The following is a 57,671-nucleotide window of genomic DNA, read 5'->3' on the forward strand; positions in this document are numbered from 1 at the left end:
AGATGACAAATCAATAAAATCTATTTTTCTTTTCTGCAAATACCTTTTAAAAGAAGCAATTAATAATGCATGTTGCATTTTTATGATAGGTCTTAAAGTTTGATTCTGAAAAGTTTCTACATCTGTAGTCCCTTCTTTTATCAAACCTTTTAAAATAGGTCTTTCTTTATTCATTTTCTAGTAATTCATCAATTTGTAGTTGAAAATCGTATTGCAAATCTTCGTGCAGTTTATCAATGGCTTTTTTTGCCATTCTTAACTGTGTTTCAAATATATTTTGCAAACGTGTGCTTCGCTTAATAGAAGGTTTAAATTCTTTTAATTTTTTACAAAAATACAATAGCAACTCTGCTTCTGTTTCTTTCTTTTTAGAATATCGAATGTGTTTTTTTATAGAAGTTAATATTTTTCTGGTACTTTTTCTTATGTAAAAAAAGCTCTTAGTATTAATTTCTTCAAACTGTAAATCTACCTCTTCTTTAATTGTTTGAATATACATTTCTTCATCATGAGATTCAAACAACAAATAAGTTAATAATTCTTTATTTTCTTTTTTAAACCTTGCCAGATGTAAACACAGCTCTTTAAGTTCATTCGCAGATTTATGCGAGAGTTCGTCTTTTAGTTGTTTTATACTTACTGCTTTCATTAAAAAAGAAACCTCAAATAATTTATACAATTATTTGAGGTTATGTGTTTGTTTATATCTTATTTTTCACTTGGTATGGTAACCATTTCATTTACATCTGCATCGTAATCTACACCTGTAACTTTAAAACCAAAAAGGTTATAAAAATCATTACTATAACCTTCTAAATCTCCAATTTCCGAGAGATTTTCTGTTGTTGCAGATTCCCAAAGCGACACTACTTCTTTTTGAACATCATCATACATTTCCCAATCATCAATCCTAATTCGTCCTTTTTCATCTAAAGGAACTTCTCCATCTGAAAATAATCTTTGGCTGTACAAACGTTGAATTTGCTCTATACAACCTTCGTGAATTCCTTTTTCTTTCATCACTTTATACAACAAAGAAATATACAATGGAATTACCGGAATTGCAGAACTAGCCTGGGTTACCAAGGCTTTATTTACTGAAACATAGGCCTTACCTCCTACAGATTTTAAAGCATCTGTAATTTCGAAAGCGGTTGCTTCTAAGTGATCTTTTGCTGCACCTATAGTTCCGTTTCTGTAAACAGGTTTTGTAACTTCGGGCCCAATGTAAGAGTAAGCAACTGTGGTTGCGCCTTCAGAAAGTAAGTTTTCTGCATTTAATGCATCCATCCACATTTTCCAATCTTCACCACCCATTACTGTTATGGTGTTTTCTACGTCTTCTCCTTCTGCCGGATTTATAGAAATTTCTGATACTTTACCTGTATGAAAATCAACCGTTTTATTAGTAAAAACTTCTCCTATTGGTTTTAAAACCGATTTGTATCTTTTACCAGTTTCTGGATGCGTTCTAACAGGTGATGCTAGACTGTAAATTACCAAATCTACTTGCCCTAAATCTTCTTTAATTAGATCTACAACTTGTTGTTTTATTTCGTTTGAAAATGCATCTCCGTTAATGCTTTTTGCATACAAACCTGCCTTGTGCGCTTCTTTTTCAAAAGCGGCAGTATTATAATAACCTGGTGAAGCTGGTCTGCCCTCTGAAGCTGGTTTATCAAAAAACACCCCAATTGTTGCTGCATCTGAACCAAATGCACTTGTTATTCTAGACGCCAAACCAAAACCTGTAGAAGCACCAATGACTAATACTTTTTTGGGTCCTTCAATTTCTTCTTTCGATTTTATGTATTCTATTTGATTTTTTACGTTTTGCTCACAACCTATAGGATGTGATGTTAAACAAATAAAGCCTCTTGTTCTTGGTTCAATTTTCATTTTTGTTTGTTTTAATTGCTATTTTTAAATTGACCTATCATTTCGACGATAGGAGAAATCTAAAATTAACGGATGAGATTTCTCCTATCGTCGAAATGACAAATTTATTATTTATTAGAATTCAAAAAGGAATTTACATTCTCTTCAATTCTTTGTAAAACACGATCTGTAGCTGCTTTTACAAATTTTTCTCCTGTAATTTGTTCGTACAATTCTATATATCTGTTTGAAATTTCTAAAATTTTATCATCAGACATTGCTGGTATTTGTTGATTTTCTTTTCCTTGAAACCCATTTTCTATCAACCATTGTCTAACAAATTCTTTAGACAATTGTTTTTGTGCTTCCCCCCTATCTTGTCTTTCTTGATAACCATCAGCATAAAAATAACGCGAAGAATCTGGTGTGTGTATTTCATCTATCAACACAATTTTACCTTCTTTGGTTTTACCAAATTCGTATTTCGTATCTACTAAAATAAGACCTCTTTTTGCCGCAATTTCTGTACCTCTTTTAAATAATTTACGGGTATAATCTTCTAAAATTAGATAATCGTTTTCAGAAACAATTCCTTTTGCTAAAATTTCTTCTCTAGATATATCTTCATCATGTTCGCCATTATCAGCTTTGGTAGACGGTGTAATTATTGGTGTTGGAAATTGATCATTTTCTTGTAAACCTTCTGCCATTGTTACACCACACAAAACTCTTTTACCTGATTTGTATTCTCTTGCTGCATGACCCGATAAATAGCCTCGAATAACCATTTCTACCTTAAAAGGTTCACATAAATGCCCAACAGCTACGTTTTCGTCTGGATTTGCAATTAACCAATTAGGAACAATATCTGCTGTATCATTCATCATTTTGGTAGCAATTTGATTTAATATTTGACCTTTAAATGGTATTTGACGTGGTAAAATTACATCGAAAGCAGAAAGTCTATCTGTTGCAATCATTACTAGAAGTTCATCATTAATATTATAAACTTCTCTAACTTTACCTTTATAAACAGATTTTAAATTCTGGAATTTAAAATTCGTTTCATTAATTGTATTCATTTTAATTTTGTGTTGTTTGTGCAAAAGTAAGGTATAATTCTAAGTTATTTTCTCAATAAAGAAAAATTACCAAACAAAGTTTCTCCATTTTGTCTCACTAATTTAAACCAATAGTTATTAGACGACAAAAGTCTACCAGACTCAGTACCATCCCAAAATTCGTTTTTATTTTTTAAATACTTTATTTGCTTTCCAAATCTGTTATAAATGTAAATTTGATAATCTTCGTTTGGAAAATTATCAACTTGCCATGTATCATTTACACCATCTGAATTGGGTGAAAAAAATACTGGATATGTTTTAACAAAAATGGTTTCTTCATAAAACTCACAACCATCTACACCTTTTAAATAAACAGTATTTAAACCACCTTTTAAATTGTTGAATTTGTTATTGCTTTGATAATTTATACCATCTATAGAATATTCGTAATCTCTAGAGGAATTTGTATTTATTATAATATTATTATTAGTTGCTGAAAAATCGTTTACAGTTATGCTAACATTATTTAAAGCTTCATTTTTTATAACTTCTATCTCTATATCTGTAGAAGAAATTCCACAATCACCATTATCTATGGTATATTTATAAATACCTGATTCGTTTGTGGAGGGGTCAAAAAAAGCACTAACAGGATTATTGTTTAATGTCCATATTCCACCTGGATTAGGGCTTCCTTCTAAAACATCAAATAGAATAAATGGATTAGCAAATTCGCATAAAACAAGTTTTTTATTTTTTCCTGTATTGGGTTTTTCTGAAACTGAAACCGTAATATTTGCTTGTACATCTCCACAAAAAGTATCATTTACAACATAACTATATACTCCTGGTGGGTCAATATTTGGATTAAAAATACTGGTTTCGCTTGACAATTGTGGTACCCAAACTCCTCCTGGAGTTGGATTTCCTTCTAAAAGGCTAAAAAGGTTTATGTTTCCTCCCTCTAAACAAGTAAATACTTCTCTATTTTTTCCTGCTCTTAACTTAGAAGGAAAAGTTACCTGTACTTTTGCACTTCTTTCTCCACATAATGGATCATTATGTATGTAGGTATAAATGCCTTCTGTATCATTTTGTGGATCAAACTCTCCTGTTCCACTTGATAAAGCAGGAGACCAATAACCTCCTCTATCTGGTCTACCTAATAGCTGATTAAAGAGATCTATTTTAGGGGAATTGAAACAAATTTCTACGATATTATTTTTTCCTGGATTTGGAAGTGTATCTTCTTGAAAATCGAAAATAGTGTTTGAATTTGTATCTAATGGGTTTGTATAACCAGTAGTTTCTCCAATAATTAAACCTCTTATATCTACTGTATCTGGTATATTACCTAATGTTCCGTTATTATCCCCATCTAAAAAACCAGCCTCAACTACATCAAAACAACCGTCATTATCACTATCTAAATCCTTAGAATCTGGGAAACCATCACTATCACTATCTATATTTCCAGAACCTTCTAAAGTGTCTAAAACACCATCATTATCATCATCATCATCTATTACATTTGCAACTCCGTCATCATCAAAATCTGGATCACAAATTTCTATAATTGCAGATATATCAGAACAATCTCCACCGTTATTTGCTACATTGGTTATTTCTGTTATTGTTCCATTATTTAATAGGTTGCACATCCAGGAACAATCTAACATTTTAGGATTGTTTATGACTGTAAAACTTCCTTCTACCAAAGCTAAACTTAAAAAACCTTTGGTTTCTTGTAATTCTAAATTATTACTAAGTTGAAACCTATCGTCTAAAAGATAGAGGTCTCCAACCTTTTCTAATAAATCGAAACCAACGATGCTTGTTACACTTGTATTGTTTATTGTAAAACTTGCACCTATATTTTTTAAATTATTAAAGCTTGGTATCTCTTTAACTTCTATACCAATTATGTTAAAAAATCTATTGATATTTTTTAAATTATCAAAACCTCTAATAGTTTCAATTTTTTCTAAATTTAAATCATTACCAATGATTTCTAATTTTTTCAAACCATCAAAAAGTTTCAATTTTGGATTTGAGGTAAAGTTTAAATCGTCGTTAATTTGTACAACATTATTTAATGGAGTTAACTGTTCTAAATTATCATTTAAACTAATATTGAGTTCTCCTGAAATAGTCTTTAAATTATCAAAACCTTTAATCTCTTTTAAATTTTCTAATCGACCAATTTCTATATTTCCATTTACAGATTCTAAGTTTGTAAAACCATCTATTTTTAACAAGTTGGAATTTAAAGCAATTAACACAGAACTTGAAGTTTCTAAGTTTTGAAAACTATTAATTTCTACTAAACTTTTACAAGCAGTTATTTCTAATTTACCTGCTACACTTTTTAATTTTTGAAAATTATCTAATACATCTTCTTCAACAGAAATTATTAAATCTCCTTTTACTTCTTCTAAAAAGTTTAAATTAGATAAGTTGGTAATTGGTGTTAAAATTTCGCCATCATCTGTTGAATTTATTAATGATGATATAATTATTAAATTACCTTCTATAACTTTACAGTCGCTAAAATTAGTTGTAAAAGCATCTACATCTTCTTGTGATCTTAAAAAAATTTCACCAGGGTTTGGGCACTGTGAAAATGCCACGGTTAATTTTAAAAATAAGAATACATAGAGTAATTTTCTCATACACACAAAAATAGTGAATGTTTTAATACAAAACATTTATTTAACTATTTTGAGTATGGTTAAACATACTAAAAAAAAGAGCTTACTTCTCCTTTCTTAAACGTTTTATTTGCTTTATGTTATCTGATATAGGTGTTGCCGTAATTTCTTTTTCACCAGGAATAAAATAGAAAAAATAAGCAGAGTTTTGTCCTATTTTTCTAACGTCTAATTTGGTATTATCTTTAAAAACCAGCGTATAATTAGGTACAGCATCTTGCTTGCTAAATTTTTGTTTCATACCAATACCCATACCAGTTCTCATAGATACAAATAGTAAGAAAAAAATAAACATTAAACCCGGTAATTGGTTTTTTCTTTGTTTTAGTTTTTCGTATTTTTTATCCCACTTTTCTATATTATATATTTTTTGATACCATTTTTTTTCTCTAAAATAAGCATACATTTTAAACATCCATCTAGAAAAATACAAATGCATAATCCAAAACATGAAAATAAGAATTAAAGTAATTCTCCAGTTATTTGTTAATAAACTAATGGGAGAAATTAAAGCGTCTAAAATAGTTGTATAATTTAAGTAAGAAACCCCAAAAATGCCATAAAATATAGCATCACTTACAATACCTAGAATAATTAAATATAAATAACCTATGTAAAAATAATCTTGTAGAGATAATTTGTCTTCTTCAATTTTTATCATTCTGTTTCTATGCCTTTATATGCTGTAATAATTTTTTTAACTAATCTATGTCTTACCACATCTTTATCATCTAAATATACTTGTGCAATACCTTCTATATCTTTTAACGCGAGTAAAGATTCTTTTAAACCAGAAACTTGTTTTCTTGGTAAATCTATTTGACCTGGATCTCCGGTAATTATAAACTTGGCGTTTTTACCCATTCTTGTTAAAAACATTTTCATTTGATTATGGGTGGTGTTTTGTGCTTCATCTAAAATTACGAATGCATTGTCTAAAGTTCTACCACGCATAAAAGCTAAAGGCGCTATTTGTATGACTCCTTTTTCTAAGTGAGATTCTAACCTTTCATGTGGAATCATATCTCTTAAACCGTCATATAAAGGTTGCATGTAAGGATCTAATTTCTCTTTTAAATCTCCTGGTAAAAAACCTAAGTTTTCTCCAGATTCTACAGCTGGTCTTGTTAAAATTATACGTCTTACTTCTTTTTCTTTTAAGGCTTTTACAGCCAAAGCAACTGCTGTATATGTTTTACCTGTACCCGCTGGCCCTACTGCAAAAAGCATATCATTTTTTTGCATTAAAGTCACCATTTTACGTTGATTTTCGGTTTGTGCTTTAATTAACTTACCACTTACACCGTGTACTAAAACATCTTTTGTGTTTTTAGAACCAGATGTTTTTTCTTCGTAACCTGTAGATGTTAAAATGCGCTCTACACTATTTTCATCTAACTTATTGTATCTATTAAAATACTTAATTAAACGCTCTAAACGTATTTCAAATTCGTCTAACAAGTTAGATTCTCCATACACTTTTACTTTAGAGCCACGTGCTACAATTTTAATTTTTGGAAAATACCTTTTTAACTGTTCAATGGTGCTGTTATGTGCCCCAAAAAAGTCTTTTGGGTTTATTTCTTCTAACTCTATTATGCGTTCGTTCAAATGTTTATTTTTTGATGTTTAATATCTGTTTTATTTCAACTAAAAATAGCGAATAAAAATTCTAAATTGATTAGATTTGCGTAAAATAGTTAACAACTTTTGCACATTTAATTAACAGCAATTTTTTATGCCTTTTATAACTCTTACTACAGATTTCGGAACAAAAGACCATTTTGTGGGCGCTGTAAAAGGAGCTATTTTTTCTGAATTACCAGAAGTAAATATTGTGGATATAACTCATGAAGTTTCTCCCTTTAACATTACAGAAACTGCTTATATTTTAAAAAATTCTTACAAAAGCTTCCCTAAAGGCACTGTGCATATTGTAGGAGTAGATTCTGAATTAAGTGTAGAAAACAAACACATTGCTCTAGAACTAGATAATCATTTTTTTGTGTGCCCAGACAATGGTTTAATTTCTATGATTGCTTCTGAGGTAAAACCCACAAAAATTGTAGAAATTAACATACATGATCGAATAGAAAGTAGTTTTCCTGTGTTAGATGTATTTGTACAAGTGGCTTGTTTTATTGTTAGAGGTGGTAATTTAACAGTAATTGGCAAAGAGGTTCAAGATTTTAAAAAGATTATAGAGATACAGCCAAAAACCAATCAGCAACAAGACCAAATTATTGGAGGCGTTTTATACATCGACAATTACGGAAATGTAATTACCAATATTAGTAAAAAAATGTTTCAGGATATTGGTAAGGGCAGAAACTTTACGATCAGCGCCAAAAAACACACCTTTACCAAGGTTTTTTCTAAATATAATGAAGTGACAAGCAACAGTGCTTATAGCAATCAACAATATGAGGGCCATAAATTAGCGCTTTTTAACTCTGCAGAATATTTAGAATTAGCTATTTATAGAAGTAATTTAGATACAGTTGGTGGCGCAAGTTCCCTATTAGGTTTAGCTTATAGAGATGTTGTAACTATTACTTTTGTAAACACACCAAATCAAGAATTTACCATATTAAACTAAGCATGTTTGTAAGAATTGTAAAGATGAGTTTTCATCAAGAAAATATTGAAACTTTTAGAGCTATTTTTGAAGATAAAAAGGAATTTATTAGAAATTCTGAAGGTTGTAAACTTTTAGAATTATATCAGGATAAAAATAATAAAGAACTATTTTTTACGTATTCTTATTGGGAAACTGAGCAGGATTTAGAAAATTATAGGAATTCTGAACTATTTAAAAGTGTTTGGAAAAAAACCAAAGCATTGTTTAATAAAAAACCAGAAGCTTGGAGTGTAGATAAGAAAGTGAGTTTGGTGTAAGTTAGAAGTTGGGAGTTAGAAGTTAGAAGTTAGAAGTTAGAAGTTAGAAGTTAGAAGTTAGAAGTTAGAAGTTAGAAGAAAAATAAAATATGTTAGCCATACTAAAAAAAGAATTCAACTCATTTTTCTCATCTACAATTGCTTATTTGGTAATTGGGGTATTTTTACTTATCAATGGTTTGTTCTTGTTTATTTTTAAAGACGATTTTAATATTCTAAATGCTGGTTTTGCAGATATCAATTCGTTCTTTTATCTAACTCCTTGGATTTTTATTTTCTTAATACCTGCCATTACCATGAAAAGTTTTGCAGACGAATTTAACAATGGAACCATCGAAATTTTAAAAACCAAACCCATATCTAATTGGCAAATTGTTTTGGGTAAATTTTGGGCCTCTTTATTGTTAGTAATTATCGCAATAATACCCACTTTCACTTATGTTTATACTGTATATTATTTAGGAAATCCTGTTGGAAACTTAGATTTTGCCTCCATAATTGGCTCTTATATTGGTCTGCTTTTTTTAGCTGCTACTTATACAGCTATTGGTCTATTTACCTCAACCCTTTCTAAAAATCAGATAGTAGCCTTTATTTTAGGTGTTTTAATTACTTTTTTATTATTCTATGGTTTTGATGCACTTTCTGCCACAATCAATAATAATTTAGTTATAAAAAAATTGGGTATTAACGAGCATTTTAAAAGCATTTCTAGAGGAATTATAGACACAAGAGATATTATCTATTTTCTAAGTGTTACTTTTTTCTTTTTATTCATCACTAAAACCAAATTAGAAAATGAATAAAAACATAAAAAATATAGTCTTTTTAGTGATAGCTATCATAGCCATTAATTATGCTAGTACATCTTTTTATAAAAGATTCGATTTAACGTCTGACAAACGTTATACACTCTCTGAAACAACTATAAATATTATTTCTAAAATCGATAAAACCTTATTTATAAACGTTTATTTAGAAGGTGATTTTCCATCGGAATTCAAAAGACTACAAATAGAAACCAAACAATATTTAGAAGAATTAGCAGCAGAAAATAGCAATATTGTTATCAATTTTGAAAATCCAGACAATCAACGTGAAGCGCTCATAAAAAAAGGGATGATGCCCAGCCAATTGACTGTTGAGGAAGAAGGCAAAATGTCTGAAGCCATTATTTTTCCTTGGGCAGCAATAAATTATGGGAAAAAAACAAGTGTCGTTTCTCTTTTACCAAACTCAATTGTAGCCTCTCAAGAAGAGCAGTTACAAAAAGCGATAGAAAATTTAGAATATAGTTTTTCTAATTCTATCAATGCTGTAAATACTGACACAAGAAAAAAAGTTGCTATACTTACAGGAAACGGAGAATTGCAAGACATGTATCAATACAGTTACTTGAGTGAAGTTGCTAAAAAATACAGATTGGCAAAATTTACGCTAGATTCTGTGGCTAAAAATCCGCAACAAACATTAAACGATTTGCTAAATTTAGATTTAGCGATTATTGCAAAACCTACAGAAAAATTTAGCGAAAAAGAAAAATTAGTTTTAGACCAATTTATAATAAATGGTGGTAAAACACTTTGGATGTTAGACATGGTAAATGCTGACCAAGATAGTTTGGCTACCAGCAATAAAATGCTTGCTTATCCAAGAGATTTAAACCTTACAGATTTGCTATTTTCTTACGGAATACGTATAAACACAAGTCTAATTAAAGATTTATATGCTGCACAAATACCTGTTGCAACAGGGCAAGTAGGAAATCAAACGCAGTTTAAAAATTTAGATTGGTTTTATCACCCTTTAGCTGGTGCAAATCCTAATAATGTAATTACAAAAAATGTAACACCTGTTAGATTACAGTTTGCAAATCAAATAGATACACTTAAAAACAACATTAAAAAAACACCTTTATTGGTAAGTTCTGTGTTAACCCAAAAAGTAGGTACACCCGTTTTTATAGAATTACAATCTATTGCAGAAGAAGTTTTAGAAAAAAATTACAATGATGGAAACCAGTTATTTGCGGTTTTATTAGAAGGACAATTTAAATCCGCCTACAAAAACAGAGTAAAACCTTTTGCAAGTAAATATAACAAAGAACAATCTACACCTAATAAAATGGTGGTCATTGCAGATGGTGATGTTGGTAAAAATCAACTTTTAAAAGGAAAACCTTTTGATTTAGCTAGAGATAAATGGACCAATCAGCAATTTGGAAACAAAGATTTTTTACTAAATACTATCGATTATTTACTAGATGATACTGGCTTAATGCAGCTTAGAAACAAAACCTTAAAGATTAGAATGTTAGATAAGCAAAAGGCATTTAAAGAACGTACTTATTGGCAATTTTTAAATGTGATTTTACCTCTACTTTTGTTATTTGGTTTTGGATTTGTTTTTAATTTTTTAAGACGAAGAAAATATTCTTAAATATAAAATAGCCTAATTAAATCTTCAACAAATTATCATGAATAAATTCATATTCTAAAACACGTTGTAGTTTTTCTGAGTTGATAATTTTCCATTGATAATTTTCATTTTCTTCAAAAACAGGCATTTCTAAACCTTTACTCATTCTAGCATTTACATAAAATACTTCTCTTGTAGGATGATGATTAGAACAGGCATTAAAAGTAATATCCCAACAATTCTGAGCAATAATTGTATGTATAATTTCAATACAATCTTCTCTATGAATCATATTTACAAAACCTTTGGGCTGTGGTATTTTTTTACCGCTTGTAAACCAATTTGCTGGATGTCTTTCGCCACCAAACAAACCTGCAAAACGTAAAATGGTTGTTTCAAAAAAAGTGTTTTCTCTAAATAGATTTTCAATAATTACTAAAGGATGATTTTTTACAACAGCATCACCTTCTGTCATTACTTTATTAATTCTTGGGTACACAGAGGTAGAACTTATAAAAATAACTTTTTGTACTGGTGAGTTTTGAATTTGAGAAATTAAGTTTTCGAATCCATCTATATCTTTAGCGGTAATGGCAATGATTAAAATATCTGTATTTAAAAAATCGTCATATTCCTCAAAATCAGAAATATTTACGATATAAGATTCTATACCTAAAGATTCTAATTCTTCAACTTTATCTTCAGAAGTTGTAGAACCTTTTACAAAAAAACCTTCTTCCAATAAAGAAACTGCTAAAGGTTTCCCTAACCATCCACAACCTAAAATACTTACATTTTTCATTTTTAAAATTTTAATATTTAACGAACAGGTAGATGGCGAAAAATATCATTATTTATCAATTTAAAAAAATAATATATTATCCATAAATTCGAACTTAATTTATAAAAATTAAACAAAGATACATCTCCTTTTTTTAAGTTTTTGTTAACGTTTACTGTTTTTTGAAATTGTAATTTTGATTGACTAATAATCTTAAAATTTTAACAATGAAAAAAATAATACTATCCTTATTTGTTGCTGCCATTGCTTTTTCTGCAAATGCACAAATTAAAACTCCAGCTCCTAGCCCATTTCAGAAAATTGAGCAAAAAGTTGGTTTAACAGATGTTACTTTAGAGTACTCAAGACCTAGTATGAAAGGAAGGAAAATATTTGGTGGCTTAGAAGATTATGGAAAAGTTTGGAGAACAGGAGCTAACGAAAACACTAAAGTAACCTTTTCTACAGATTTTATGGTTGATGGAAAAAACCTAAAAAAAGGTACTTATGCATTATATACAATTCCAGGAGAAAAAACTTGGGATGTAATTTTATATACGGACGCTACAAATTGGGGGAATCCTAGAAAATGGGACGAATCTAAAGTTGCTGCAAAAATAACAGTTACTCCATATAAAATGCCAATGCCAATTGAAACGTTTACCATTACTTTTGATGATTTAACAAATAGTTCTGCTGTTATAGGTATTATGTGGGAAAACGTTTATGTACCATTTAAGTTTGAAACACCAACTGACAAAATGGTTTCTTCTAGTATAAACAAAATAATGAACGGACCAACTGCAGACGACATGTATGGAGCTGCGGTTTATTATTTACAAGCTGATAAAGACATTACAAAAGCACAAGAATGGATTGATAAAGCAGTAGAAATGACTTCTGATAGTCCTCGTTTTTGGTTTTTACGCCAACAATCTTTAATCCATGCGAAAGCAGGAAATAAAAAAGGAGCAATTAAAGCTGCAAAAGAATCTTTAAAATATGCTACTAAAGCAGGAAATGCTGGGTATATTAAAATGAACAAAGCCTCTTTAAAAGAGTGGGGAGCTATGTAATTTTTAATAACTTATAAAACATAAAAAATCTGAAGTGTTTACTTCAGATTTTTTTTAGCTTACTTTTAAATAAGTATCCTTATCAATAAAATAATTGGCTATTTTTTTGGGCGGTTCTACAGCAGACCATGAGGTATAGTCGAACCAAAAAAGTGCTCTTTTTAAAGTAACACAAAGTTCGTTTTTAGCATTATAGAAATTTATTTCTACAAACATCTTACCAGAAACATCTATCTGTTTAAATTCTAATGAGGTTGAAAATTTTTGTGTAAACATTAAATTTTTAAAATGTACTTGTTGGTCATTTACCTTTTGTAAACCTAGCTTTAAAGCATTCATCTTTATTTTTGCAAATCCATTTGTATATAAAAAAGTATCGAATATTGTAGAGGCATAGTTTAAAAATGCTGCATTTTGCATCACCATAAAATCGTTAACATCTTCTCCTTTTACTTTATAATTTCGTTGAAACATACGTGTAGAATTTTAAACTCTCTAGAATAAGATAGAAAGCATATTAAAACAACTTGTTACAAAATCCTTTGATAATGAAACGAAATATAACAAGCTGTTTCTGTTAATTTATTTTTTAATTTACTTACTTAAAAAGTTCTAGAAAGATTAAAACCTAAGTGAATATCTCCCCCAAAAAAGTTGCCAGTAGTTTCTGTTATAAAAGCCTTTTCTACCATGCGTCTAGAATTTGCTAAAATAATTTGAAAAACATGACCTCCAGTTTCTATATCTATGCCAAAAGCAAGCGAGTTTCTGGTATCTAAAGATTGTAATTTATTAAACTGAGGAAAATATTCTGCATTTAAAGAAACTCTTTTATTTAACTTTACTCTTGTACCGATACCTAATGCAAAAATATCATGAGGGTCTGCTAAGGTTGCAGTTAAATTTCTATGAACATAGGTAGGTGTTAATTGAAATGAAATAGAAGCATTAACTTTTCTTGCAATTAAAACCTGTGCCGTGTAAAATAAACTTTCCGCTACAGATCTAGGTCTTTCTACTCCGGGAATGGTTTTTTGGGTTTTAGCAGCAATACTACCAAACAAAGAAACTGCAAACGGAAAAGAATTGATACCATTTTTTTGTTTTAAAAGACTATATTTTAAGAAACCTTCGTACGTTTTCTCTACACTTGCCCTACTTAAACCTGCTGTTAAATTATCAGTTAAACCATACTCGAAAGAAAAGCGAATGTTAGAGAGATCTAAACCAAATAAATCTTCTATTCCTGTATTTATTGCGCCAAATCTATGTGCAATAATAAACTCTAATTCTTTCTTTTTTCTATTTTCTATTGAATGGCCGTTTACTATTCTTGTTCCTTTAAACGTAGCTGTTACAACATTATCTGTTTTAGGTGTTTCTTCGTCTAAAATATCTAACAAATCTTGTGCAGAAATTTGTATGCCACAAAATATAATAAGTAGCGTTAAAAATATATTTTTCATGTTTTACTTTTTGTAGGGTTGATGATTAAAGTTAAAACTCACTTTTATTTTTTCTGCAATGTTCTTTTTTACTGCTGATGGTATAGCAACATCAAAATCGGATAATTTGATATAAAAATCACCTGACATTACGATAGCATCTTCAGTTTTTATAGTGTTTGCTTCTATTGTAATGCCTTGTGTTTTACCATGTATGGTTAGTTTTCCTTTTATTTTTACTTTACTTTCTTTCTCAGAAACAGCATCAAAATTTAAAATTTCTCCTCTAAATATTGCCTTTGGATATTTGTCTGATTCTACATAATTTTCGTTAAAATGTTCTTGCATTAGCGCTTTTTCGAACATAAAAGATTTCATTAATATAGAAATTGCCATTTGTTTTTTGGTTGCATCTACAATGCTTAAAACTTGATTATTTTCTGCTTCTATATCCTCTAAAGGCGAAGATGAAAAAAATGAAACAGTGCCATTTTTTGTTAAAAATTTATCTTGTGCATTTATTACTGATATTAAAAACAGACAAATACAAAATGTATATAAGGTTTTCATGATATTTTATGATTTGGTTATTACAGATTTTACAAGAATTACATCCATTAGAAACCCTGTACAGATTCCTTTAATAGTAATTTCTTGCGCTTCTTTTACTGTGTTTAATTTTTTAGTTTCATCTGCTGTTAAATGGCAAATAATACTTCCAAAATCGTCATTGGTTTCTAAAGTAATTATCCCTTTTGACTTTACTGTTTTAATAGAAGAAACAGTGCCTGTTACTGCAATTATTTTTTCTAAATAGTTTTTGTTGGCTGTGATTTCATCAATAGAAAAATCGGCAATAATTTTATTAGCAGTTAATGTAATATCTGCTTGTTCATTTGCAACATTTAAATGAGGTTTGTTGTACATTTTATATCCTACAAATGCACCAATACTTGCCAGTACTAAAAAGGCTATTATTATTTTTTTAAATTTCATGACAGCTATTTTAATTATCTAAAGCACCTTCATCTACCCAATTTACAATACTAGCTATCTGTGCTGCCGATAGAGTACCTCCTTGTGGCATTCTTTGACTTGCAACTGCATTTTTTACAATAGTAGCGTTTGCACTAATTTTTGTGTGACTTGTAAGTTCAGGAAAATTACCTCCTGCAGAATGGCAACTGATACATCTAGCATCAATTATAGGTTCTACGTCGCTCTTAAAAGATACTTTTGTATCAACATTTGGATTTTCGCCAGAACTGTCCTCTAATTCTTCTACGTTAGAAATACACGAAGTAAAAAAAACACCTAAAGCAATAATTGCAAGTAAACTTTTGATTTTTGGTTTGTGATTCATTTTAGTTGGTTTTAAAATTTAACAACGTAAAGAAACTATATGAACTACATTTGAACACTAACAACCTTGGTTAGAAGGAAAAAAAATCTTTGAAAAGGAAAAAAGGACGTTGAACAATTTGTTGTTTTTACTCAATCTTTATAAAAACTCTACATGTTTAACCATTGTTTAAACTCTGCCGCTTTATTTTTACTGATGATAATATCTTCTGAAGTTTTAGACTGCAAAACAATTTTTAACTGACTATTACCATACTTAATAATTTTATCTATAGCTGTAATACTAATAATAAATTGCCTATTTGCTCTAAAAAAAATGCTTGCATCTAATTGGGTGTACATATCATCTAAACTTGCATTGGTAGTAGATCGTTTTCCATTAAAACAAACCACATAAGTTATCGTGTTTTCTGTATAAATAAAAGCTATTTCCTTAATAGGTATAGGTACTAGCTCGTTTCTAACATAGGTTAAAATTCTTTGTCTGCCTTTTTCTAAACCATCTTCTAAACCATCGTCTTCAGTAACTTCTACTACTTTTTCTCTATAAGAAACTAAGTCTGTATTTAATTTAGATAAGTTTACAACTTCAGAGGTTAGTGTAGAGTTTTTGAGCTCTAATTGTTTCTCGTAAGCACTACCAATAAAACGAACTGCTAAAAATGATAACACAATAATTAATATCCCCATAATTAAAAAAATGAGGTAAAAATTGGTTTTTAAGGTATTCATCTGTAGAGAAATACGACTCATATTAACATGTGCAGCTACAATTAAATCGGCATTTTTTAGAGGTGATATATGAATAATTTCTGTTAAATCTGGATTTTTTGAATCAGAATTTACTAAAACATCATATAAATCTTCAGAATTATTTTTACCTTCTAAGGACGCTAAAAGTGTTTGATTAGAATTTACCTCCTGCCCTACTTTTGTTATATCTGGATGACAAACCTCTTTACCGCTCCAATTAAAAACACTAATAAACCAACTATCTTTTTGAGAACTCTGTATGATTTGTTGTGTGCTTAATACTATACTGTCTTTAGAAATCCCTTTAGAAAGCTGAAAATCTAATAATTTAGCAATCTCATTAGCCTCTCTTTTACTGGACTCTACTTGTACTTCTATTAATTGGTTTGCGCTAGCTTTTATAAAATATTGAACAGCAAAAGAAGCAATTAATAAAAAAATAGCTGCAATTGATAAAAACGTTAAAAAATAAAGCCGGTCTTTTTTCATACTTATTTAAAAGTCGAAATATACTACTTATTCTAAACTAACCATAAATTGCTTTTCCCCTTTAAGGCTCCTTTTTCCTTTTCGGAGATATTTTTTCATTTTTAATGGATATTTTCTTTTTCTTTACGTCAGTTTATGAAGTCTATAAAAAATCTTTTTTATACAATTATTGTTATTTTACTATTCGTAAATATTTATGTTTACGTACTACCTTTTTTTAAATCTTCTGAAAGAAATTTAGAAAAAGTACCCTCTGAAATAGCATTAAATTCGAACCAATTGGTAAATTATTACCTCGAAAATGAAAAAAACGCCAACTATTTATATACAGGAAAAATCATAGAAGTAATAGGTTTTGTAGAGGATGTTTCTTTTTTAAATGATAGAAATACAGTATTATTGTATACTGATCATAAAAAATATGGTATTCTTTGCGATGTAAATAATGCTCAAATAGAGAAAGTGAAAAGCCTAAAAAAACATCAAAAAATAAAAGTAAAAGGAATCTGTAAAGGTTTTTTAAAAGATGTTGTTTTGTTGAATTGTTACATAGACTTAAAGCCAAATGAATAAAATATTACCACTACTACTCCTTTTTACCTTTTTTATAAAAGTACCTAAAAAAAATTCCCAATTTATTGCACGCCAAGGACAAGTTACTTTTTTCTCTTACACTTCTGTAGAAAATATAGAAGCTAAAAACAACCAAGTTTTAAGTATTATAGATATAGATAAAAAAGAAATAGCCATTAGTATGTTAATGCGTGCTTTTGTGTTTAAAAAAGATTTAATGTACGAGCATTTTAACGAGAGCTACATAGAGTCTGATATGTATCCAAAAGCAAATTTTGAAGGTGAAATTTTAGATTTTGATAAATCTATCACAGGAGAACAAACCAGAATTATAAGAGGAACACTAACCATACATGGTATTTCTAAAGAAATTGACATAAAAACTAAAATAGAAAACAGCAATGGCAGTTATCTTTTAACAGGCGATTTTATTACACAGGTAAAAGATTTTGACATAAAAATACCTCAAATTTTAGCCAGTAATATTGCTAAAAATATTTCTATAAAATTTAGATTTCAATACAAACCTTATGAAAAATAATAGAACTATAAAAATATTTTTGCTTTTGTTTATTGGGTTTTGTACCACAAATGCACAAGATTTATTAGATAAATTAAATAAAGAATTTCCCAAAAAACCAGTATATAAAATTGCTGCTTTTAAAACTACTAGAATTGGTTTAGGTCACTCCATAGAAACCAGAAAAAAAGGAGCTTTAGAAATCTCTCTTTACAATAGATATTGGAATATTCCTAATTTTGATGGCCAACGCTTTTTAGCAGATAAAGTAAGTACAAGGTATGGTTTAGACTATTCTTTTACAGATAACTTTACCTTTGGTTTAGGCTACACCAATTATGATAAAATTTTTGATGGTTTTGTAAAGTATAAGTTTTTAAAACAACGAAATGAAAGCAGTAAAATGCCAGTTTCATTTACATTTGTACAAACTTTTTCACATAGAAAAACTACAAGTTCTACACCCTATAGCGGTACTACAACAGCTGATAGTTTTGCCTATACAACACAGTTTTTAGTGGCTAGAAAATTTAATTCTGAACTTTCTTTACAAATTGCACCCACTGTTATTTTTAAGAATCAAAATAACAGTAATAATCCAAACAGTCAATTCGCTGTGGCTTTTGGCGGTAGACATAAAATAGGTAGACATGCATCTATTGTTTCTGAATATTATTACATAACGAACCCTTTAAAAACAATACAAACGTATCCACCCTTTATGGTGGGTGTTAATTGGGAATTGAGCCATTTGCTATTACAATTTCAAGTAACAAATGCACGTAGTTTTGTAGAGGACACTTACATAACTCAAACAACAAATAACTTTAATGCAGAAGATGGCAACTTCCATTTTGGCTTTAATGCTACATTTGTATTGCATACCAAAAAGAAAAAAATTGAGTAAAATTACTCTAAAAAAAAAGCTTTCAATTTCTTGAAAGCTTTTTTCTATTAATTACAATCTGTAAAAATTATTATGGCATTACTACAGTTTCTATCGCATGTATTACTCCATTTGAAGCAGCAACATCAGCAATAACAACTTTAGACATGTTTCCTTTTTCGTCTTTTAACATAACACTATCTCCATCTAAAGAAGCTACTAATTTACCTCCTTGTACGGTGGTTACTTCAAATGCACCATTGTTTGCTTTTATAGCATCAATTACAGCAGCTGCTTCAAATTTACCTGAAACAACATGATATGTTAAAATACCCGTCAACATTTCTTTATTTTCTGGCTTCAACAACGTTGCAATTGTACCCTCTGGCAATTTTGCAAAAGCATCATTTGTAGGTGCAAAAACTGTAAATGGTCCTTCTCCACTTAATGTTGCTACTAAATCTGCTGCTTTTACTGCTGTAACTAAAGTTGAAAAATTTTCATTTCCAACTGCTACTTCAACAATGTTTGGCTTTTTTTCTTCTTTTACAACTTCTTTAGCTATTTCTTTTTTAACTTCTTCTTTTTTTGTGTTTTTACAAGATGTAAATACAAATAGTATCATTACTGCAAAAGACATTAATACGTTTCTAGTTTTCATAATTTGTTTTTATTATTTGATTCGAATCAAAGATAAATACACATTCTCTTAAATTGTCTTAATTTTTGTTTAAACTTTAGTTAAATTTATTAAACAATTTTATTTTAAATAACAAAAAAAACATCCAACTCTAAAAAAGTTGGATGCCTTAATTATTATAAAAAAAGTAATTTATTTATTTAAATACATTTTACGTCTAGAGTATAAATCATAAAAATCATCATCTTTTAAACTATCTATAAATAAGATGCTTTCTCCTGTAGATTTCATTTCTGGTCCTAGTTTTTTATTCACATTCGGAAACTTGTTAAAAGAAAAAACCGGTTGCTTAATTGCATAACCATCTAATTGAGGGTTAAAGTTGAAGTCTGTTACTTTCTTTTCGCCCAACATTACTTTTGTTGCGTAATTTACATAAGGTTCTTTGTATGCTTTTGCAATAAATGGCACAGTTCTAGAAGCTCTTGGGTTGGCTTCTATAATATAAACTGTATCGTGTTTTATAGCAAACTGAATATTTATTAAACCTACTGTTTTTAATTCTCTTGCAATCGTGTGTGTATGATCTATAATTTGTTGCATTACTAAATCTCCTAAATTAAAGGCAGGTAAAGTTGCGTTAGAATCTCCTGAATGTATTCCACAAGGTTCTATATGTTCCATAATTCCTATGATATAGACATTTCCATCCGCATCACAAATTGCATCTGCTTCTGCTTCTATGGCACCATCTAAATAATGATCTAACAACAATTTATTATTTGGTATTTTATGTAATAAATCTACCACGTGTTGAACCAATTCTTCTTTGTTGATTACAATTTTCATTCCTTGACCACCTAACACATAAGAAGGTCTTACCAAAATAGGGAAATCTAATTGATCTGATAACTGTAGAGCTTCATCTGCTGTTTCTGCAACACCAAACTCTGGATAAGGAATGTTATTTTCTTTTAACAAAGTAGAAAAACGACCTCTATCTTCTGCAATATCTAAAGCTTCAAAAGAAGTACCAATAATTTTGATACCATATTTTGTAAGTTTTTCTGCTAATTTTAAAGCGGTTTGACCACCTAACTGTACAATTACACCTTCTGGTTTTTCATGGCGAATAATGTCGTAAATATGCTCCCAAAAAACAGGCTCAAAATATAATTTATCTGCAGTATCAAAATCTGTGGATACTGTTTCTGGGTTACAGTTAATCATAATGGTTTCATAACCACATTCTGCAGCTGCTAAAACACCATGAACACAACAATAATCAAACTCTATCCCTTGCCCAATTCTGTTAGGTCCAGAGCCTAAAACTACAATCTTTTTCTTGTCTGTAACTACACTTTCGTTTGCAATGGTAATTTCTCCATTTGCTGTTTCTATTTCGTTCTCGAAAGTAGAATAATAGTAAGGTGTTTTTGCTGTAAATTCAGCTGCACAAGTATCTACTAATTTGTAAACACGTTGTACTTTTAATTCTTCTCTTTTTGTATAAACTTCACTTTCTAAACAATCTAGCATGTGTGCTATTTGTCTATCACCATACCCTTTTTGTTTCGCTTCTAGCAATAAATCTCTCTCTATAGTATCTATATTGTACGTAGAAATTTCTTTTTCTAATTGAAATAATTCTTCATATTGCTTTAAATACCACATGTCTATTTTAGTGATGTCGTAAATTTTGCTTAATGGAATTCCCATTGCAATCGCATCATAAATCGCAAAAACACGATCCCAACTTGCGTTGGTTAATTTTTCTATAATTTGATTGTAATCTGTATATCCTTTACCATCTGCACCTAGACCATTTCTTTTAATTTCTAAAGATTGTGTAGCTTTGTGCAATGCCTCTTGGAAACAACGTCCAATGCCCATTACCTCTCCAACTGCCTTCATTTGTAAACCTAAAGTTCTGTCTGAACCTTCAAACTTATCAAAATTCCAACGTGGTATTTTTACAATTACATAATCTAATGTTGGCTCAAATAAAGCCGATGTCGATTTTGTAATTCCGTTTTCTAACTCATCTAAACTGTAACCAATGGCTAATTTTGTAGCTACTTTTGCAATAGGATATCCTGTTGCTTTAGATGCTAACGCAGACGAACGAGAAACACGTGGATTGATTTCAATAGCAATAATATCCTCTTTTTCATCTGGAGAAACTGCAAATTGCACATTACAACCACCTTCAAAATCGCCAATAGAACGCATCATATGTATAGCCATATCACGCATTTTTTGATATGTTTTATCAGATAAGGTCATTGCCGGTGCAACTGTAATAGAATCTCCTGTATGAATACCCATTGGATCCATATTTTCGATAGAACAAATAATAACTACATTATCATTTTTATCACGTAATAATTCTAACTCGTACTCTTTCCACCCCATCATAGCCTTATCAATCATCACTTCGTGGATGGGTGATGCTTCTAAACCTCTACTTAACAATTCATCAAAATCTTCTGCTTTGTAAACGATAGATGCTCCTGCACCACCCAAAGTATAAGAAGACCTAATTACTAACGGAAAACCAAACTCTTGTGCAATTTCTTTTCCTTTTAAGAAAGAAGTTGCTGTAGCTTGCGGTGCCATTTCTACACCAATTTTACCCATTAATTCTCTAAACTGCTCTCTATCTTCTGTAACATTTATTGCATCTATATCTACACCAATTAATTTTACATCAAAATCTTTCCAAATACCTTTATCATCTGCTTCTATACAAAGGTTTAATGCGGTTTGCCCACCCATGGTTGGTAATACTGCATCTATTTGTGGATGTTCTTTTAATATTTTTATGATAGACTTTGTGGTTAATGGCAGCAAATACACATGATCTGCCATAGAAGGATCTGTCATGATTGTTGCTGGATTAGAGTTGATAAGTATCGTTTCTATTCCATCTTCTCTTAAAGAACGTAAAGATTGCGAACCAGAATAATCGAATTCACAAGCTTGCCCAATAACAATAGGTCCAGATCCAATAATTAAAATTGATTTTAAGTCTTCTCTTTTTGGCATGGTAAATAGTTGTGTTTTATGAGTTTGTAAAAATAATTAGTGTTTGGATATAAAAAAAGGTGTTACTAAAAATAGTAACACCTTAATTATTAACAATTGTTAATCATTATATTATTTTTTATGTCTAGTTTCTGAAGACACAGATATTTTCTTTCTTCCTTTAGCTCTTCTTCTAGCTAAAACTTTTCTTCCGTTTGCAGAAGCCATTCTTTCTCTGAAACCGTGTTTGTTTCTTCTCTTTCTCTTTGATGGCTGGTAAGTTCTTTTCGGCATTATATGTATTTTTAAATGACTTCTTTATTTATTTTTAATGTTTTCACATTATGCTCTCTAAAAGCGTGTGCAAATATACAACTGTTTTTATTTTAGACAAACACTATTTTAAAAAAAATTAAAATATTTTTTATAGGTGCAAATTTACAAATTTTAGAAATGTTTTTCCCTTTTTTATTTCACAGAATTTTTAGAGTTAGTACTTTTGCGCAAACCTAAGAATACCATGAGTAACACTAAATACGTTTTTGTAACAGGGGGCGTAACATCTTCACTTGGAAAAGGAATTATTGCAGCATCTTTAGCAAAACTATTGCAAGAAAGAGGCTTTTCTGTAACCATACAAAAATTAGATCCGTACATTAATATAGACCCAGGAACTCTAAACCCTTATGAACATGGCGAATGCTATGTTACAGATGATGGTGCAGAAACCGATTTAGATTTAGGGCACTATGAGCGTTATCTAAACATACCAACATCGCAAGCAAATAATGTAACAACAGGTAGAATTTATCAATCTGTAATAAACAAAGAGCGTAAAGGTGAGTTTTTAGGTAAAACAGTACAAGTTATCCCTCATATTACCGATGAAATTAAACGTAGAATTCAGCTTTTAGGAGAAACTGGTGAATATGATATTGTTATTACAGAAATTGGTGGTACAGTTGGTGATATTGAATCTTTACCTTATGTTGAGTCTGTTAGGCAAATGCTTTGGGAAAAAGGCGAAGATAATGCAATTGTGATTCATTTAACTTTAATTCCTTTTTTAGCGGCTGCTGGCGAGTTAAAAACAAAACCTACACAGCACTCTGTAAAAATGTTAATGCAAAGTGGTGTAAGTCCAGATATTTTGGTTTGTAGAACAGAACACGAAATTTCTGATGAAATTAAAAGAAAGCTAGCTTTATTCTGCAACGTTAAAAAAGAAGACGTTATACAATCTATAGATGCAGAAACCATTTACGATGTACCTAATTTAATGCTAGCCCAAAATTTAGATACTGTAGTTCTTAATAAATTAAAACTATCTTCTAAAGGAGAACCTGAATTAAAAGTTTGGAATGAGTTTTTAAGAAAACATAAAAACCCAACTTCTGAAGTAGAAATTGCATTAATTGGTAAATACATAGAATTACAAGACTCATACAAATCTATTACAGAAGCATTTATTCATGCCGGATCTTCTAATGAAACCAAAGTAAATGTAAGATGGGTACATTCTGAAAGCTTAACCCCAAAGAATTTTGAGAAAAAATTAAAAGGTGTACATGGTATTTTAGTGGCTCCTGGTTTTGGTGATCGAGGTATTGACGGAAAAATAAATGCTGTAAAATATGCAAGAGAAAACAACATTCCGTTCTTCGGAATTTGTTTGGGAATGCAAATGGCAGTTATTGAATATGCTAAAAACGTACTTGGTTTGGTAGATGCTTTTTCTACAGAAATGAAACAAGATTGTAGAAACCCTGTTATCAACCTTATGGAAAGTCAAGAAGATGTAACAGAAAAAGGGGGGACTATGCGTTTAGGTGCTTGGGATTGTAACTTAGTTAAGGACTCTAAGGCTTATAAAGCTTACAATACAGCTAGTATTAGCGAAAGACATAGACATAGATATGAGTTTAATAACGATTACCTAGATCAAATAGAGCTAAAAGGCATGAAAGCAACAGGTACAAACCCAGCAACTGGTTTGGTAGAAGTAGTAGAAATACCAACTCACCCTTGGTTTGTGGGGGTTCAATATCACCCAGAATATAAAAGTACGGTGTTAAAACCTCATCCTTTATTTGTAGATTTTATAAAAGCTGCGCTTAAGTATTCTAAAATTTAAAGTTCAAAGTTTAAAAAGGGAACACAATTTGAACAATTAATATCATCAACAAAAATCACAGCAAAATCAACTAAAAACAATACAGTTTTGCTACATTTGTCGGTTTTTACTTCTAATTAGAAGTTAATAATGACAGATTGACATTTAAATAAACACATGGAACAAAAAAAATTCGACTTCAATTCTTTTATTGGAATGATTTTATTGGGAGGTATCATTCTTTGGTGGATGAATACCAATCAACCAGAAACAGAAACTACTACAGATACAAATACAACACAAATTGTAGATTCTACCAAAACTCAAACAAATACCGTTAATAACACTGTTGTTAATGAAGCTACTTACCAAAACGATTCTATAAAAAAATTAGCCCTTACAAATAAATTGGGTGCTTTTGCACAAAGTGCAATTACAGGTTCAGAAGGTGTTACTGTTTTAGAAAATGACGTTATAAAACTTACTATTAACAATAAAGGTGGGCAAATAAAAGAAGCTTTAATTAAGAATTATAAAACTTATGATTCTTTACCTTTATATATGATAAAAGATAACAATGCTTCTTTTAACATCAATTTTGGTACTACAGACAATAGAATTTTAAATACCAAAGATTTATTTTTTGAGCCATCTTTATCTAAAAATGGAGAAAACCAGATACTCTCTATGAGATTAAAGGTATCTGATTCTCAATATTTAGAATACAGATATGAAATGAAACCAGCAGATAATTATATGGTAGATTTTGCTGTTAGATCTCAAGGTTTAAGTACGGTTATCAATTCGTCTAATCCTATTAATTTAGATTGGACTTTAAATGGTTACAGACACGAAAAAAGTTTGCGTACAGAAAACACCATGTACACTTACTATTATTATAAAGCAGAAGAAGAAGTAGACTATATAAACGCAGGTAAATCTGAGGTTTTAAATGATGTAGATTGGGTTGCTTACAAACAACACTTTTTTACTTCTAATTTATTAACAGAAAAGCCTTTTAATAATGCAACCATTACTTCTACAGACTTAGTTCTAAATGAAGAAATTGATACGGTTTACACAAAAAAATTCGAATTAAAAACACCTTTGGCATTGTCTAATGGCGAGTTAAATTATAATATGAAATGGTTTTATGGCCCCAATGATTATAATTTATTAAAAACCTATGAAGGTACAGATTTAGCAGAGTCTGCAGATTTAGGTTGGGGAATTTTTGGTTTCTTAAACAGAACTATTTTTTATCCTGTATTTAACTTCTTAAAAGGTTTTTTATCAAACTATGGTTTAATCATCATTTTAATGACGATTGTTGTTAGAATCATTATGTCTCCACTAGTATACAAATCGTATTTATCTAGTGCGAAAATGAAGGTAATTCGCCCTGAATTGACTGCCTTAAATGAAAAATATCCGGGTAAAGAAAACGCAATGAAGCGTCAGCAAGAAACCATGGCAATTCAACGAAAAGCAGGTGTAAGCATGATGTCTGGTTGTATACCAGCACTATTACAAATGCCAGTGTTCTTTGCTTTGTTTAAGTTTTTTCCAACAAATATTTCTTTAAGACAAGAAAGCTTTTTATGGGCAAACGATTTATCATCTTACGATACTATTTTTAAATTGCCTTTTTCAATTCCATTTTATGGAGATCACGTGAGTTTGTTTCCTATTTTGGCATCTGTAGCTATTTTCTTTTACATGAAGATGAACCAGAGTCAACAAGCCAATATGCAAGCACCAACTCAAGAAGGTATGCCAGATATGAGCAAGATGATGAAGTATATGATTTACTTTTCTCCTATTATGATGTTGTTCTTCTTTAACAACTATGCAAGTTCTTTAAGTTTGTATTATTTTATCTCTAACTTATTAACCATTGCAATTATGTTAGTGATTAAAAACTTTGTTATCGACGAAGAAAAAATACACGCTCAAATAGAAGAAAATAAAAAGCGTCCTGAAAAGAAAAAATCTAAGTTTAGACAACGTATAGATGACGCTATGAAACAAGCACAGGAGCAACAAGCTAAACAACAGAAAAGAAAATAAATAAAGAAACCGAAATTTAAAAATTTCGGTTTTTTTTTGTTTAAAAAATTTAATTAATGAAAAAATTAATATATTAGCTAAATATTATAGAGTTTAAAAACTCTTTTATTGACCCCTAAATAATTACTTTATGACCCCTAAATCTAAAAGTAAATGGTACTTAGTACTATTTATATTTGTGTCTTTTTACACAAATAACTACGCACAAACATTTATTTGTAAAGATTATAGCAATAATCCCAATGTTACTATTGCAGCAAATCCTGGAGGAGCAGTTACCTATACAACTACACTAAATGTTGTAGATAATTTCTTTATTTCAGAATTAACAACTAGCGTAAATATTACACATACTTGGAATGAGGATTTAGATATTTTTTTAATATCACCAAATGGTACAAGAGTAAACCTCTCTTCTGATAGAGGCGGAAATGGTGATAATTATAACGCCACTTTTGACGATAATTCTTCTAATGTTTTACCTAGTGGAAATTCTACAGTAAGTGGTACTTTTAATCCTATTGGAAATTTAAGTGATTTTTCTGGAGAAAATGCATTTGGTACTTGGACTTTAGAAGTAACCGACGATACAAATCAAGATGGAGGTACAATAAATTCTTTTGCTTTAAACATTTGCGAACAAAACCAATTAGGGTATAGTTTCGAAAATTCGCTAGATGGATGGACAAACTCAACAAATGATAATTTTGATTGGACAAACGCAACAAGTACTCCTTCTGGTGGAACTGGTCCACAAAGTGGAGCTGCAGAAGGATCGTATTTTATGTATACAGAAACTTCTGGTTCTGTAGCAAATGGTGCAAGAGCACACTTAGAAAAAGAATTCGATTTTACATCTCAAATAGATTCTAAAATATCTTTTAATTATCACATGTATTCTGCAAATAGTGCTGCAAATATGGGTACTTTTAATGTTTTAGTAAGTTCTAATGGAGGTGCTAATTACAATAATGTTTTTAGTAGAACTGGTAATCAAGGAAACCTTTGGAATACTGCTGAAATAGACTTAAGTGCCTACGACTCAAACACGGTTATTATTAGATTTGAAGGTATAAGAGCCGCAAGTTGGCAATCTGACATATCTATAGATAATGTAAAAGTAACTGGAAAAAAAATTGCTTCGGGCATACCTATTACTGTTACTGCAAACTCGGGGCAAACCAAACAAATTGGAGATGCTGACCCAACATTTACCTACACAATCACTGCTGGTAGCTTAGAATCTGGAGACGTTTTAACAGGAAGCTTATCTAGAGTTCCTGGCGAGACTGTAGGTACTTATGCAATCACAATAGGATCTTTAAGTAATATTAAATATACGATAAACTTTGTATCTGCCAACTTTACAATTACAGACAAAGATACTGATGGAGATTCATACCCAGATAATGTAGATGTAGATGATGACAATGATGGTATTTTAGATACAGATGAAAACTGTGTAATCCCTGGAGCTGCAACACCACAAATAGACCAAATTGCTTACAATACTGATGGTTTTAGTATTTATGCTATAGGAGATAATACCAACAGTGGTTTAGGTTTTCAAGAATCTGGTTTTGAAAGTGCGGCTTTTTCTAGAGGACTAACACTAAATAGACTAAACGGTAGTAGCGATTTTAGTTCTTTACCAGGCTCACCAGGAACAGATGGTTCAGCTGCAACCACAACAGGAACTTGGACAAATGGTACTTTGTCATATAGTACAACAGCTGCAAACCCAACCACTCGAAGAAATCAATTTAGAAGGACAACAGGTACAGAATTTAGGTCTGGCACCTCAGGCGATGCTATATATATAAAGCCTTCTGTTAACTTAGTACAAGGAGAAGAATATACAGTAAATATAGGTTTTACAATACCTGTATTTGCTTTTAATTTTGATTTATTAGATATTTTAGACACTTATATTGATAGTGCAGATTTAATAATTAGATACGAAATTTATGCAGACACAGAGTTAGTGGCTTATTTTGAAAGTAATTTTATAGGAAATGATGCAACAGTAGTTGTAGACATTTTTGATGGAAATGGTGTTTCGCAAGGCACCATGCTTATTGGTAATAATGTAGAAACCTCTATTGGTTTCATATCTCAAAATAGTTTATCTAATGTTTCTATTGTTCATAAAGTTATTAACGGAACTATAGTTAGCAATAGAGCAGACTTGCATGGTTTAGATAATTTTGTATGGAGTACACAATCACAATCTTGTTTTGCAGACGATTTAGATTTTGATGGAGACGGTATACAAAATGATAAAGATTTAGATTCTGATAACGATGGTATACCAGACAATGTAGAGGCACAAACAACTATAGATTATATTGCCCCAAACTACATCTACACAATAAATGGTTTAGACACTGCATATGCTACTGGTTTAGTAGCGGTAAATACAGACGAAAATGGAAATGCAGATTATGTAGATTTGGATTCTGATGACGATACAATTTTTGATGCTTTAGAAGCTGGCTATTCTATAGACACAGATAATGATGGTAAGTCAGATGGAAATGTTGGGTCAAATGGTTTGGATAATAGCTTGTATAACGCAGACGACTTTAATGATGTTAATGCAGGTATTAACAATCCAACAAATTTACCAGATTCAGATGGAGATGTTTTAACCATTGGAGATGTAGATTACAGAGACAATCAGGTTTCTGGTATTCCAATGATTACACAAATCTATTTAGAAGGTACTAACAGAGTCATAGAAATAACAAACATAGATGATACAAATAGTATTCCAGCAAATTCTATAAAATTAGGTTTGTATCAAAATAAATCAGGTAATCAAACAGGTATTGTACCAGATTTTTCATATACAATACCAACAACAATTGCGGCAGGTAGTTCTTTATTAATTACCAATTCTGGTTCTTCTTATTCAGGAATTGTTAATAACAATATAACCAATTTGATTGGTGCAGATGACATATTAGTATTATCGCATCCAAAAAGTAATGTAAGTGGTGTTGATGATTGGAAACATCGATACGAAACAACATATAATTTACCAACTGATAAAATTTATGTAAGAAGTGATGCTGTTTTAGAAACAAATAAAGATTTTTCTGGAGCAGAGTGGGTTGCTTTTGTAAATCAAGATTTAGACCCTTACAGAGATGTAGATCTAGGAGGTCCAGAAAGACATCCTCATGCTCCATTAATTGAAGAAATATTAAGCGCTGATACAAATTCTAATTTAAGATTAGGTGTACACAATGTAAACCCAACAATTAGAGTTGGTAACACTTGGTCTAATGGAGCACCAGACAGAACTAGAAGAGTAATAATAGACCAAGATTTTACAACATCTTCTATTTTAAAAGCAAGGGAATTAACTATAAATGCTAATAGAAAACTAACTGTAAATAATAATTTGTTGGTCGTTTCTGAAGGCATTAATTTTGGTAATACGAGTAGCGAAATTAGACTTGCAAATGGTTCTCATTTAATACAAACACATACAGGAGGTTCAAGAATAAATGGCTCTGGTAAATTGTATATAGATCAAAACTCAGAAACACCAAGCAAATTTAGGTATAACTATATGAGTTCTCCTGTGGGTGGCACATCATTTACACTACAAGATGTTTTAAAAGATGGTACAACACCTACATCTGCAAGCTCAAATCCTTTAGATATTGATTTTGTTAGCGGTTATGATGGTGATATTACAAATCCAATAAAAATATCAGATTATTGGATTTACACCTATGCAAGTGCCAATGGTAAACGCTCTAATTGGAATCAGAAAAAAAGTACAGGTAGTATTCCTGTAACTGATGGTTTTACCATGAAAGGGCCTGGTAAAGCACAAAATTATACTTTTGTAGGTACACCAAATGATGGTAATTTAAATACTGCAGTTGGCGGTAATCAATCTTATTTATTAGGAAATCCTTTTCCTTCTGCAATTAGCACAAAAAAGTTTATAGAAGACAATAAAGATGCTATTGATGGCACCTTATATTTCTGGCAACATGCAGGAGAACAAGATGCAACCTCAACACAACAAGGACATTCTTACAGTGGTTATATTGGTGGTTATGCAACGAGAAATATTTCAATGGGTATTGCAGCTAACTCAGCATCATTATCTGGAGGTTTTAATATAATTTTAGAATCTGAAGCTGCAAATGTAATTGGTACTTTGGTCACAGACCTTTTAACAGATGTTGTATTATTAGATAATAATGCAGAATCTATTACATATAATAACATTCCAAGAGGTGTAGATGTTTTAAAAATAAACTACAGAGCTTTAATAGATAAAACAATAAAATTAAAAATAAATGGAAATGAAGTTGGTACATACGAATTGCCAAGGTCTTTAACATATGCCACTTTTGAAATTCCAAAATGCATACACAGTAATAGTGATGTTACTATAGAATCTATAGATGATAATGTACTTTATTTAAACAATTTAATTTTACAAGACGACGATGGCAAAACATCATGTGAACCAAATGCAAATGGTGCAACTGGTTTTACATATACATCACCATTAGAATATATAGCTGTTGGGCAAGGTTTCTTTGTAAGTGGAGACGCAGATGGTGGTGCAATTACATTTAATAATAGCCAAAGAGAGAATGTTACAGAAGGCACCTACTCTACCTTTTTTAAATCAAATAAAAAACATAAATTAGAAGAAAAAGCCAGAAAAAAATTACCAATTATTAAACTTGGTATGAATTATTTGGGTGATAATAGCAAAGAGTTACACAGACAAATTGGTATTTCTTTTAAACCCAATAATTCCTTTGATTATGACACTGGCTATGATAGTTACTTATTTGATTTATCAGCTACAGACTTTTACTGGAAATTTCCAAATATAAATCAGAAATTTGCCATTGCAGGAATACAAGATTTATCAGAGGATTTAGAAGTGCCTTTAGAAATAATTGTAGATAAAGATGGCGAAATAAATATAGAAATAGACGAAATTAGTTTTACTAAAGAAAACGTATACATTTTTGATAAACTAGAAAACAAGTACTATAGTTTAATAAATAATTCAGCCACAATTAATCTTTTAAAAGGGAAACACTCAAATAGATTTTTCATCACTTTTAAAGAGGCTAAATCTTTAAGTGTAGATGATATTATTTTTAAAGACTTAACTATTTTTTATGCTAAAGAAAGTAAAGAAATCAATATTAAATTAGAAAATAATTTAGAAATCAATAACACTAAATTATACACTATTATGGGGCAAGAAGTACAGAAATGGGAATTCAATAAAAACACTTCTAACTCAGAAAAACTAAAAGTAAACAACCTTTCTACAGGGGTTTACGTTGTAAAAATTAAAACCAATAGAGGTGATGTTTCCAGAAAAATACTAATCAATTAGTATTTTACTAGCCTTGGGGTTAAGAGAGTCTTTTTTAAGGCTCTCTTTTTTTTTACCTTTTTTTAAAACCAAACCCTTTTTTTTTACGTAAGCATTATTGGTAACCAACTAATAATATTATGCAAAATAAAAATACTTTAAAAAAACTGAGCTTTATATGCAGTTTCTTTTTCTTTTTAGCAACAATTCAAAATGGAATTGGCCAACAATTACACCAAGACTGCTCCCCTACTTCTTCTAAATTTAGCTGGTCTACAAACCCAAGTGGAAACAATCAATTTAATTGGCCTTCTGGTAATTTAACAAACACATTAAATAATGTAGACAATAGCAATGTAAATGTTTCTTTTACCTTTAGCGGAGATACAGCTAGTTTAAACAGATGGCAAAACTCTAGCTCTACAACAGATTCTCCTGCAATAGGTACAGATGCAAGTTTTCAAGAAAATTTACAATTTTACACAAGTGGTTTTAACAATCCACAAGGTGTAACAATAACCATTAACTTTAGTGAACCTGTAAACGCAGTTGGTTTCGATTTATTACACATCAACCTTGGTGGTGCAAGTGGAGATAAATTTACAGTGTCTGCAACAAACACATTAAATAACACCATTTTACCAACATTTACAAATTCTAACTCTCCATCTTACAATTCTAATGAAACAACGGGTGTGGTAAATGCAATTGCTGGTTCTACAAATAGTAATTCTTGGGTAGGTGTAAATTTTTCTGATACTAACAGAGTTTCATCAATAACTATACAATGGCAAGACTGTAATTCTTGTACCACAGGTTTTTTACATGGTGCAGGTATAAGTGGTTTATCTTTTTGTGCTACAAATACTAATAGTTTAGATACAGATTTAGACACCGTCATAGATGTAATAGATATAGACGATGATAATGATGGTATTTTAGATATAGAAGAACAAAATTGCGAAAACTCAAATGCAGGAACAGTAACAAATAACAACTCTTTTCCTGTTGATAATGGTGTACGAAATGAAAACGATATTGCAGACGGTATTAATGGTCGAGGTGCCGAGTTTAATAATACCAACGACCTTTTAGTGGTTAATTTCGGAAAAGAAATACCTGCAAATACCATTTTAAAAATTCAAACTTTTGCAACAAATAATGCTAACAAAACAGTTGTTATAGAACAGTCTAATGCCAATGGAAATACAACTTCTAACCCAGTTTCTATCTCCCATAATAATGGTAACAACAATTCTAAAAACACAGATTATGTGTTAACAGAAAGTACACAATATATTAAAATATCTATGTCTGTACGAAATGGTGGTAGAATTGAGGTAGATTTTATAGAATATCAGGCATACAATATTTGTAATGATTTAGATACAGACAATGATGGCACTCCTAATCGTTTAGATTTAGATTCTGATAATGATGGCTGTCCAGACACAAAAGAATCTAGTGTACCGGCTAATCTAATAGATTTTAATGGAATTTTAAAGTCTATTGTTGATGGTAATTTTGGTAACAATGGATATTTAGATATTTTAGAAAATAACGATACAGTAAACGCAACACCAAACTTTACAAACTCGTACAATTTATATGCAATAAATAATAATGTAAATGCTTGTGGAGAGGTAATTATTACGCAAGTTTATCAATCTGATACTGACAGGTGGATAGAAATAAAAAACATACACCCAACTGCCATCGTTCCAACAAGTACAGTTAGTATAAGTATCTTTTTAAATAAATCATCTAGCAACCTAACTAATGTAACGCCTGATGCTAGATTAACTTATACAGGTGTAATAAATCCTGGAGAAGCTTTTTTATTTAAAAATTCGAATTCAACTATTACAAATGTAAAAAATGGTATTGGTTTAGTTAACAATGCAACTCTAAGTAATTTTAATGGTGGTAACGACTTTATTGTGCTTTCTAAAAATGGTTCAAACTTAAATTGGGATTTAAGAACCGATGTAGTAACAAATATCCCAAACAATTCTAGTCTTGTAAGATCAGATTTAATTACCCAAGGCAATAGAAACTTTACAGATTCTGAATGGATAGTTTTTGTAGATGACAATTTAGATCCTTACAGAGATTTGGCAAATGGTGGTCCAGAAAGACACCCACACTCACCACTGTTATCAGAAATTAATACTGCAAACACAAATAAAAACACTTTATTAGGAGAGCATATTGTACAACCAACTTATAGAATAGATAATAATTGGTCTAATGGCTTGCCAGATAGGTCTAGAACTGTCATTTTATCAGAAAATTTTATTACTTCAGAAACTTTAAAAGCAAATACATTAACATTAGAAAATACAGGTAAAATAACGATTAATGATGCTCTTTTAGTAGTAAATAAAAACATAAATTTAATAAATTCTGATAATGAAATAAGATTAGCTGGCACTTCTCAACTAATACAAACACATACAGAAAACAGTAAAATTACGGGTAATGGAAAATTATTAATAGATAGACAAACCAATGTGGCAAGTATTTATAGATATACCTACATGAGCAGTCCTGTAAATACAATTGGTACAAATAATTTTAAAGTAAAAGACATACTTAAAGATGGAACATCCCCCATTTCAAATACATCTCCTATTGTAGATATTAACTTTGTTGATGGTTTTAATGGTAGTGCAACATCTCCCATAAGTATAGCAGATTATTGGATTTATACCTACGGAAGTGGAGATGGAACAAGATCTAATTACGTGCAACAAAAAAGTACTGGTACAATTGCAGAAACGGATGGTTTCTTAATGAAAGGTACAGGTGTTAATCAAAATTATACTTTTGTAGGCACACCAAAAGACGGAAATTTAATTACAGCGATTGGTGCTAATGAATCTTACTTGGTAGGAAATCCATTTGCATCTGCAATAAACTCTAAAAAGTTTATAGAAGATAATTTAAGTTCAATCTCTGGAACCTTGTATTTTTGGGAACATGCAGGAGAACAAGATATTGAATCTTCTAACAATTCTGGCCATAATTTTGGAGGTTATATTGGTGGATATGCAACAAGAAATATTTCTATGGGGTTAGCTGCAAACCAAGTGTCTACTAACAATAAACCAAACTCGCCAACAATAGGCGAAGGTAGTTATAAAGCACCAAAGCAGTATATTGCTGTAGGACAAGGTTTTTTTGTGGGTGGCAGTAATACTGGTGGAAACATTACTTTTAATAATAGCCAAAGAGAATATATATTAGAAGGCGATGAATCTGTGTTTTTTAAATCAAAAACAAAAAAACTAACCAGTGCAAAAAGTAACACCTTACCAATTATAAAATTAGGTATGGATTATTTAGATGATAATCAGAAAACTTTACACAGGCAAATTGGTATTTCATTTAATAGTAATAATACTTTTAAAAAAGATATTGGTTATGATAGCGAACTTTTTGATTTAAACGATACAGATATGTATTGGCAATTTCCAGAAGATGAGGCAAAATATGCAATTGCAGGTGTGCAACAGATTACACCTGAGCTTAAAATACCATTAACTATAGAAATTAATTACGATGGTAATATTACCCTTTTAATTGATGAAACTAATATTGACAACGATAACATTTATTTATATGACAGTTTAAAAGAGGAATATTATCAACTTTTAGGTAATAAAATTGAATTAAACTTAATAAAAGGAAGTTATAAAGAAAGGTTTTTCATGACATTTTCAGAAGAAAAATCACTAAGTATTACTGATAATATCATAAATGATGCTACTATTTATTACGATACAAATAATGAAGAAGTAACTATCCGTTTAAAAAATAACGCAATATTTAAAACTGTAAACATATATACTTTATTGGGGCAAGAAATAAAAAACTGGAGTGCTAACAAAAAGGACATCTACAAAACAAACATCTCTTTAGGAACAAGGTCTAAAGGAGTTTATATTGTAAAAGTTGCAACAAACAAAGGTACTATTTCTAAAAAAATATTAATTAATTAGTATTTTACAAAGCTTTGGAGTCAAGAGAGTCTATTTTTAAGACTCTCTTTTGCTTGTTTTTAAAGTAAAAAATAAAAAACATATTATGCTAAATAACGTAAGAATAAGTAAATTAAAGTAATAATAGTTTATAAATTTGAATAAAAGAGCTTAATTTAAACCAAGAGAGTAGCTCTTTAAAGCGATATAAAAACAAAATAATTTTAACCTAATTTTAAATTAAATTATTCAAAAAACAATCTAAAAATCAGTAAATTAGCATAAAAAACAAATTGATTTGAAAAGTATAGTATTTTTTCTAAAGCTCTTTATTTGCTTAAATTTTAATAACTTAAAAGCACAGTCTTATTGTACCCCAATAAATATCAATAATAATAATAATTTTAATATTTCTAATATAAAATTCGCTGATATTAATAACGACAGTGATAATTCTGCAAATAAATATACCTACTACAATAATGTAACTACAGATGTTATAAAAGGAAACTCTTACTCCAGCTCTATTACTTTTGAAATGAGTAATTACAATGAAGCAACTGTAAAAGTTTGGATAGACTTTAATAACGATGGTACATTTACAACGAGTGAACAAGTACATACATATACAGGTTCTGATGCTTCAAGTCGAAATGGTATAACAGAAAATTTTCAAATAACAATACCAAACGATGTAAACGTTATAGCAACCAGTACTAGAATGAGAGTTGCTATTAGAAGAGGTGCTACTATAAATCCATGTGATTTAGAATTTCAAGTTGGTGAAGTAGAAGATTATAACATTAACATAAAACCATCTCCGCAACCACCAACAGCAAATTGTATTGGTAGCTTAGATGTAACGTTAGATTCAGGAGGTAATGCTTATATAACTGTAAATGATATTAATAATAATTCTACAGATGATTATGATGATCCAGCAGATTTAGTTTTATCATTAGACAAATATGCTTTTGATTGTAATGATATTAGCTCACCACAAACTGTAACCCTAACTGTAACAGATTCTGATGGCTTAACAAACTCTTGTACTACAACAGTAAATGTTTCTGCTTATAATGGCGCTTTTACTGCACCAACATTACCAACTATTACAGAATTTTGTTCTTATGATGTTGAAACGCCTATTATGAACTATCAATGTGGTTTACAAATAGTTGGCACAACAACAGATAATACAACATTAACAACAGCAGGTACTTATCAAATTACTTGGACATTTGACAATGGTTCAACAACAGAGAGTAGTGTTCAAACAATTAATATTTTAGCCCCAAGTGTTCTAACAAATGTCACAGTTTCTAATATTGATGAAACTTCTGCAAAAATTTCTTGGAACTCTTCAGGTACTGGGCCTTATATAATTAGATATCGTTTAAACAACACTTCAGATGCATGGACAGAAACAACCTCAACTATAGAAAATAAAACTATAAATGGTTTAGATGATGGATTGGAGTATGAAGTACAAATAAAAACAAATGCAGACTGTGCATCTTACACAACCTCAACAGTTTTTACAACCACAAATGTGCAGTATTGTGAAACAAACGTAAATATAAATAAAAGTAATAATTATTATATATCTAATGTAGATATCGGTAACATTAACAATTCTACTCCTGCAAATGATAATGTTTATAGATATTTTTCATCACTTTCTACCAATGTAGTTGCAGGAGAAACATTTTCTGGAACAATAACATATTCTAGGCAAAGAAATAATACAACTGCTTTAGTAGTTTGGATAGATTTTAATAATGATGGAGATTTTGAAGATGCTGGCGAAGAAATTTTGAATATTTTAAATGCTGGAAATAACAATACAGTATTTAATATTCCTCTTACAAATATTTTAGTTCCTGAAACAGCTACTTTAGGAAAAACAAGATTAAGAGTTGGTCTAAAACAAAATGCTTCACCAACTTCTTCTTGTAATTTCGATTTTCAAAATGGAGAAATTGAAGATTACACAATATTTATAAGAGAACCAGATAATACTGTTTTTGAATCTGCATTAATAACACAACTATATCATTATAATTTGGCTGACAGATGGATTGAGATTACCAATGTCAACGAAACTGAAACAATACCAGCCAATACTGTAGCTTTAGCTTTATATAAGGATTCGTCTGGGGATCAAACAAATGTGGTGCCAACAGCTTCATTTTTAATTGAATCTGAAGTTTTGCCAGGTGAATCTATTCTTATAAAAAAACCAACTTCTACCCTTGCAAGTGTTTTTGGAACAGTTATCGAAAATACTGCTATTACAGATTTTGATGGAGGGGATGATATTTTAATTGTAACCAAAAAAACAGATTTTAATGCTTGGAAAAACAGATTTGATGTTGTAAAAAACATTAGTAATAATACTTCTTTAGTGAGAAATGATTTAATTACATCATTTAACTCAACTTACGATAGTACTGAATGGATTTCATTTATTGATGATAATTTATCTACACAAACAAACCCACCTCAAAGACACCCTCATGCCCCATTAATTTCTGAAGTTATAGATGGCAATAATAACTCTAATATCAGATTAGGCTTACATAATTTTGGTAATACAACTTGGGAAAGCAATGCTTGGTCTAATGGATACCCAGACAGGTCTAGAACTGTTAATATAAATCAAGACTTAAGTCAATTTAGTATTTTTAATGCAAATAATTTAGAAATAAATAATTCATCTAAATTATTAATAACTAATAATTTATTAGTTATAACAAATAATATACTTATAAATTCTAGTGCTCAAATAAGGCTTGCAGGTACTTCACAACTTATTCAAACACATACAGAAGCAAAAAAAATTTCGGGCTCAGGTAAACTTTTTGTAGACCAAAACTCAACTGTGAATAGTAAGTATAGATATAATTATTTTTCTTCACCAGTTTCTAATACAGGTTTAAACTATTATTCTTTAGAAAATGTTTTAAAAGACGGCACAACACCAACATCTTTAACATCAACTCCAAAAAATATTGATTTTATTAGTGGTTTTGATGGCAATTTTAATAACTCTCCTGCTGGACCAATTCAAATTGCTGAATATTGGATTTATACATACGATTTTAATGGATCTAACTATGGTTACATTCAAAAATTCAAATCTGGTTCTATACAACCTGGTAAAGGCTTTTTAATGAAAGGCCCAGGAAGACCACAAAATTATACTTTTATAGGTACACCAAATGATGGCGAATATAGTTATAATTTATCTAAAGGTAATATATCTGTTTTAGTAGGTAACCCTTATCCTTCTGCCATAAATTCAAAGAAATTTATTGAAGATAATTTAGATGCAATAACTGGAACCTTATACTTTTGGGAACATAGTGGCGAAAAAAATTCTGAAGGTACACAAGGTCATAATACATCTAGTTATATAGGTGGTTATGCAACTAGAAATATTTCTATGGGTACTTCTGCAAGTGCTGTTAGCAGTAACAATTCTGCTCAAACTATTTACCAATATACATTAGAAGCAGAAAGTGGATTTCTTGGTGGAAATGCAACTAAAATAAAAGCAACAAACAGTGTTTTACTTTCTAGTACCATTGATACCTTAACATTTAAAAATGTTAATTTAAATAAAAGTGTAGATAGTTTAAAATTAGTTTACAAAGCTCAAAACGCATCAAGTATAGATTTAATTATTAACCAACAAATTATAAAAACTGCTCAACTAGATGCTTCAGAAGAATTTATAAGCTTAAATATACCAATAGTAGTAAACACAAATGATACTTTAAGTATTAAATTAAAAGAAAATTCACCAATTTATATAGATAAAATTGAGTTTAATTATACATTTTCATATACAGAACCAAAACAATACATCCCAATTGGGCAAGGTTTTTTTATATCTACAGATAGCGATGGTGGTACTGTTTCTTTTAATAATTCTCAAAGAGAATATGTTGTTGAAGGTGACAATTCTGTATTATTAAAAAGTGATAAAAGAAATAAAAGGAAAACATCTAAAAATTTAGAAATTGAAATTTTAAAACTAGGGTTCAATTATATAAATGAAAATAGTTTAGGAATGCATAGGCAAATTGGAGCTTCCTTTAGCGCTAATAATTCTTTTGATTTTGATAAAGGTTATGATAGTGAAATGTTTGATATTGGAAAAACAGATATTTACTGGAAATTTGACAATGATGATCGTAAATATGTAATTTGTGGAGTTCAAGAAATTACTGATGAGCTTCAAGTACCTTTAGAATTACTTATAGCTAAAGCAGGTGAAGTTTCAATAGAAATTGATGAATGGAAAACAGAGAACAAAAATGTCTATTTATTTGATAAAGTTGAAGATGTTTTTTACCTATTAAATTCTGAAAAAGCTAATTTAGATTTAGAAAAAGGATTGTATGAAAATCGTTTTTACATAACTTTTAATAACAGTAAAATATTAAATACAAAAGATATTGTCTCTGAAGATATACATATTTTTTTAAATAGGAATCAAAAAATAATAAATATAAATTCTGATAATAATATTTTAATTAAAGAAGCCAATTTATATAATATTTTAGGTCAAAAGATAAATTCATGGGATTTTGCAAAAAAGACTTACAAAACTATTTTAGATGTAAAAAATATAAAACCTTCTATATACATATTACAATTAAAAACAAACAAGGGTACTATTTCTAAAAAAATATTAATTAATTAATTATTTTTTTTTAAAACCGTAAAACAAAAAACTACGTAAGTATTTATGAACTAAAGGAAGATTAGTTTGTGATTTGAAATAAGTTGGTTGATTGAAAAAGAGTTGCTTTCTACGAGAGCAGCTCTTTTAACTTTAAAATAGTATAATCTAAATCTTCTTTAGTGGTAAACTTAGAAAACGAAAAACGGATAGACGTTTTATCTTCCTCTCCATCAAATAATATTTCAGATAAAACATGAGAGCCTTTATTGCTTCCACTTTGACAGGCACTACCACCAGAAACAGCAATACCAGCCATATCTAAACTAAAAAGTAACATTTGATTTTTTATTGGAAAACGAATGTTTAAAATAGTACAGCTACTTCTGTCTAAATTAGAAGACAAACCATTAAACTGTAATTTATTAGATATTTTTTTTAGTTCAGCAATAAAATATTTTTTTAGATTTTCTATATAGTTTTTATCAGTTTGCAAATTGATTGTTGCAATTTCTAGAGCTTTTTCCATACCTAAAATGGCATGTACATTTTCCGTGCTAGATCTTGCTCCTCTTTCTTGATCTCCACCATGTAGCATGGGTAAAATACCAAAACCTTTTCTAAAAAAAGCAAAACCTACACCTTTTGGCCCATGAAATTTATGTGCGCTAGCCACCATAAAATCTAATGCAATATCTTGTAAATTTATGTTGTAATGTCCAATAGCTTGTACAGTATCAGAATGAAACAAAGCAGTATGTTGTTTACATAATTTGCTTACTTTTTCTAAAGATAACAAGTTTCCAATTTCATTGTTAATCATCATTAAACTAACCAACGTTTTTTGTTCGGAGTTTTTTAAAAGATTTTCTAAATGATTTAAAGCTATGGCTCCTGACTCATCAACCTCTACAAAATCTAATCCAATATTGTAAGTTTCTTGCAAATAATTACATGTGTGTAATACTGCATGATGTTCTATTTTAGAAGTAATAATTCTTTGAACTCCTAAATTTAAAACAGCATTATTTAAAATTAAATTATCGGCTTCTGTACCACTAGAAGTAAAAATAATTTCTTGGGCAGTTACATTAAAAAAGTTGGCAATATTTTTTCTAGCAGTTTCTACAGCAGATTTTGCTTTTCTACCAAATTGATGTGTAGATGATGGATTGCCATAATTTTCCGCCATAGATTTTTGCATAGTTGCAATAACCTCTGCATCTATTTGTGTGGTTGCAGCATTGTCTAAATACACAGTTTTCATAGTGCAAAAATACGTTTTCTATTTTACTCTTTTATATTTTGATATACATAAACCTCAGTAGCACCCAAACCATATTTTTTATAGGAAGCATCATAATATTTAACGGGATATTTATGTAACAAATTTTGGAGTTCTGTTTTTAAAACTCCCTCTCCTACTCCATGTATAAATACAATTTTAGAAATTCTTTTTTGAATGGCATATTCTACTTTTCTTTTTGCTGTATCTAATTGTAGGTTTAACATATCGTAATTATCTAAACCTTTTACAGATTTTACTAATTGATTGATATGCAAATCTACCTCTAAAATAATTTCGTGTTTTTGTTTTTTAAAGAAACTCTCTTTGGGTTTATTCGCACTAATTTTTTCTTTTAAAAGCGCATTATTTATGTCAGAATATTTAGATAATTCGTGCTGTTCTTTATCTATTTTAACCAACTCTTTTTCATCAAAATTAAAAACCATACCATCTGTAGTTTCTACAGAAATAACATTTTTATTTATGTTGATGATTTTACCTTTTAAAACATCATCTAAAACAGCTACTTTGTTACCAATTTCTAAACGCATTCTTAACCTTATTTTAATTTAAAACACTAAATAACAGCTTAATTTTGCTACAAAAATACACAGTATGATAAACACTTCTTCTATTTCTACAGAAAATTTCTTTAAACAATCTTCTAAAAAAGTAAGTTTGAGTAATGAACGTAAAGATTTATTGCTTAAAATTTCTGAAAGTATTGCAAAAGAATACACAAAGAACGAGGTTGTAAATGTAAATTTTATTTGTACACACAACTCTAGAAGAAGTCAACTTGGGCAAGTTTGGGCATTTTTTGCGGCACAATTTTTCAATTTAAATATAAATGCGTTTTCTGGTGGTACAGAGGTTACTGCATTTTTTAGAAATACTGTAAAAACCTTGCAAAAAGTAGGTTTCGATTTTAAAATAGAAGATTTTTCACATCAAAACCCAAAATATATCATTTCTTTTAATGGCAGTAAAAAAAGTATTTTAGGCTTTTCTAAAAGGTTTGACAATCCTATAAACAAAGATCCTTATATTGCAATTACAACTTGTAACAATGCAGATGCAAATTGCCCTTTTATAGCCACTGCGATAGAAAGGTTTCATTTGCCTTTTGTAGACCCAAAGGCTTCAGACGGTACAGATGCACAAGAGGAAACTTATTTAAAAACGAACCAGCAAATTGCAGCAGAAGTATATTTTATTTTCGAGAGTGTTCAGAAATTAGTGCATTAAACTTCTATACTTTTATCGTAAGGTATTCTTTCTAAAACGTGATTGATTACGTTAACTCTAGCTTCTGTTTTTCTATTCGCTCTAATTATTTTCCAAGGAGAAATTTCTGTATTGGTTTTTTTAAACATGGCATCTTTATACTCTGTATATTGATCCCAAAGAATTTGTGCTTTTTCGTCTAATTTGGTCATTTTCCATTGCTTTAGAGGATTACTCTTAATGTCTGCAAAACGTTTGGCTTGTTCTTTTTTAGAAATAGACATGTAAATTTTCACCAAATGTATTCCAGATTCTAAAATCATCTTTTCAAATTCATTTACCTGATTCATAAAAATCTCGTATTCTTTTTCTGTACAAAAACCATTTACAGGCTCTACTACTGCTCTATTGTACCAACTTCTATCAAAAAACACCATTTCTCCTGCTTTAGGAAACTGCTCTACATAACGTTGAAAATACCATTGAGATTGTTCGTCTTTTGTAGGTTTTGGCAATGCAACAATACGCATATGTCTTGGGTTTATACGCTCTGTTAATCTTCTAATAGCACCACCTTTACCGGCAGCATCTCTACCCTGAAAAACAATAATAATTCTTTCATCATTATTTATTGCCCAAGTTTGTAAACGTATTAACTCTACTTGTAATTTTTTTAATTTTTTTTGATAGTCTACATAACGTAAACCTCTTTCAACATTAAAAGGTTCTTTAGACAATAATGCCAACAGTCCTTTTTTTGTATTTAATTTATTTACTTGTTTTTTAGTTAATTTATCGCCCATAAAATTTAGTCTATATTTTTACTATTAGACCTATAGTAACGCATTACAACGTTTGGGTCTGGAGTTAAAGTTATTTTTGCACCTTTTTTATCCTCATAATCAAACTGAGATATTACATGTCTCATAGCTTCTAATCTTGCTACTTTTTTATCGTTTGTTTTAATCATCATCCAAGGGCTGTATGAAGTGTGTGTTTTAGAAAACATTTCTGCTTTGTAATGTGTGTACTTATCCCAAAGTAATTGACCTTGTTTATCTACAGGACTAAACTTCCATCTTTTTAAAGGATTTTCTTTTCGGTCTTCAAATCGTCTTAATTGCTCATCTTTTGTAATAGAAAGCCAAAATTTTATAATAATTACCCCATCTTCGTACATCATGTGTTCAAACTCTGGTACTTGTACTAAAAATTCTTTGTATTGTTGTTCTGTACAAAAACCCATAACAGGCTCAACTACTGCTCTATTATACCAGCTTCTATCAAAAAAAACAATTTCACCTGGGTTGGGTAACTCTTTTATATAACGTTGAAAATACCATTGTCCTTTTTCTATTTCTGTAGGTTTATTTAAGGCTACCAATCTTGTAGAACGCGGATTTAAATGCTCCATAAAACGTCTAATATTCCCTCCTTTACCTGCTGCATCTCTTCCTTCAAAAATAATGGCTACCCGTTTTTTTTCTTTAGAAATCCAACGCTGTAGTTTTACCAATTCTATTTGCAATAATTTAAGTTCTTCTGTATAATAAAGTGTCTTTTTTACTTTATTAAATAGTGGGCTTTTTTCTTCAATTAAATCGAGTAAATCTGAATTATTTTCAATATTCTGAAAATCTTCTGCAGTAATTTTATTTTTTATACTCATGTGTATTTTTTCGAACCTTAAAAATATTAATTTTTTTTGTTAATTCAGTTAAAAAAAGGTCAATTTAGCTAAGAAATTTTATATTTGTTTTCTATGAAAAAGAACTTTACGGTTTTATTTTTTTTGATAAGCGCTATTGTTTTTTCGCAAAAAAAATACGCAAAAGAAATTAGTTTTATCACAGAAAATGATTTGTACACCTCTACGTATTACGATCGATATTATACAAATGGGATGTTTTTATCCTACAGATACTTAGCAAAAGAAAACAATAAAAATTTAGAGAAAAAAATATTTGAGTTTACCCTTGGCCACAAAATGTACACGCCTTTTAAAGCCATATTAGTAAACCCAGACAATCATGATAGGCCTTTTGCTGCTTATCTTTATGGTAGTTTCGGTATCCATAAAATATATAAAAAAAATGCTGCTTTAAAAACATCTTTTCAATTAGGTGTATTAGGTCCAAATGCTTTTGGCAAAAACTTACAAGATTTTATACACGATATTTATGGTTTTAAAGAAGCTGTTGGTTGGAAATATCAAATTAAAAATGCCATTGGTTTAAATTTTAATGTTGCTTTTGATCAAAAAATGTTAAATAAAACAGGGGAATATTTTGATGTTTTTTGGACAAACAAAGCAAAAGTTGGTACCATTGATACAAATATTTCTTCTGGATTTTTAACTAGAATTGGTTTTAAACCTTTACAAAAACTAGCCAATTCTATTGCTTTCAATACCAATATCAATAATAAAAACACAGCATATTACAGAGAGGTTGAATCTTTTCTCTATATAAAACCAACGTTAAGATATACTTTGTATGATGCTACGTTACAAGGTAGTTTTTTAAATACTGGTAGTTTGGTTACCAATACATTAAAACCCTTTGTGTTCAACTTAGAAGTAGGCTATCAGTTTACCGCAAACAGGTTTCATTTTGCTTATATTTATAATTACAACACAGATAAATCTAACAACTTAAATGCTACGAATGGTCATACGTATGGTACTATCGCTATTCATTATTTGATAAAATAAATACTTAGAAAAAATCGTCTTTAAAACCAATTAAATAAAGTTTTTCTTGCGCTCTGGTTATAGCTGTATACAACCATCTAAAGTATTCTTTAGAGACACCATCTGGTAAATAAGGTTGTTCTACAAATACGGTTTTCCATTGTCCTCCTTGAGATTTATGACAAGTCATTGCATAAGAAAACTTTACTTGTAGTGCATTAAAATATTTGTTCTTTTTAATGGCTAAAAACTGTTTGTATTTCGATTTTTCGTCTGCATAATCTTCTTTAACAGCCTGATACAATTTATTAGATTCATCATAAGTTAAAGACGGACTCTCACTAGTTAAAGTATCTAAAAGTAAAACGGTTTCAAAAGGGTGCATATCTGGATAATCAATCATTCTAATTTCTACCTCTGCAAATTTAAAACCATATAATTCTTTAATTGAAAAGATTTTTAAGACCTCGCAAATATCGCCATTAGCAATAAAACCTGCTTTTGAGGATTCTGGCAACCAAAAATAATTGTTTTTCACAATCATAATATAATCGCCTGCAGAAATTTCGTTTTCTTGCCCTCTAATGTTGTATCTAATTTGTTGATTGTATTGGTTAGCGCGTTTGTTAGATCGCACAATAAAGGCGGTATCTTCTACACCAAAATTATCATAAGCAGTTACAATGGCGTCCTCTATATCATAGCCATCTTCTAACCTTTTAATATCAGGATAGTTTAAATCAAAAGCAAAATTAGTATGGTCGTTTCTTAAAAGCAGTCTTAAAAAAGTTGCGTTTGCTAAAATGCCAGAGTTTTCATGCTGACGCATTACTTCGTCTAACTCAATTTCTGTTACTGACTTTTGAAAATGATATTGTAGCGTCTCTTTTTCTAAAGCTGGAGAAACGTCTAATTTTACAGGTGGTAATTGGGCAGTATCTCCAATAAAAATGAGTTTACAATTTACACCTGAATATACGTAAGAAATTAAATCGTCTAAAAGAGAACTGCTATCAAACAATTGTTGGTTTTGCTTACCATCTGGTATCATAGAAGCTTCATCTACAATAAAAATGGTATTTCTATGCTTATTCGGTTGTAAAACAAAAGCAACAGAACCATTACTTTGCTTTTTAGGAAAATAAATTTTTTTATGGATAGTAAAAGCTGGTTTTTTTGAATACACAGCAATTACTTTTGCTGCCCTACCTGTGGGTGCCAATAAAACCGATTTTTTTCCAGCTGTCCACAAAGAATTTACAAAAGCCCCAATAGTGGTAGTTTTACCAGTACCTGCATAACCTTTTAGTAAAAACAAACTATCTTTTTCTTCATCAAAAATAAAATTGCTTAATAAACTTAATAAATCTCGCTGTTTTGTAGTGGGTTCAAAAGGAAATTTTTTTAATAATTCTCTATTAAATTTTGCTGAAGTTTCTATCATATTTTAATTAAAACATCAAAGATACATTGATTTGCAAATAAAAGTTTTTATCATTAAAAAAAAATTGTAGATTTGCGTTAAGACTATTAAAAATATAAATAAAAAATGGGATTAATTGGAATGATTTTGGCTGCAGTATTAGTTGCTGTACTCTTAGCTATAGTTATAGTTAAGTTTTTACCTTTAAAATTAAGATGGATAGCATCTTTACTATTGTTATTTTTAGCAATTTTTCTGGGTTATAAAATTTACAATGGTATTATGGAACCTATTAATTTTAACAAGAATAAAGTTAAAAAATATGCTCCAGTTATTAAAAAACTTAAAATTATTAGAGATGCAGAAGTTAAGTTTAACGAAGCTACTGGTAATTACACCGCAGACAAAAATGTTCTAATTAAATTTATAGATTCTGCAAAATTAGCACTTACCAACACTAGAACTATTGTAGAAAAAGTAAATAGAGGTGGTGGTATTATAGATGATGTAGAAGTTAGAGTAACAGATACCATTGGGTATGAACCTGTTTTAAAATACTTTAAAGATAGAGATTATAAAAACATGTTTAAAGTACCTAATACAGACAAAGAGTTTGAATTAGAAACAGGTACTGTAGAAAAAATACCTGGTTTAGTTGTACCTACTTTTAGAGCTAGAACTTCTAAAGAAGACCTTTTGAAAGGTATGAATGAATCTCTAGTAAAACAAGAATTAGAAGCTATAGCAACAGACCAAATTAAAGGTGAGTATGTTTCTGTAGGTTCTTTAGAAGAAGTAACAACAGGTGGAAACTGGCCACCATCATATGATAAAAAAGGTGAAAATAAGGAATAGTAATATCTCTTTAAATAACTCCAAAGAAAATAAATTATCCATCCAATTTAATTTGGATGGATTTTCTTTTTGTATCCACAACCCAAATACAAATGAAGATGTTTATTTTTCTGAATATTCTTTTGTGGAAACACTAAAAACTCCTGAAGAATTATTAGAAAAAATAAAGGGAATCTTTAAAGAAGATACTATTTTACAAAAAGATTTTAATGAGGTGCAAGTAATTCATCAAAACAACTTAAATACATTAGTACCTTCATCATTTTTTAACGAAAATCATTTAAAAACCTATTTGAGTACCAACATAAAAACGCTTGCTACAGATTTTATAACTTTTGATGAAATAAAAACTTTAAGTACACATAATGTTTATATACCATATGTAAATATTAATAATTATTTTTTTCAGCATTTTGGCGAGTTTGAGTACAAACATCATACAACTGCATTTATAGAAAAAATTATAAAACTAAATATTGCTAAAGAACAAACAATGTTTGTAAACGTGTCTAAAAATAGCTTAGACATTTTAGTTATAGAAAATAATAAAATCCTTTTAGCTAATAGTTTTAGCTACAATAGTAAAGAAGATTTTATTTATTATATTTTATTTGTTGCAGAACAACTTAATCTAAATACAAATATGTTTTCTCTTTATTTTACAGGTATCATAACTTTAGAGAGTGATATTTACAAAATAGCGTTTAACTTTATTAGAAATATTTATTTTTTAGAAAGCAACAATCCTATTTTTAATCATTTAAATATTGATAAACATCACAATTATATATTATTAGGCTCATGAGAATAATATCTGGTAAATATAAGTCTAGACGAATACAAGCTCCTAAAAACTTGCCTGTAAGACCTACAACAGACATGGCAAAAGAGTCTTTGTTTAACATTTTAAATAATACTTATTATTTTGATGCTATTTCAGTAATAGATTTATTTTCGGGCACAGGTAATATTAGCTATGAGTTTGCTTCTAGAGGCACTAAAACCATTTATGCTATAGATGCTAATTTTGGATGTATTAAGTTTATCAACAGCACTTCTAAAGTCTTAGATTTAGATATTAATACTTATAAGAGTGATGTCTATAAATTTTTAGAAAAAACAAATTTAAATGCAGATGTTGTTTTTGCAGACCCACCTTATGATTTTGAAACTGAACAATTTTTAAAAATTGTAGACTTAGTTTTTGAAAACAATATTTTAAATGAAGAAGGCGTTTTAATTGTAGAGCACTCTAAACACACAGATTTATCTAAACATGCAAAACATCGTTATGATAAACGTTATGGTGGTAACGTGTTTAGTTTTTTTGATAATAATTTAGAAGAAAACTAACTACAATAAAGAAGTGATGATATCAGAAATGGTAATACCTTCTGCTTCTGCTTTGTAATTCTTAACAATTCTGTGAGAAAGAATTGGTATCGCTACAGCTTTTACATCTTCTATATCTGGTGAATATTTGCCATTAACCGCTGCATGTGCTTTCGCTGCTAAAATTAAATTTTGAGAGGCTCTTGGACCTGCACCCCAATCTAAATAACTTTTTACCATTTCAGTTGCTTGGTTAGATTTTGGTCTGGTTTTCCCCACCAAACTAACAGCATACTCTATCACATTATCTGCAACAGGAATTTTACGAATCAATTTTTGTATTTCTACAATTTCGTTACCATTAAAAATGGCATTTATATTTTGATCTATAATAGATGTAGTACTTTTTACTACTTGTACTTCTTCTGCAAAAGTTGGGTATTCTAAATTGATAGAAAACATAAAACGATCTAACTGTGCTTCTGGTAAAGGGTAAGTACCTTCTTGCTCAATTGGGTTTTGTGTTGCCAAAACAAAAAATGGTAAATCTAATTTATAATGATTTCCAGAAACTGTTACGGAACGTTCTTGCATTGCCTCTAATAATGCAGCTTGTGTTTTAGGTGGAGTTCTGTTTATTTCGTCTGCTAAAATAATGTTAGAAAAAATAGGCCCTTTTATAAACTTAAACTTTCTATTTTCATCTAAAATTTCGCTCCCTAAAATATCTGAAGGCATTAAATCTGGCGTAAATTGTATTCTATTAAAATGCAAACCTAAAGCATCAGAAACCGTATTTACTAAAAGTGTTTTTGCCAAACCTGGCACACCAATTAATAAAGAATGCCCACCACAAAAAATAGATAATAATGTAAAATTTACAGCTTCTTTCTGCCCTATAATAACTTTGCCTATTTCTGTCTTTAGCAAATCAAACTTTGCTACTAATTCATTTACTGCTTTAACGTCTGACATTATTTACTAATTTCTTTTTTCCAGTTCTTTTCAAAAGAACATTTTTTATAATCTTCGCTAATTTTAATGTAGGTGTCTTTTATTTTGTCTTTTGCCCACTTTTCGATGATTTCTTCTTTCTTTTTCTTTAAAGCTAAGTCTTGCACTTTTACATAATCATCTACCAAATCTGCTTTATGAGTATCAGTTTTTTCTCTCATTAAAATAAATTTGTACATTTTTTCTCCTCCTGAAGATTCATCATAAAAAACGTCAGATAATTCCCCTGTTTTAAGCTCGTTAACTCTGGCATACATTGCTGGATCCATTCTTGTTAACTCAAATCGAGATTCTCCTGTATAAGGGTTTAAAATTAAACCATTGTTGTTTTTAGATTGCTTATCATCTGAAAACTTTTTTACAGCTTCTTCAAACGTTAATTTACCAGCTTCTATATCTCTTTTGATTTCTTCTACCTTAAGCTGTATTTCTTTTAGTCTAGCTTCAGGTATTTCTGGTTGCATTAAAATATGAGATACTATTCTTGTATTTCCTTTAATTTCGTGTAGTAAAATAATATGATATCCATAAACTGTTTTAAAAGGCTCAGAAATTTGTCCTTTTTCTAATGAAAAAGAAACCTCTTTAAACTCTTTAATTAAACTAGCTTCTTTAGTCACCATAATTTTACCTCCATTTTGGGTAACACCAGGGTCTTTAGAGTTTATAATCGCTTTTAATCTAAAGCTTGCTCCCTCTAAAACTTCTTGTCTAATTTCATTTAATTTATCTATTACTTTTTTATTTTCTTTTGGCGTTGGTTCTGCATTCATAACCAATTGTGCCAATTCTATTTCTGCAGCAAATTCTGGCAGTTCTCCTTTTTCTTTTAATCCATTGTAATACAAACGAACTTCTTCTGGAGTAACATCTACTTTTTCTGTAATTTTAAGTTGTTCTTTTTCTACTAAAATATTTTCTTTTTGCACATTGTACAATTCTTCTTTTAAATCTGTTAAGTCGTTAAAACCATAAGCTTGTATTACTTTGTCTAAACTACCATATTGTTGTGTGAAAAATTGCACACTTCTCTCTACTCTAGAATTTACTTCTGTATCAGAAACGGTAACACTATCTATAACTGCATGATGAGATAATAGTTTTTGTTGCATTAATTCTTCTAACATTTCACAATTAGAAATGGTTATTTTACCTTCACTTCTAAGTTCTACTTCTTGCTTAAACTTCTCAATATCAGAGTCTAAAACTATATTTTTACCTACAACAACTGCTACGCCATCAATTTTTACTCTTTGTGCATTTATTTGATATACACTTAGTAACATAAATGTGATGATAATAAGTTGCTTAGTATATTTTAAAGTTATTTTTTTCTGTGGCATCTTTTACTATTATTTTTTCTATTTCTCTAATTAGTTCGATTTTACGTTTGTGTAAAATCATTTCTTTTATAGTAGGTTCTATATAACTTAGGGGTGCAATATCGTTTCTATTTAAAACGTCTTTAACAGCGACCAAATATAAACCTAATGAGTCTTGTTTTTGAATGAATTTTGTTTTTTTTAACAAATTTTCTTTAGAAATCGGTAGTTTTAACAAAATCTTGTCTAGCTGCGTCCAAACAGAATCGTTTAATTGGTATTTTTTAAAACTTAATTGCATTTGTTCTAATTGTTCTGCTGCTTCTGTGTCATTAGATTTAAAAAGTTTTATAATTTCTTTTTTATCGTTGATGTTATTATCAAAATGCAAGTATCTTAATTTTAACAACTCCTCATTCAGTTTAAAATTCTCTTTATTAAAGTTATAATAATTTTCTACTTCTTCTGGAGAGATAATGGTATCTAATTGCTGTTTTATGAGCTCTTCTTTGTAGTTATTTATTAAAAGACTCTCTTTATAATCTTGTACAAGTTTGTTTATATTTTCTAAAGCTTCTAAAGAATTATTTTTTTCAGCTTTTTTAATTAAAAGCTTTTTTATTGCCCAATCTTGTATATAACTTTTCACTAGAAGTAAACTGTCTTCTTTTGTTATGGTTTTTGGCAAAATATCTTTTAAATCTTCTCTAAAAAGTTTTTCTGTACCTACAATAGCAACAATTTCTGATGTACTTGCTCGTTTTTCTTGTACCGCAAAATAATCGCAAGAAGCAAATAGTATCACACAAAAAAATATTACTAAAAATCTCATTTATTTTTTATTGTAGTGTTTAATTAGTTTTTTTAATTCTCTTTTACGTATTTTAATTCTACTATTTTTTCTTAAATCTGCAATCCATTTTTCTTCTAAATAGTTTTGGTAATCGTTCATTATCTCACCTTTATTATCTTCTAATTTCTTAGAATTATAGTTAGCTTTATTTTTTTCGAAATAATTTTTTAACCCTAACGTATCTTTTGAAGATTTATTCCAAATTTTTTCTTGCATTAACTCAAACAATAACAAACCATCTTCATATTCTTTTAAGGTATACGCGTATTCAGGCTCTGTGTTTACTAAGTTTTTTTTGTAATATGTTAAAATTTCTTGATTTTTAAACATATCAAACAAAGTAAAAACAGGTTTGTGTCTTCTATTTCTAATGTAATCTATAAACGCTTCTTGTTTTATTTTTTTATTGTTGATAGAAAACAATGTTTCTTGCAAAGAATCTTTAGGAATGGCCCTAATATTTTTTTTATCTAATATTTTTTTAGCAGATTCGTTTTCTACAATTTTGTATGTCTTTTTTAACTTATTAATTACAGCTGTTTCAGACATCTGCATTCTAGCGCTATTTTTAATTTTTTTTCTTAGCTCTTTTTCTAACTCATTAAAAGACTTTATTGGATGCTTTTTTATCAACTTTACAATATGCCAACCAAAACGAGTTTTAAAAGGTTTAGAAAACGAACCCTCATTTTGTAAAGAAAAAGCAGCATCTTCAAAAGGTTTTACCATTCTTCCTGTACCAAACTTACCTAATTTACCTCCTCTATTTTTAGAGCCTCTATCTTCTGAATATTGTTTAGCCAGTTCTTCGAAATTATTATTTATAATTAGTTTATCGTAAACTTCAAATATTTTCTTTTTACCAACATTGGTGGTGTCTAAAATTAAAATGTGTGCTGCTTCTATTTCTCCTTCAGAAGGTTTTAAATCATCAACTTTAACAATATGATACCCAAACTGCGTTCTAAATGGTTTTGACACCTGACCAACTTTTGTATTATAAGCAGCGTCTTCAAAAGGTGCTACCATTTTAAAAGCATCAAAATACCCCAAGTTTCCTTTGTTTCCTTTTCTACCATTTTTTTCGTTATCTCTGGCAGAATTATCTTCGGAAGTTTCTTCTGCTACTTTTTCAAAATCTTCGCCAGCAACTATTCTGTTTCTAATTTTTACAATTTTATTATAAGCTTCTAGAGTATCTTTTGGTCTGGCATCTCTTGCAGTTCTAATTAAAATATGCTTAGCTTTTACTTTATTTTTTGTTCTAAAATAAATGTCTTTTACCATTTTATCAATAAAAGTGGTGTCTTGTAAATAAGGCGCTGCTAACTGATTTTTATAGGTTTCTATTTCTCTTTTATATGAAGGTAATGTATCTAATTTTAGTTGATAAGCTTGCTTTACTTTTAACTTATAGTTGATAAACAATTCTAAGTTTTTAGTTACATCTTTTGCTTCTTCATTGTCAATAGCATCTAAATTTTTTTCGTAGACTCTTTTAAATTCAGCAACTGTGGTTTTGTCTCCATCAATGGTTACTAAGGTTTTAGATTTTTTTTGAGAAAAAACACTAATAGATATTAATAAAGTACAAATAGATAAAATTCTAATTTTCATAAGATTTAATAATTATAAAGATATGATTCCTTTTATTTTTTCAGCTTTTTTGTAATATGAAATAACGGCATCTGAATTTTTTAACTTTAAGATGATCGAAACACTTACATATTTACCTGTTTTAGATTTTTTTGTTTTTATTACTGCACCAGTATTATCAAATAAATCTTCTACCTCAGCAACCTGATTTTCTGTTGTTGGCACTATAAATTTGTACAAATAATCTGCAGGAAACTTTGTGGTGTCTTCTAATTGTACTTTTAATTTGCTATAAAATTCGTCTTTATTACTCATATTAACTATTAAAATTTTTATAAACTATTTACAAATAGCAGGTCACAAAATTACATTAAAAATTAGTTTTATAAAGGGAATGATTTATTTTTGTAACATGCAGCAAAAAATTGTGCTTATTGGTGGCCCAGGAACGGGTAAAACAACCGTAATAAATAATCTTACGAAACGAGGTTTTAATTGTATGCCAGAAATATCTAGAGAGGTTACTTTAGAGGCACAACAAAAAGGAATAGAACAACTTTTTTTAACAGAACCATTATTATTTAGTGAAATGCTTTTAGAAGGTAGAATAAAACAACATAAAAAAGCATCTGAACTACATAGCAATATTGTTTTTTTTGATAGAGGGATACCTGATGTTTTTGCTTATATGGATTATTACAATACCAATTATCCTGATAAATTTAAAGAAAAGAGTAACACCTTTACTTATTCTAAAATTTTTCATTTTGCACCTTGGAAAGAAATACACACTACAGATAACGAGCGTTACGAAACTTTTGAAGAAGCTGTAAAAATTGATAGTTTTTTAACCAAAGCATACAAAGAGTTAGGGTATCAATTAATTAATGTTCCTTTTGGGAGTATTGAAAAACGTACTAATTTCATTCTTAATTCGCTTTCTGGCGAATGAGTTTTCATTTAGAAAAAATATTAGAAAAAAACTGGGGACATCGTACTTTTAGAGCTCCTCAAAAAGAAATAATAACTGCTGTTTTAGACCAAAAAGATGTTATTGTTTTATTACCAACAGGTGGTGGTAAATCTATTTGTTTTCAAATACCAGCTTTGGTTAAAGATGGAGTTTGCATTGTTATTTCTCCACTCATTGCGTTAATGCAAAATCAGGTCGAAAATTTAAAGAAACGCCACATTAAAGCGGTTACCATTCCTTCTGGTAGTAATCAAAATGATATTATTGCTATTTTTGATGCAATCAAATTTGGGAACGTAAAGTTTTTATACATTTCTCCAGAAAGATTGCAGTCTCGTTTAATCCAACAAAAAATAAAAGAATTAAATGTTAATTTAGTTGCCATAGATGAGGCACATTGTATTTCTGAATGGGGCCACGATTTTAGACCGTCTTATAGAAATATAGCGATACTAAAAGAACAATTAGAAAATGTAAATTTTATAGCATTAACAGCTACAGCCAATAAAAAGGTTTTAGAAGATATTGCAAATAATTTACAACTAAACAATCCTGTTACTTTTAAAAAATCATTCTACAGAGAAAATTTAGCTTATCAAATTTTTAAGATAGAAGACAAATTAGAACGGTTAAAACAGATTTTTTACAAAACAAAAACGCCAGCTATTGTTTATGTAAACTCAAGAAAAAAAACGGTAGAATTGTCTAATTTCTTAAACGCAAACCAGTATAAAAGTTCGTATTATCATGCAGGTTTAACAGCGCTAGAAAAACAAACTGCTTTTAACAATTGGCTTTTAGAAAAAACACCCATTATTGTAGCTACAAATGCATTTGGTATGGGTATAGACAAAGCCAATGTTGGTTTGGTAATACATTTTACCTTACCAAGTAATATAGAAAATTATATACAAGAAACAGGAAGAGCTGGTAGAAATGGCAAAAAAGCTTTTGGCGTTCTATTATATAATGAAAATGATATTTTACTGCATAAAGAACAAACAACAAATAGCATACCTTCTATTTCAGAAATTAAAGAAATACATCAAAAATTATATCAAAATTTTAGAATTGCTAAAGGCGAACTTACAGAAACTGTCTACGAATTTAATTTTCAGGAATTTTGTAAAAAATATAAATTTCATCACTTAAAAACAGCAACTACCCTTAATTTATTATCAAATTATGGGATTATCGAACTAGAAAATAATTTTCAAAATAAATCTACATTAACTTTTGTAGGCAGTCATAAAAGTATTTTAAACTTTACCCATCAAAACAAGAAATTAAAAGAATTTGTACATATTGTTTTAAGAACTTATGGAGGTCTCTTTGAAAATGAAATAAAAATTAATGAGTTTTTATTGGCTAAAAAAGCAGGCATTACATCTCTACAAGTAATAAAAAATTTAAAAGATTTAGACACTTTAGGTTTGGTAGCATACCATGCTGTAACTTCTGATACTTTATTAAGCTTTTTAGTACCCAGAGAAGATGACAGAGCAATTAACAGGTATGCTAAGCAAATGCAACATTTTTTAGCGCAAAAAAAAGAAAAAGCCAACGATTTTGTAGACTTTATTACCAATCACAAAACTTGTAGAAGCATACAAATATTGGCGTATTTTAATGAAAAATCAACAATTAATTGTGGTATTTGCGATGTATGTATTTCCAACAAAAAAATGAATTTAAAAGATATTTCAACCCAAATAATAAATCTTCTTGCAAAAGAAGCAACATTATCTTCTAAAGAAATTAGTAACCATTTACAAATTGCAGAAAAAGACATTTTAATACATTTGCAATTATTATTATCTAACGATAAAATCCAAATAAATTTCCAAAACAAATATCATCTAAAAAAATAATTATGAAAGATTTACGTATCATTTTTATGGGTACACCCGATTTTGCTGTAGCCATACTAAAACACTTAGTAGACAATAATTATAATGTAGTAGGTGTTATTACTGCACCAGATAAACCTGCAGGAAGAGGAAGAAAATTAAATGAACCTGCAGTAAAAAAGTTTGCTTTAAAAGAGCATTTACCCATTTTACAACCCACTAATTTAAAAAACGAAGATTTTTTACAAGATTTAAAAAATTTGAATGCAAACTTACAAATAGTAGTTGCGTTTAGAATGTTACCAGAAGTTGTTTGGCAAATGCCAGAATTTGGTACATTTAATCTACATGCATCTTTGTTACCAGAATATAGAGGTGCAGCACCTATACATTGGGCAATTATTAATGGTGAAACTAAAACTGGTGTTACCACTTTTTTTATTGATGATAAAATTGATACTGGAGAAATTTTATTACAAGAATCTATTGTTA

General features: G+C 29.5%; 47 protein-coding genes (1 of these 47 running past the window's edge). 21 read left to right on the top strand and 26 right to left on the bottom strand.

What is annotated here, in order from left to right; all coding sequences use genetic code 11:
- Positions 1-166: 166 nt before the first annotated feature.
- The 6 genes from ACTG3S_RS00475 to ACTG3S_RS00500 all read right to left on the bottom strand — a co-directional run bounded on the left by ACTG3S_RS00475 (position 167) and on the right by ACTG3S_RS00500 (position 7,264).
- The gene (locus ACTG3S_RS00475; RefSeq protein WP_439127476.1) at positions 167-649 is read right to left on the bottom strand and encodes a hypothetical protein; all 483 of its coding nucleotides are present in this window, start codon (positions 647-649) and stop codon (positions 167-169) included.
- Between the two features lie 59 nt (positions 650-708).
- On the bottom strand, positions 709-1,899 hold the full coding sequence (gene fabV, locus ACTG3S_RS00480; protein ID WP_439127413.1) for an enoyl-ACP reductase FabV: 1,191 nt from the start codon (positions 1,897-1,899) through the stop codon (positions 709-711).
- Positions 1,900-2,006: 107 nt separating this feature from the next.
- Positions 2,007-2,960, bottom strand: coding sequence for a phosphoribosylaminoimidazolesuccinocarboxamide synthase (locus ACTG3S_RS00485; RefSeq protein WP_439127414.1), 954 nt, complete (start codon positions 2,958-2,960; stop codon positions 2,007-2,009).
- Positions 2,961-3,004: 44 nt separating this feature from the next.
- Complete coding sequence (locus ACTG3S_RS00490) at positions 3,005-5,572, bottom strand: T9SS type B sorting domain-containing protein (protein ID WP_439127415.1); 2,568 nt, start codon at positions 5,570-5,572, stop codon at positions 3,005-3,007.
- 124 nt (positions 5,573-5,696) lie between these two features.
- A complete protein-coding gene (locus ACTG3S_RS00495) occupies positions 5,697-6,314 on the bottom strand; it encodes a hypothetical protein (protein WP_439127416.1) in 618 nt (205 codons plus the stop codon).
- Positions 6,311-7,264: a PhoH family protein gene (locus ACTG3S_RS00500; RefSeq protein WP_439127417.1), complete on the bottom strand. Its 954-nt coding sequence runs from the start codon at positions 7,262-7,264 to the stop codon at positions 6,311-6,313. The genes ACTG3S_RS00495 and ACTG3S_RS00500 overlap by 4 nt, the downstream gene beginning before the upstream one ends.
- Before the next feature lie 127 nt (positions 7,265-7,391).
- Between ACTG3S_RS00500 and ACTG3S_RS00505 the strand changes: the two genes are divergently transcribed.
- From ACTG3S_RS00505 to gldG, 4 genes are all read left to right on the top strand, one after another.
- Entirely contained in the window at positions 7,392-8,252 is an 861-nt protein-coding gene (locus tag ACTG3S_RS00505) for an SAM hydrolase/SAM-dependent halogenase family protein (RefSeq protein ID WP_439127418.1), read from the top strand.
- A gap of 2 nt (positions 8,253-8,254) precedes the next feature.
- Entirely contained in the window at positions 8,255-8,551 is a 297-nt protein-coding gene (locus tag ACTG3S_RS00510) for a putative quinol monooxygenase (RefSeq protein ID WP_439127419.1), read from the top strand.
- Between the two features lie 89 nt (positions 8,552-8,640).
- A complete protein-coding gene (gldF, locus tag ACTG3S_RS00515) occupies positions 8,641-9,357 on the top strand; it encodes a gliding motility-associated ABC transporter permease subunit GldF (protein WP_439127420.1) in 717 nt (238 codons plus the stop codon).
- Positions 9,350-10,990: a gliding motility-associated ABC transporter substrate-binding protein GldG gene (gene gldG / locus ACTG3S_RS00520; protein WP_439127421.1), complete on the top strand. Its 1,641-nt coding sequence runs from the start codon at positions 9,350-9,352 to the stop codon at positions 10,988-10,990. The genes gldF and gldG overlap by 8 nt, the downstream gene beginning before the upstream one ends.
- A gap of 16 nt (positions 10,991-11,006) precedes the next feature.
- On the opposite strand, the gene ACTG3S_RS00525 is transcribed toward gldG, so the two are convergent.
- Positions 11,007-11,771 carry a dTDP-glucose 4,6-dehydratase gene (locus ACTG3S_RS00525; RefSeq protein ID WP_439127422.1) on the bottom strand — a complete coding sequence of 255 codons (765 nt, stop codon included), beginning with the start codon at positions 11,769-11,771 and terminating at the stop codon, positions 11,007-11,009.
- A gap of 206 nt (positions 11,772-11,977) precedes the next feature.
- Here ACTG3S_RS00525 and ACTG3S_RS00530 point away from each other — a divergent pair, with 206 nt between their 5' ends.
- Positions 11,978-12,826, top strand: a complete 849-nt coding sequence (locus tag ACTG3S_RS00530; protein ID WP_439127423.1) for a DUF2911 domain-containing protein — start codon at positions 11,978-11,980, stop codon at positions 12,824-12,826.
- Between the two features lie 54 nt (positions 12,827-12,880).
- Here the strand turns inward: ACTG3S_RS00530 and ACTG3S_RS00535 are convergent, their stop codons facing one another.
- From ACTG3S_RS00535 to ACTG3S_RS00560, 6 genes are all read right to left on the bottom strand, one after another.
- Complete coding sequence (locus tag ACTG3S_RS00535; RefSeq protein ID WP_439127424.1) at positions 12,881-13,300, bottom strand: thioesterase family protein; 420 nt, start codon at positions 13,298-13,300, stop codon at positions 12,881-12,883.
- Positions 13,301-13,428: 128 nt separating this feature from the next.
- Entirely contained in the window at positions 13,429-14,292 is an 864-nt protein-coding gene (locus tag ACTG3S_RS00540; protein WP_439127425.1) for a DUF5777 family beta-barrel protein, read from the bottom strand.
- 3 nt (positions 14,293-14,295) lie between these two features.
- On the bottom strand, positions 14,296-14,841 hold the full coding sequence (locus ACTG3S_RS00545; protein ID WP_439127426.1) for a YceI family protein: 546 nt from the start codon (positions 14,839-14,841) through the stop codon (positions 14,296-14,298).
- Between the two features lie 6 nt (positions 14,842-14,847).
- Positions 14,848-15,267, bottom strand: coding sequence for an OB-fold protein (locus tag ACTG3S_RS00550; RefSeq protein WP_439127427.1), 420 nt, complete (start codon positions 15,265-15,267; stop codon positions 14,848-14,850).
- Between the two features lie 10 nt (positions 15,268-15,277).
- Positions 15,278-15,634 (bottom strand): c-type cytochrome, encoded by a 357-nt coding sequence (locus ACTG3S_RS00555; RefSeq protein WP_439127428.1) that lies wholly within the window; start codon positions 15,632-15,634, stop codon positions 15,278-15,280.
- A 149-nt stretch (positions 15,635-15,783) separates the two neighbouring features.
- Positions 15,784-16,875, bottom strand: coding sequence for a LytR/AlgR family response regulator transcription factor (locus ACTG3S_RS00560; RefSeq protein ID WP_439127429.1), 1,092 nt, complete (start codon positions 16,873-16,875; stop codon positions 15,784-15,786).
- Between the two features lie 135 nt (positions 16,876-17,010).
- Between ACTG3S_RS00560 and ACTG3S_RS00565 the strand changes: the two genes are divergently transcribed.
- From ACTG3S_RS00565 to ACTG3S_RS00575, 3 genes are read left to right on the top strand one after another with little or no spacing between them, the layout of a single operon-like run.
- On the top strand, positions 17,011-17,448 hold the full coding sequence (locus tag ACTG3S_RS00565) for an OB-fold protein (RefSeq protein ID WP_439127430.1): 438 nt from the start codon (positions 17,011-17,013) through the stop codon (positions 17,446-17,448).
- On the top strand, positions 17,441-17,989 hold the full coding sequence (locus ACTG3S_RS00570; protein ID WP_439127431.1) for a YceI family protein: 549 nt from the start codon (positions 17,441-17,443) through the stop codon (positions 17,987-17,989). Before ACTG3S_RS00565 ends, ACTG3S_RS00570 begins: the two co-directional genes overlap by 8 nt.
- Positions 17,979-18,875 (top strand): DUF5777 family beta-barrel protein, encoded by an 897-nt coding sequence (locus ACTG3S_RS00575; protein ID WP_439127432.1) that lies wholly within the window; start codon positions 17,979-17,981, stop codon positions 18,873-18,875. The genes ACTG3S_RS00570 and ACTG3S_RS00575 overlap by 11 nt, the downstream gene beginning before the upstream one ends.
- Before the next feature lie 70 nt (positions 18,876-18,945).
- On the opposite strand, the gene ACTG3S_RS00580 is transcribed toward ACTG3S_RS00575, so the two are convergent.
- From ACTG3S_RS00580 to rpmH, 3 genes are all read right to left on the bottom strand, one after another.
- Positions 18,946-19,515 (bottom strand): fasciclin domain-containing protein, encoded by a 570-nt coding sequence (locus tag ACTG3S_RS00580; protein WP_439127433.1) that lies wholly within the window; start codon positions 19,513-19,515, stop codon positions 18,946-18,948.
- Between the two features lie 171 nt (positions 19,516-19,686).
- Positions 19,687-22,542, bottom strand: coding sequence for a carbamoyl-phosphate synthase large subunit (gene carB, locus ACTG3S_RS00585; protein ID WP_439127434.1), 2,856 nt, complete (start codon positions 22,540-22,542; stop codon positions 19,687-19,689).
- A 111-nt stretch (positions 22,543-22,653) separates the two neighbouring features.
- A complete protein-coding gene (gene rpmH, locus ACTG3S_RS00590) occupies positions 22,654-22,815 on the bottom strand; it encodes a 50S ribosomal protein L34 (RefSeq protein WP_298949287.1) in 162 nt (53 codons plus the stop codon).
- A 226-nt stretch (positions 22,816-23,041) separates the two neighbouring features.
- Between rpmH and ACTG3S_RS00595 the strand changes: the two genes are divergently transcribed.
- The 5 genes from ACTG3S_RS00595 (at position 23,042) to ACTG3S_RS00615 (ending at position 40,775) form a co-directional block, all read left to right on the top strand.
- Positions 23,042-24,655 carry a CTP synthase gene (locus tag ACTG3S_RS00595; RefSeq protein ID WP_439127435.1) on the top strand — a complete coding sequence of 538 codons (1,614 nt, stop codon included), beginning with the start codon at positions 23,042-23,044 and terminating at the stop codon, positions 24,653-24,655.
- Positions 24,656-24,811: 156 nt separating this feature from the next.
- A complete protein-coding gene (yidC, locus tag ACTG3S_RS00600) occupies positions 24,812-26,704 on the top strand; it encodes a membrane protein insertase YidC (RefSeq protein ID WP_439127436.1) in 1,893 nt (630 codons plus the stop codon).
- Positions 26,705-26,834: 130 nt separating this feature from the next.
- The gene (locus tag ACTG3S_RS00605) at positions 26,835-32,099 is read left to right on the top strand and encodes a proprotein convertase P-domain-containing protein (protein ID WP_439127437.1); all 5,265 of its coding nucleotides are present in this window, start codon (positions 26,835-26,837) and stop codon (positions 32,097-32,099) included.
- A gap of 119 nt (positions 32,100-32,218) precedes the next feature.
- Positions 32,219-36,082: a T9SS type A sorting domain-containing protein gene (locus ACTG3S_RS00610; RefSeq protein ID WP_439127438.1), complete on the top strand. Its 3,864-nt coding sequence runs from the start codon at positions 32,219-32,221 to the stop codon at positions 36,080-36,082.
- Between the two features lie 277 nt (positions 36,083-36,359).
- Positions 36,360-40,775 (top strand): GEVED domain-containing protein, encoded by a 4,416-nt coding sequence (locus tag ACTG3S_RS00615; protein WP_439127439.1) that lies wholly within the window; start codon positions 36,360-36,362, stop codon positions 40,773-40,775.
- A 109-nt stretch (positions 40,776-40,884) separates the two neighbouring features.
- On the opposite strand, the gene ACTG3S_RS00620 is transcribed toward ACTG3S_RS00615, so the two are convergent.
- Positions 40,885-42,021 carry a cysteine desulfurase family protein gene (locus ACTG3S_RS00620; RefSeq protein WP_439127440.1) on the bottom strand — a complete coding sequence of 379 codons (1,137 nt, stop codon included), beginning with the start codon at positions 42,019-42,021 and terminating at the stop codon, positions 40,885-40,887.
- 23 nt (positions 42,022-42,044) lie between these two features.
- Positions 42,045-42,593 carry a Smr/MutS family protein gene (locus ACTG3S_RS00625; protein WP_439127441.1) on the bottom strand — a complete coding sequence of 183 codons (549 nt, stop codon included), beginning with the start codon at positions 42,591-42,593 and terminating at the stop codon, positions 42,045-42,047.
- 64 nt (positions 42,594-42,657) lie between these two features.
- Here ACTG3S_RS00625 and ACTG3S_RS00630 point away from each other — a divergent pair, with 64 nt between their 5' ends.
- Positions 42,658-43,290, top strand: a complete 633-nt coding sequence (locus tag ACTG3S_RS00630; RefSeq protein WP_439127442.1) for a hypothetical protein — start codon at positions 42,658-42,660, stop codon at positions 43,288-43,290.
- Here ACTG3S_RS00630 and ppk2 (ACTG3S_RS00635) read toward each other — a convergent pair.
- Positions 43,287-44,072, bottom strand: coding sequence for a polyphosphate kinase 2 (gene ppk2 / locus ACTG3S_RS00635; protein ID WP_439127443.1), 786 nt, complete (start codon positions 44,070-44,072; stop codon positions 43,287-43,289). The two genes, ACTG3S_RS00630 and ppk2 (ACTG3S_RS00635), sit on opposite strands and share 4 nt — an antisense overlap.
- 5 nt (positions 44,073-44,077) lie before the next feature.
- A complete protein-coding gene (gene ppk2, locus ACTG3S_RS00640; RefSeq protein ID WP_439127444.1) occupies positions 44,078-44,938 on the bottom strand; it encodes a polyphosphate kinase 2 in 861 nt (286 codons plus the stop codon).
- Positions 44,939-45,031: 93 nt separating this feature from the next.
- On the opposite strand from ppk2 (ACTG3S_RS00640), the gene ACTG3S_RS00645 reads away from it, so the two are divergent.
- The gene (locus ACTG3S_RS00645) at positions 45,032-45,982 is read left to right on the top strand and encodes a lipid A deacylase LpxR family protein (RefSeq protein ID WP_439127445.1); all 951 of its coding nucleotides are present in this window, start codon (positions 45,032-45,034) and stop codon (positions 45,980-45,982) included.
- Positions 45,983-45,986: 4 nt separating this feature from the next.
- On the opposite strand, the gene ACTG3S_RS00650 is transcribed toward ACTG3S_RS00645, so the two are convergent.
- Positions 45,987-47,405, bottom strand: coding sequence for an ATP-dependent DNA helicase (locus ACTG3S_RS00650; protein WP_439127446.1), 1,419 nt, complete (start codon positions 47,403-47,405; stop codon positions 45,987-45,989).
- Between the two features lie 105 nt (positions 47,406-47,510).
- Here ACTG3S_RS00650 and ACTG3S_RS00655 point away from each other — a divergent pair, with 105 nt between their 5' ends.
- From ACTG3S_RS00655 to rsmD, 3 genes are read left to right on the top strand one after another with little or no spacing between them, the layout of a single operon-like run.
- Complete coding sequence (locus ACTG3S_RS00655) at positions 47,511-48,239, top strand: hypothetical protein (RefSeq protein WP_439127447.1); 729 nt, start codon at positions 47,511-47,513, stop codon at positions 48,237-48,239.
- Positions 48,223-49,044, top strand: a complete 822-nt coding sequence (locus tag ACTG3S_RS00660; protein WP_439127448.1) for a DUF3822 family protein — start codon at positions 48,223-48,225, stop codon at positions 49,042-49,044. The genes ACTG3S_RS00655 and ACTG3S_RS00660 overlap by 17 nt, the downstream gene beginning before the upstream one ends.
- Complete coding sequence (gene rsmD / locus ACTG3S_RS00665) at positions 49,041-49,592, top strand: 16S rRNA (guanine(966)-N(2))-methyltransferase RsmD (protein ID WP_439127449.1); 552 nt, start codon at positions 49,041-49,043, stop codon at positions 49,590-49,592. Before ACTG3S_RS00660 ends, rsmD begins: the two co-directional genes overlap by 4 nt.
- Here the strand turns inward: rsmD and ACTG3S_RS00670 are convergent, their stop codons facing one another.
- The 5 genes from ACTG3S_RS00670 to ACTG3S_RS00690 are packed head-to-tail and all read right to left on the bottom strand — an operon-like array spanning position 49,593 to position 54,671.
- A complete protein-coding gene (locus ACTG3S_RS00670; protein WP_439127450.1) occupies positions 49,593-50,546 on the bottom strand; it encodes an AAA family ATPase in 954 nt (317 codons plus the stop codon).
- Complete coding sequence (locus ACTG3S_RS00675; protein ID WP_439127451.1) at positions 50,546-51,928, bottom strand: peptidylprolyl isomerase; 1,383 nt, start codon at positions 51,926-51,928, stop codon at positions 50,546-50,548. Before ACTG3S_RS00675 ends, ACTG3S_RS00670 begins: the two co-directional genes overlap by 1 nt.
- Entirely contained in the window at positions 51,894-52,739 is an 846-nt protein-coding gene (locus ACTG3S_RS00680; protein ID WP_439127452.1) for a hypothetical protein, read from the bottom strand. Before ACTG3S_RS00680 ends, ACTG3S_RS00675 begins: the two co-directional genes overlap by 35 nt.
- A complete protein-coding gene (locus ACTG3S_RS00685; RefSeq protein WP_439127453.1) occupies positions 52,740-54,377 on the bottom strand; it encodes a peptidylprolyl isomerase in 1,638 nt (545 codons plus the stop codon). It lies immediately after the preceding gene.
- A 12-nt stretch (positions 54,378-54,389) separates the two neighbouring features.
- The gene (locus tag ACTG3S_RS00690) at positions 54,390-54,671 is read right to left on the bottom strand and encodes a DUF493 family protein (RefSeq protein WP_439127454.1); all 282 of its coding nucleotides are present in this window, start codon (positions 54,669-54,671) and stop codon (positions 54,390-54,392) included.
- Between the two features lie 97 nt (positions 54,672-54,768).
- Between ACTG3S_RS00690 and ACTG3S_RS00695 the strand changes: the two genes are divergently transcribed.
- The 3 genes in view from ACTG3S_RS00695 to fmt are tightly spaced (at most 2 nt apart) and all read left to right on the top strand, a layout consistent with a single transcriptional unit that may run on beyond the window.
- Complete coding sequence (locus ACTG3S_RS00695; protein ID WP_439127455.1) at positions 54,769-55,308, top strand: AAA family ATPase; 540 nt, start codon at positions 54,769-54,771, stop codon at positions 55,306-55,308.
- Complete coding sequence (locus ACTG3S_RS00700) at positions 55,305-57,200, top strand: RecQ family ATP-dependent DNA helicase (protein WP_439127456.1); 1,896 nt, start codon at positions 55,305-55,307, stop codon at positions 57,198-57,200. The genes ACTG3S_RS00695 and ACTG3S_RS00700 overlap by 4 nt, the downstream gene beginning before the upstream one ends.
- A 2-nt stretch (positions 57,201-57,202) precedes the next feature.
- Positions 57,203-57,671 carry the 5' portion of a methionyl-tRNA formyltransferase gene (gene fmt, locus ACTG3S_RS00705; RefSeq protein ID WP_439127457.1) on the top strand. It continues 476 nt past the right edge of the window, so only the first 469 of its 945 coding nucleotides appear in the window; the start codon lies at positions 57,203-57,205; its stop codon lies off the right edge, out of view.

This window comes from Polaribacter sp. (assembly GCF_965656025.1).
Classification (GTDB): Bacteria; Bacteroidota; Bacteroidia; order Flavobacteriales; family Flavobacteriaceae; genus Polaribacter.

Bases quoted from the DNA above. Each gene is read 5' to 3' on its own strand.
- ACTG3S_RS00475 (WP_439127476.1), bottom strand. From the start codon at position 649: ATGAAAGCAGTAAGTATAAAACAACTAAAAGACGAACTCTCGCATAAA.
- fabV (WP_439127413.1), bottom strand. From the start codon at position 1,899: ATGAAAATTGAACCAAGAACAAGAGGCTTTATTTGTTTAACATCACAT.
- ACTG3S_RS00485 (WP_439127414.1), bottom strand. From the start codon at position 2,960: ATGAATACAATTAATGAAACGAATTTTAAATTCCAGAATTTAAAATCT.
- ACTG3S_RS00495 (WP_439127416.1), bottom strand. From the start codon at position 6,314: ATGATAAAAATTGAAGAAGACAAATTATCTCTACAAGATTATTTTTAC.
- ACTG3S_RS00505 (WP_439127418.1), top strand. From the start codon at position 7,392: ATGCCTTTTATAACTCTTACTACAGATTTCGGAACAAAAGACCATTTT.
- ACTG3S_RS00510 (WP_439127419.1), top strand. From the start codon at position 8,255: ATGTTTGTAAGAATTGTAAAGATGAGTTTTCATCAAGAAAATATTGAA.
- gldF (WP_439127420.1), top strand. From the start codon at position 8,641: ATGTTAGCCATACTAAAAAAAGAATTCAACTCATTTTTCTCATCTACA.
- gldG (WP_439127421.1), top strand. From the start codon at position 9,350: ATGAATAAAAACATAAAAAATATAGTCTTTTTAGTGATAGCTATCATA.
- ACTG3S_RS00525 (WP_439127422.1), bottom strand. From the start codon at position 11,771: ATGAAAAATGTAAGTATTTTAGGTTGTGGATGGTTAGGGAAACCTTTA.
- ACTG3S_RS00530 (WP_439127423.1), top strand. From the start codon at position 11,978: ATGAAAAAAATAATACTATCCTTATTTGTTGCTGCCATTGCTTTTTCT.
- ACTG3S_RS00535 (WP_439127424.1), bottom strand. From the start codon at position 13,300: ATGTTTCAACGAAATTATAAAGTAAAAGGAGAAGATGTTAACGATTTT.
- ACTG3S_RS00540 (WP_439127425.1), bottom strand. From the start codon at position 14,292: ATGAAAAATATATTTTTAACGCTACTTATTATATTTTGTGGCATACAA.
- ACTG3S_RS00545 (WP_439127426.1), bottom strand. From the start codon at position 14,841: ATGAAAACCTTATATACATTTTGTATTTGTCTGTTTTTAATATCAGTA.
- ACTG3S_RS00550 (WP_439127427.1), bottom strand. From the start codon at position 15,267: ATGAAATTTAAAAAAATAATAATAGCCTTTTTAGTACTGGCAAGTATT.
- ACTG3S_RS00555 (WP_439127428.1), bottom strand. From the start codon at position 15,634: ATGAATCACAAACCAAAAATCAAAAGTTTACTTGCAATTATTGCTTTA.
- ACTG3S_RS00560 (WP_439127429.1), bottom strand. From the start codon at position 16,875: ATGAAAAAAGACCGGCTTTATTTTTTAACGTTTTTATCAATTGCAGCT.
- ACTG3S_RS00565 (WP_439127430.1), top strand. From the start codon at position 17,011: ATGAAGTCTATAAAAAATCTTTTTTATACAATTATTGTTATTTTACTA.
- ACTG3S_RS00570 (WP_439127431.1), top strand. From the start codon at position 17,441: ATGAATAAAATATTACCACTACTACTCCTTTTTACCTTTTTTATAAAA.
- ACTG3S_RS00575 (WP_439127432.1), top strand. From the start codon at position 17,979: ATGAAAAATAATAGAACTATAAAAATATTTTTGCTTTTGTTTATTGGG.
- ACTG3S_RS00580 (WP_439127433.1), bottom strand. From the start codon at position 19,515: ATGAAAACTAGAAACGTATTAATGTCTTTTGCAGTAATGATACTATTT.
- carB (WP_439127434.1), bottom strand. From the start codon at position 22,542: ATGCCAAAAAGAGAAGACTTAAAATCAATTTTAATTATTGGATCTGGA.
- rpmH (WP_298949287.1), bottom strand. From the start codon at position 22,815: ATGCCGAAAAGAACTTACCAGCCATCAAAGAGAAAGAGAAGAAACAAA.
- ACTG3S_RS00595 (WP_439127435.1), top strand. From the start codon at position 23,042: ATGAGTAACACTAAATACGTTTTTGTAACAGGGGGCGTAACATCTTCA.
- yidC (WP_439127436.1), top strand. From the start codon at position 24,812: ATGGAACAAAAAAAATTCGACTTCAATTCTTTTATTGGAATGATTTTA.
- ACTG3S_RS00605 (WP_439127437.1), top strand. From the start codon at position 26,835: ATGACCCCTAAATCTAAAAGTAAATGGTACTTAGTACTATTTATATTT.
- ACTG3S_RS00610 (WP_439127438.1), top strand. From the start codon at position 32,219: ATGCAAAATAAAAATACTTTAAAAAAACTGAGCTTTATATGCAGTTTC.
- ACTG3S_RS00620 (WP_439127440.1), bottom strand. From the start codon at position 42,021: ATGAAAACTGTGTATTTAGACAATGCTGCAACCACACAAATAGATGCA.
- ACTG3S_RS00625 (WP_439127441.1), bottom strand. From the start codon at position 42,593: ATGCGTTTAGAAATTGGTAACAAAGTAGCTGTTTTAGATGATGTTTTA.
- ACTG3S_RS00630 (WP_439127442.1), top strand. From the start codon at position 42,658: ATGATAAACACTTCTTCTATTTCTACAGAAAATTTCTTTAAACAATCT.
- ppk2 (WP_439127443.1), bottom strand. From the start codon at position 44,072: ATGGGCGATAAATTAACTAAAAAACAAGTAAATAAATTAAATACAAAA.
- ppk2 (WP_439127444.1), bottom strand. From the start codon at position 44,938: ATGAGTATAAAAAATAAAATTACTGCAGAAGATTTTCAGAATATTGAA.
- ACTG3S_RS00645 (WP_439127445.1), top strand. From the start codon at position 45,032: ATGAAAAAGAACTTTACGGTTTTATTTTTTTTGATAAGCGCTATTGTT.
- ACTG3S_RS00650 (WP_439127446.1), bottom strand. From the start codon at position 47,405: ATGATAGAAACTTCAGCAAAATTTAATAGAGAATTATTAAAAAAATTT.
- ACTG3S_RS00655 (WP_439127447.1), top strand. From the start codon at position 47,511: ATGGGATTAATTGGAATGATTTTGGCTGCAGTATTAGTTGCTGTACTC.
- rsmD (WP_439127449.1), top strand. From the start codon at position 49,041: ATGAGAATAATATCTGGTAAATATAAGTCTAGACGAATACAAGCTCCT.
- ACTG3S_RS00670 (WP_439127450.1), bottom strand. From the start codon at position 50,546: ATGTCAGACGTTAAAGCAGTAAATGAATTAGTAGCAAAGTTTGATTTG.
- ACTG3S_RS00675 (WP_439127451.1), bottom strand. From the start codon at position 51,928: ATGCCACAGAAAAAAATAACTTTAAAATATACTAAGCAACTTATTATC.
- ACTG3S_RS00680 (WP_439127452.1), bottom strand. From the start codon at position 52,739: ATGAGATTTTTAGTAATATTTTTTTGTGTGATACTATTTGCTTCTTGC.
- ACTG3S_RS00685 (WP_439127453.1), bottom strand. From the start codon at position 54,377: ATGAAAATTAGAATTTTATCTATTTGTACTTTATTAATATCTATTAGT.
- ACTG3S_RS00690 (WP_439127454.1), bottom strand. From the start codon at position 54,671: ATGAGTAATAAAGACGAATTTTATAGCAAATTAAAAGTACAATTAGAA.
- ACTG3S_RS00695 (WP_439127455.1), top strand. From the start codon at position 54,769: ATGCAGCAAAAAATTGTGCTTATTGGTGGCCCAGGAACGGGTAAAACA.
- ACTG3S_RS00700 (WP_439127456.1), top strand. From the start codon at position 55,305: ATGAGTTTTCATTTAGAAAAAATATTAGAAAAAAACTGGGGACATCGT.